This is a genomic window from Paenibacillus sp. CF384, from assembly GCF_900106745.1.
In the GTDB taxonomy this organism is placed as follows: domain Bacteria; phylum Bacillota; class Bacilli; order Paenibacillales; family Paenibacillaceae; genus Paenibacillus_Z.
This window is the reverse complement of the sequence record NZ_FNNV01000023.1, coordinates 1-57,671: the sequence shown is the minus strand read 5'-3', so window position 1 is coordinate 57,671 and position 57,671 is coordinate 1. Positions and strand designations below refer to the sequence as shown.

The following is a 57,671-nucleotide window of genomic DNA, read 5'->3' as shown; positions in this document are numbered from 1 at the left end:
ATGCATCGACATGCCGACTTTGGCATGATCCAGATTGTGACAATGATCCATCCATATACCTGGGTTATCCGCGAGAAAAGCAACCTCGTATCGCTCGCCAGGACCGACGTACAGCGTATCGGACCACCATGGACTGCCGCTAACCGACTTGCCGTTGCGACTCAATACCAGCATATGATGACCATGCAAATGCATGGGATGCTCCACCATACCGCGGTTAACAATCGTGGTTTTGACCAAATCCCCCTCTTTAACCATGTACATCGGTGTATTCGGGAACAACTCGCCATTGATGGTATACAATGCGCCGAAACCGCCGTTATAGAACGTGAACTGATTATCCAATACCATCAGAAACTCTCTGTCATAATGACTGTCTAAACTAAAAGGCAGTACTTCCTGCGTTCCGTAAGTGGATGGATCGAATATCGTACTGCTCTTAGGCAAATCAAGAGGTTCACCATTGCCCTCCATACTAAAGAGAATGCCTTCCTCATGATTGCCGATGTTAATAAATACCGGCGTCTTCGGCATTATGAATGTCACGTCATACCGGCCGCCGGTCGTTACTTCAAGACGCGTATTACTGCTCAAATCCGTTGGTCCGTTTAGCTCCGTGCCATCGATCGCCGCTACTTGAAAAGGAACGCCTACAATGGTGAATGCGCGCTGCACCCAGTTCTCGGTATTAATCAAACGCAGCCGCACCGGCGTACCCGGTTCAGCTTGAACTTGCTCGAGCATCTTCGCATCGGCTCCTGCACCGAAGGAGAATCCGCTATTCTTTAACGAGTAGGTCATGATCGTCCGGTCGATCCCATAATTCGTTGCAGGATCAGCAGGATCCTCCACCACTAAAGCACCGAACAACCCTTTCTTCACCGCCTCGGCGGAGTCTTGGTGCGAATGGTACCAGAAGGTTCCGGTTTGTTCAGCGATGAATCGATACGTATGCGTCTGCCCGGGCATGACCGCATTCTGAGTCGCGCCTGCTACGCCATCCTCTGCATTGGGAACATCCAGACCATGCCAGTGTAACGTAACGCCTGCATCAATGTTGTTATTAATCAAGGTAACTTCGATCAGTTCCCCCTGCCGCATCCGCAGCTCCGGTCCCGGAATTTGACCGTTATACGTCCATGCCTCCACCATTTGACCCGAACGGCTGCGAACCAGCTTCTTCTCTGCCGTCAGCGTGAATCGGCGATCCGGTTCTCCCTCTCTTGGGCCGGTTAACGTCTCCACGCTGACACTGCCTTCGCCCGTAGTTACAGCATGGGCAGCGTGCTGATGAGCGCTCGCACTGACAATACCTCCGCCGAAATCGGCTGTTCCGGTCATCATGCTCATCGTTTCCGGTAGACGGCTCGCTTTCGCCTCATACATCCAGACACCGAAGGCGAGCAGCACAACAATTAGAATCTCGACAACTCCTTTGGCCGCGCGCAGCTTACGTCCCAGTGGCATCCAATTCTCATGTTGATGAATGCTCTTGCTGCGGCTAAGCACACGGTAAGCCATAATCGTAATGAACACCAGCAGAATGAGAAGTACTGCTGCCGCATCCAGCCATCTGATCGGGACAACCGGAACGAAATAGAACAACAAGCTTGCTATTGCGGTGTACTTCATTCCTTTGAACGGAATGATCAGAGCAGAGTCGCCTGCCAGGCGGTAGGCCGCCGCATCCAGCGGCATATCTTGATTCTCAGCCTGCAATCGCATGACGCGGATGAGGCGAGGAATGCCGTAGACACCGCTTGCCATCCCAGCAAGTAGAAGCGGTGGAAGTTGAAGGAGAATGCGATCCTGCGAGAACAGCCAGCCGAATTGCGTATACAGCTGCTGCGCAATGATCATTTTACCTGCCAACGCCAGCAAGGACAGGCTGAACAAGATCATAACGGTTCTTGATTTATGTTTCAGCTTCTTGTAAGACGCGCTGTAAACAAGTCGCCCTGCCTTGCCTCCGGCCATCCAGCCGAAGACAACGAGTACGATCGTAGTGAGAGCATCCAGCCCGTAAAGTAACGCATACATCGAACAAATCCCCTTTGGCAAATGAGTTATGCCAACATATTACGGGAAATCAAGATTGACTTTAATGGACTGAAGTTTAGTTTTCCCCTAGTCTAAGGTCGGAACCGACTCTTGCACTAGTTGTAAACAGCTGGTAAAAGTGATATCATAATAATATCGCAAAGATATTAGATTCTCTTAATTGATCAAGACCGATGCCCACACAGACAAGGAGGATAACCATGCAAGAACACAAAGCGTGGCACGTAAATGGATTTGCCGTAATATTTGTTTCCATCATGTTATTCGTGTTGATGATTCTGACATTCGTCAAAGGAGTAGACGAAACGCCGAATTTCTCACTTATCGCGCTGGGAGCCGTTCAATTAATCTTGCTCGTGATTTGCTTATCATCGTTAATCATCGTGAATCCGAATGAGAGCGCAGTCATCACATTCTTCGGCAAATATAAGGGTTCCGTGCTCGAAAGCGGACTATGGATGGTGCTGCCGCTCACAGAGAAGAGAAAGGTGACACTTCGCGTACGCAACTTCACGAGCCAGAAGCTCAAAGTAAATGACGCGCAAGGCAATCCGGTGGAAATTGCGGCCGTAGTCGTATTTAAGGTCATGGATACGGCGAAAGCGTCCTTCAACGTGGATAATTACGAGAAATTCGTGGAAATTCAGAGCGAAACCGCTGTTCGGCATATCGCAGCGCAATATCCGTATGATACATTTTCGGATGAGCAGCAGTTTTCATTGCGAGGTAACGCGGATGATGTGGCACGCGAATTATTGACGGAACTGCAGAGCAAATTGTTGTTTTCCGGCGTGCAAATCATAGAAACACGTCTCATTCATCTCGCATACGCGCAAGAAATCGCCAGCGCAATGCTGCAGCGACAACAAGCTACCGCAATCGTAGCGGCGAGATCCAAGATCGTCGAAGGAGCGGTGGGCATGGTCGACATGGCTCTTCGTCAACTGGAAGACAAGGGGATTGTCCTCGACGAGGAGCGCCGCGCGGTAATGGTCAACAATCTGATGGTTGCCATCGTATCCGATAAAGGCGCAACGCCTGTCATCAATACGGGCACCTTGTACACCTAAGGGGCGGATATCGATCGCAACTGAGAAGAGGGCGTTTCCCCTTCGCCTGGATCCTGAAATTTATCGCGCGTTAGAACAGTGGGCGAACGAAGAATTCCGAAGCGTTAATGGACACCTCGAATTTCTGATTCGCGAAGCGTTGAAGAAGGCTGACCGATTGCCGAAGAAGCCGCCCAATGCTTAAATTGGAACATAAATAAGGAATGGCGGCCTCGGGTACAAACCTAGTGCCGCCATTTTCTATAGAGCCAGCAGTTGTACATGACGGCTGGTTTTAGTTGACTTTTATATTCAGCAGTCTGGTCTTCGTAACCATTCCCGCGCTTTCCAATGTTAATTTCGAAGCTTCGTTATAGTACCAACAGCCGCATATAGGCGTTAGATTATGCTCATAACACCATTTTTTCAAGTGCAAAATGATGTTCCTCCCCACCCCCTGCTTACGCATCTGCTCATTCGTAAACATCCCTATGCTGGCCACTCCTGCAATCATCTTGGATGACTCCATAACGCCGACGCCGAGTAGCAGTGTATCTCTATAGTAGGTGAATAGCTCTCCATTACGAATTCGGCGCTCATAGTCATCTAGAAAATCGCCGCAAACCTGCTCAATTTGAGGTAAATCACCGAAGTCGGCAAGGCGAAATGACTCATCTCCTGTCCCCTTGCTTTCCGATTGCTCCACCTGGCCGTCTTGAAAGAAGTAAGCTTGTTTATCGATCTTGAAGTCTTTATCTAAAGCCAGACTTAGAAACAGTTCATCGCAGGTCGGAACAAGCAGCGAGGTCAACGTATTCCGTTCAAGTACTTCGCTGAATAGCCGCTGTGAATGCTTCTGGTATGCGCGGATGATATAGAACTGAGTTAGTGTTTCGCTATTATGGATCGCATAGTAGCCGACGGATGCAGCTCCTTCTTCAAACACGTAGAACGACGATGCTGCGATGTGATCCTCCAGAAATGAATCGAATGGCGAAGATAGACTCTGCGAATATTCTTCGATAAGATGATGAATCTCACGGATCTGACAAGGCCTCGTTATCATCTTAAGCAGCTCCCTCCATTGCTAATAGTTGAACCGAATGTCATGAGCTTCGTCCTCACCAGCTACGAATTTCAGTAGTTGAGCTCCTTCTTCGGTTAATTCGTCACATTCCTGCGAAGTAAGTTTCTTGAATGGTTCAATGGTTAGCACAGCCCTCTTCCCGCTTCCCCGATTCAGATGCCACATTCCGCTGACGAAGCCGTCAACAAGGATAACCGATCGGATGATGCCGTTCTTCGTAAATACGCGATTACGATAAGCATCATCAATAATTCGCGTACGATCAGCATGCGACAAGAGTATATTGTCAAACTCGCCCAGCAATCGAGCTGGGGACGGACTATCAGCATCCGGCCGCGGCGCATCCGGCAGATCGAACAGCTCGTTCCCCAGCTCGTCTTGGAAGCTAACGAGTCTAGGTCGGAGCTTCTCGAATTCGCTGCGCAGCCCCGTTAAACCCGACCATGTCTGCATATCTTTCACGGAAGCCGGGCCAAAGGCAGACAGATAGCGGAGGATCATCTCCTCAGCCTCCGGTTCGGAAGAAAGCGTCTGTCCTAACCATGCTTCTGCAGAAGTATGAGTGGCTTGTCCGCTTTCACCCCAAAGGCCGCGAGGCGGCAATTGGACAAGCGGAACTGAATTTCGGGTGGCGGCTGCAAGAGCTTCGGGATCTCGGTCCGGCCATTTCTCGCTAAGCCGCTTGCCAAGCTCGTTCGAAGTCATCGGCTGTTCCTCGACCAGCGCGCGGCCTGCATCAGCAAGTTCCTGCTCATCTAAACCAGTAAGAAGTTTGCCGAATGAACCTTTTAATCCACGGTTAAGAACGGCTTGTACCCATGGTCTTAAAGCCAAACAATCGCGAGCGGACACCAAATGGATGGTCGAGCGCATCAGCGCGATGCGAACGGCCTTTCGTTCTTGCAGAAGCTGGCTCAATTCTTCCTGCCTGAAATCTTCGAGCCGCGCCCACAAACCGTAATAAGGGGAATTCGGAGCTTGGGCCTGCAATCCGACTAATCGCTCTATCGCATCCAATGCCGGCAGATTGACGCGCTTCAGCAGCATTTGCCTCGCGAGCAGTGCGCGGTTCAAATCGCGCTTTCCAAGTACTGGAACCGTAATCGTCATGTCTTAAGACCTCCTGTTTAGATGGAAATTTCTATCAGACTATGAGAAACTAGAGATGAAACTAGATTTGAGGAGGATGATTGTAGAAATGGCAGAAGAACGCAACTATTCCTTAGAAACATTAGCTGTACACGCAGGGCAAGAAATTGATTCCGCGACAATGTCACGTGCAGTACCGCTCTACCAAACGACTTCTTATGGGTTCCGCGATTCCGAGCATGCATCAAATTTATTCTCTCTTCAAGAGTTTGGCAACATCTACACGCGCATCATGAATCCCACAACAGATGTATTCGAGAAAAGAATCGCCGCGCTCGAAGGCGCGCCTGCAGCTTTAGCTACTTCTTCGGGTATGGCTGCCATTACATACTCCATTCTTAATATTGCGGAAGCAGGAGATGAAATCGTCTCCGCGGCAAGTCTGTACGGCGGCACTTATAATTTATTTTCCACTACTTTGCCGAAGCTTGGCATCAAGGTTCATTTCGTCGATCCAAGCAATCCGGACAATTTCCGCAGTGCCATCAACGAAAGAACGAAGGCCATCTTCGCAGAAACCATCGGCAACCCTAAGGGGGATGTGCTTGATATCGAAGCCGTAGCCTCCATTGCCCATGAGAACGGTCTTCCTCTAATTGTAGATAACACGTTCCCGAGCCCTTACTTGCTTCGTCCGATTGAGCATGGTGCTGATATTGTCGTTCATTCGGCGACCAAGTTTATTGGCGGACACGGCACTTCGATCGGCGGCATCATCGTAGATGGCGGTAAATTCGATTGGAAAGGAAGCGGTCGTTTCCCTGGCCTGACAGAACCGGACCCTAGCTATAATGGCGTCGTGTATACGGATGCTGTCGGACCGATCGCTTATATTATTAAAGCACGTGTGCAATTGCTGCGTGATATGGGAGCTGCAATCTCTCCGTTCAACTCCTTCATGCTGCTGCAAGGCTTGGAAACGCTGCATCTGCGTATGGAGCGTCATTCTTCTAACGCACTGGCAGCGGCTCAGTTTCTTGAAGCGCATGAGGCTGTCGAGTGGGTAAGTTACCCTGGCCTGCAGAGCCATCCGTCCTATGACAAAGCGCAGAAGTACCTGCCTAATGGTCAAGGCGCTATCCTGACGTTCGGTATTAAAGGCGGCTTGAATGCGGGGAAAAAGGTAATCGAGAACGTGAAACTCTTCTCCCACTTGGCGAATGTCGGCGATTCGAAGTCGCTTATCATTCATCCGGCCAGCACGACACATGCACAGCTTAAAGAAGACGAACAGGTTGCAACCGGCGTCTCCCCGGGGATGATTCGCTTATCCATTGGAACGGAAGGCATCGCCGACATTCTTCATGATTTGGAACAGGCGATTCAAGCGAGCCAGCAATAATCGCTCCTCTTTCAAACTCTCTTATAGGGCATCGATCCTCATCGGATCGGTGCCCTATTTCAGCTTCGCTTCGAAGTTCATGCATGGTTTGCCGGATGAAAATAGAACAGCAGCACTTGGCATCGTGGACGTTTTGAACTTAAATGCTTTGCAGCCTCGGGGGAACTTCGGGTCCCATGTCACATAGTAATGGAGGCATTGCATGCAATTGATTCGCACCGGTGAGGTAGTCATGTGGATTCCTTTCAGCTTTTTCCTTATTAGAGAAGAGTTCGACTTATAAAAGCAAAACCCTTTGGAAATTACTCCAAAGGGTTTCATCTCAATTAAATCGTTTAATAATCACTTCGATTGCTTCATCCGCAGACTCGTACGGCACTTGGCAAGTTCCGGCAGCTTCATGTCCGCCGCCACCGAATTCCCGCATCAGATAGCCAACCGGGACACTGCATGAGCGATTCACGATGCTATGTCCGCATGCGATCGCGCAATTCTGTTTCTGGAATCCATCCACGATCCACAGCGACACATTCTGCTCCGGATGAAGGGCATACACCAAGAAACGATTGCCGGGATAGATGGTTTCCACGCCTCTGAGATCCGTAATGATCGCATTCCCTTCCACACGCGTATGGGCAGCGAGCATCTCACGGAACAACAGATCCAGTTCAAAATACCGGTCCACCCGTTGTTTCACGTCTTCATCCTGCATGATCTCTTCAAGCGATTGTTCCAGACATAGACCAACCAACTTCTCCATCAGCTGGTAATTGCTTATACGGAAATCACGATAGCGGCCAAGCCCCGTGCGAGAGTCCATAATAAAGGAGAGCAGATCCCAGCCTTGCGGATTCAATATATCCTCTTTGCTAAACTTTGCGGCATCCGCCTTGTCTACGCCTTCCATGATACTATCGAAGAACGAACCGAACTTATCGCGTCCCCCATAGAAATCATAGACGACTCTTGCGGCGCTATCGACAATTCTGATCTCGCCTTTGTATGTAAATCCCTCTTCCTGTGATCGTTTCAACTCGCTCGCATGATGATCGAACCATAGACCGCAGCCTGCTATAAAAGGAACATTCGTCAAAATATCGTTACTCGTAATTTCAACTAAACCATCCTGCATGTCTTTGGGATGTACAAACTTCATATCATCGATCATGCCTAGCTTTCTGAACAAAACCGCCGTAACCAACCCATCGAAATCTGATCTTGTGACTAGCCTCATCCTGACCCCTCCGTGTAGTAGATCTATCAGTCCGTTAATAGGACTATTATACCATACCATTATTAGGATGGAGTAAAAGGATTGTAGGCTAGAGATTAAATTCGAGGGGATCAGGCGGTCTTAAGCGTCCGATATACCTCTTTATCCATAACAACAGCTGCACGCTTGACCAAATCGTTAACATAAGCGATATACTTCTTATCTTTCAATAATTGAGCGATCGATTCACTAACTTCCCCCAGTTTATGGAATCCTTCATCCGATTTCTCGAGACACTTCATGACATAATAAGCTTTATTGTACTCGAAAACCTCACTTACCTGCCCTACAGATAAGCCGACAGCATTTTCGGTAAATTCATGAGTGGCGGGCATATAATCTTCATGATTTGTTGTAGAATCAAATATCTGTTCACCGGATTCTACTTGAATTAGAGAATGCTTTCCAACCCAATCCGATAGTTCCTTTAATGAATCTCCGTTAGCGAATTTCTTCTGTACTTCTTCTGCCAGTTCCTTTGCATCGGTCTTACTCTTATCATCTCCGGCTATAAATGGGAAAGCTATTTTCTCTACCTTTACTGTATCTGTTTTCTTATACTTATTAGCAGCTATGGCTTGCTCATAATAGAGCTTGATCTCTTTCTCTGAAACGACATGTTGCTCATTTACTTGGTCCATTAATTTATGAGTCATATCCGTAAACAATTTTGCAAAATAAACATCTTCCGTATACTGCTGCGGACCATAGACGACTTTCTTGTTTGCGATAGCCGTTGCCCGTCTTGTATTCTCGTTCTTCAGATCTTCTAGAAATTGAGAATAGCTGATATCCTTAACCAGTCCCTTCTCTAGTCCTGCGATCTGCTGAACTTTAATAGCGATACACTCATCCAGGGCAATCTTCTTAAGCATTTCTGCCGGTATCTCTCCATCGAAGCTGCTTGTCCAGAAATCTTCTCCCGGTTCAACGTTATGTTCCTTCTTAAAATACGCCAATACTTCAGCGCGATGCTTGACGAGTTTAGGCATGAATTCTTGCACGGTGATCGGTTCATCGTTTACCGTTGCTACCACACTAGACTCCCAATTGTTATGTTTTGTATAGCCGACAATGATAAAAGTCGTTAATGAAACTGCAATTGCCGCAATAACGAACAACATAGGTTTGAATTGTAGATGAAACTGCTTCTTCGTACCTCTCTTACCCATGTTTACTTCCTCCTTTCATGAGATGGCTCTTTGAGTCAAAGAGCCACCTCTTGAATGAATGTATTTACACTACCGTGATGTTACTTCGCATTCATGAACATGTTCCAAATAACAACTGCTGCCTGTGCTCTAGTTGCCACATCCCGAGGTGCGAATTTCCCATTACCTACACCGTTAATGATACTGGCTTGTTGAATAGCGGCTACCGCGTTTACAGCGTATGCCGCGATTTCGGATTGATCCCGGAAGGAAGCTGCTTCTCCGTTTCCGGCAAAGTCAGCCTTTACCAGTAACCCTGCATTGTAAATCATAACAGCCATGTCCTGTCTAGAAATCAGATCATGAACGCCAAACATGCTGTTCGATTTCCCTTTTACAATACCGAGTTGCTGTGCCGATGCGATTGCGCCGTAATACCATGTGTCCTTCTTCACGTCGGTTAGTGAAGTCGTGGCCTTACTGTCAATCAAATCAAAGGCATTCATCAGCATCGTAATAAAGGCTGCTCTTGTCAGCTGATCATTTGGTTTAAAGCTGTGTAAACCAACGCCTTGGATAATGCCTCTTGCTGCCAATGCTTCTATGCTGTCTTGCGCCCATGATACGTTGGCAATATCGTTAAAGCTTACAACGTTTAAGGCAATGGCATATTTACTGAAATGCGTAGTGTTGAATGTCACTTGACCGGTTACGGAATCGAATTTGCCGTTCTTCACGATTTCAAGCTTGCCGTTATCATTCACGTAATAAATGATGATTTGATTCGGGTCTTCTCCGGGCTTCAACGTATAGTTCAGCTTCACTGTCACGGCTTGATCCCCGAATTGGCTAATCGTCTTCCCGTCGACGCTGAGATTGAAGTCATAAACCGGATGGCTGCCAACAGTTGCTTTCACTTCATCGGATAGCGACTGGGAATCGACATTCGTTACCGAAAGTTGAACATTTCCGGAAGCTCCGTCTTGCTTCTTCAACAGTTCCGTCGAAATCGAGATCACGGCAAGTCCGGTATTGATATTAAACTGCTTAATCTTATTGTCGAGCGCGGATTGAATGGATTCGCCGGACAGATTAACGATTACTGCTTTGGCCGACTCTGCTCCTTCAACGATAATGTCCACAATGGAGTCTTTCGCACTGAGCAGAGCTGCCTGAAGTTCATTTGCCTTCACGTCGACGACAGCTTTTCCGTTACCGTCAGGATTCGCTGCAATCTTCACGGTTCCGGGCTGCGGGTTCGATGGTGTCGTAGACGGTATCGTAGACGGTATCGTTGACGGTGCCGTTGGCGGCGTTGGTCCGTCAACCACGTTGATTTGTACATCTTCAGAAACGGTGCTTGTTCCATCCGTCACGTAAAACGTAACCGCGTATACGCCTGCTTGAGAATACGTTGGCGTCCAGCTGAATACACGGGAGGAAGCATTGAATGAAGCGCCTGCAGGCAGATTCGACGCGCTGTAAGTCAATGGAGTTCCATTCTTATCCGTTGCATGAATCGTAAACAACAGCGGGTTGTTTTCGCGTATCGATTTGTCCCTCAATGGATAAAATTCTGGTTTGCTATTAGCATCAATGACTTCAACGAGGGAAAATGGCCCTTCCACGCCCCACCAAGGGACCGACGACCCGTCTTCAAAGTCGGCGTTCTCGATTAGGTTCGCCCCGCCGGATATGCCAAAGAAAACATCGTCGATAAACATCGTAGTGGGTTTATCCGTCGCTTTGATCATGACATGCATGAGAGTATTAGATCCGGTATTAATCACAACTTCACGTTTACCTTCACCTTCACCCTCACTGATGCTCACGTCGGTCCATTCGTCAGTTGCGGTTAAGTCCATCTCGCCAAGTGTAGACCAATCCGCTTTGGCTATGACGACTTTAACGCCTCCGCTTCCTTTCACCCATGCCTTAAATACCATATCGGTATTCGGCGTAACCGCGATATTGCTGTACCCTATATTCTTCCAGGCACTTCCAGCTAAGTTATTGTCGACTTTAATTGCGTATTCTCCGCTGTGTACCTCGTTATCTACCGTTGGCGGCGTTGTCGGCGGCGCTGTCGGTTCGTCGGCATCGGTATTCAAGCTTGTCATATGCAAATAATCGAAATCGGCAATGACATTCGTTCCATTGCAGTTATACAGACCGATCCGTTTATTACCGGGGAAGTAAACGGTAAAGCTGGCGATCTTGGTATAAGCTGTACCATCCTGCGAATAGTACCCCGTATAGGTTGCGCCTATTTTCTCCAGCTTCAAGTAATAATCGGCATTATCATCTTCAGTATCGTTGATATTCGTGTAAGTCCCGCTGTTCCACACACCGGCTTGCTTATATCCGAACTGGAATTTCAGTTCGCCGTCATGGACCCGGTTAAGCTTAATGTGATTAGCGCCGTCCATATAAACCAACAAACCGGTCTGCTCCCAATCCGCCGTCGGAATGGCCGATACTTTGGTCTCGATCGTAAAATCGCCTTTAGGCGCCCATTGGAGCAATACGTTCTTCGTAGAATCGACATCTCCGCCGCTGCTCGCGATATTCATATGACCCGGATTCGTGGACAGACTCCATTTCAACGGATCTTCTGAAACCCACTTCCACCTAGCATTCAATGTACTGCTATCGAAATCGTCGTTCACTTGTACTGCCGTTGTCGGAAGTTCCGGCTCCGGCTCTGGGTCCGGCGTATCCGGATTCGTAGGATCAACGGTATGGAAGAGTGTAAATACGTCGCCTCTTGCCCACGGCCTGTTCCCGTATTCGAAACTGCTGTTTTCGAGCAAATTCGAACCATTCGCGACTCCCAAATATGCATCGTCGAAGTACGCGGTTCCAGCTGTCCCTCCTGTTTCAGTCAACGCATACACCAGCATCGAAGAGTTTCCGCTGTTCACAGGCAACTGAATTTCAGTCCATTCATTCGAAGCTTCAAAGGATACGTCATCGATAACGGTATTTCCATCGCTCACCGATAACGTGTATCCGCCCGTGCCTTTCACCCACACCTTTGCTTCATAATCCTTATTAGATTCCACACCTGTAAGGGTCTGCTTCAGTTCACTGTTTGAAGCCGTGTCTGTAGAAACGGCCTTCACGGACCATCTTCCGGCGTGAATGGCCGGATCTATCGCATCAGGGATAAGTAACGGCTTAGGCGTTACGGTCACCGCCGCTGCTTTGGGACTTCCGAATTCATGTGCTCCAATATCGGGAGCGTCTTTATAGAGCGTATTGCCCCAGAAATCTCTGCCGCCATTATCCGCAATGATGGTTCCCGCGTTAATATACGGAGAATCCGCGCTCAATTTGAATACGTCGGCACCTTCCATGCCATCCGTAGGAACCGCCGGAATCGGCTCGGCAAATTTCGGATCCGCAGTAATGGCGTGCGTGTCTTCGGCCGGCGCAATATTCCCGGTTCCAAAGTAGCCGTTATAGTCAAACACGTTATTGGAATCCGCAGCGGAAGGATAGGTCGAAGCTGCGTTCGAATAGAAAATGTTGTTCTGATAATAAATGTTAGCCGCTTCCGTAGCGAGCGACTTGATATGAATGCCTTCATCTTCAATGTTGTTGTAGAACACGTTATTATAAATGTACGAACCCTCTGAACCCGCGTGATTGATCGATAAGGTCGTATTTTCGTTGACGTTGGTTTTATGGTCGTTGAAACTCACGTTGTATCGGACGGTCGCGCCTTTATAGTTCTCCTGGGAATTGCCCATGACCAGCAGGAAACCGCCCGCGTTGTCATGGCTGTAGTTGTACTGGAACGTAACGCGGTCAACCGTCGCGATGTCGGCGTCGAAAGCCTGCGAATCCCCGTCGTCGTTATCTTGCAGCGGATCATGATTCGTGTAGGCGACTTCGTTATTTTGGAAGACCGCATTCTTGCTGAGCCACTCCCACATGGAAACGGTATAGCCGTAACCTTCGAAACCGCCGCCCTGATCATAGGAAGTGTTGTACTCGATCAGAGGAGCGTCGCAGAGACCGACAACGATATCTCCGTTTCCGTTTCTTTCGAAAAAGTTATTTCTTATCACTACGTTCGTAAAAAAAGTATGATCTTTAACAGCTTCATCTCCATCGCTTTGAATGCCGTGGCTCTCGTTATCGTAGATATGGCTGTCCGCGATCAGAAAGTCATCATAAGACGAATTGCTTTTATACGCATTAAAGCCGATCGCAGCGGACCAGAAACGCAAGCTGCCTGCATAGTTACCTTTCACATTATGAATATCTAGGCTCTCAAAGTGTAAGCTTCTTAATGTCCGGCCCGTATCATTGGATACGAAAATTCCATAACGGTGATCATTTTCAGGCGCATCGTTCGTGATTTCAAGATTTTTGATCGTTACATATTCCGCATTTTTCACGAAAATCGTTTTCGGCACGCCTCCACCTGCAATAATCGGTTTCGGACCTTCACCATACTTATCAAACGTAATGCGGTTTGCACCATAACCGGAGTCATCTATCGTTAAATGCCCATTCCAGACGTCTCCTGCTTTGAACAAAATCTGATCGCCCGGCACAAACTCCGTGCTGTTTACTTTGTTTAACGTTTTCCAAGCCTGACCTGGGCTCAAGCCACTATTATTATCATTTCCGTACACAGCATCCACATAGTAGGAATTTAGAGACGTTGCACTGGCTGCTGCTGGGCTTATGCTCATTAAAGATGCAACCAATGTAAGCATACAGAAAAAAGCGATGACCTTTTTAAACCTTACCATTCAAATAATCTCCCCTTTTAATAGAATGTGAACGATTAGCCTATTTATCATATAGTTGATTCCCGTATTTCAACTACGAATCAGCATGACACCAATAACGTTAATATGACGAGAATCGTTTATAGAATGAAAATAAGAAAAGGCAAGGCTCCACAAATGAATGTGAAAGCCTTGCCTTGTATGATTATAGAACCCTCTACTCTACTAGGAAAACCGTCCCGGCAAGAACGCATCATAATCAGGCGATGCCGACCTCTTCCCATCGATCCAATCCGCCGCCAGCTTGGCGGTCGCAGGACTAAGCAGAATGCCATTGCGATAATGCCCGACCGCAAACACCACGCGATTAGCAGCGTCGATTGCACCAATCAGCGGAAGCCCATCCTGCGTGGAGGGGCGCAAACCGGCCCAGCGATGAAACGGTTCTCTCTCTCCGAGAAACGGGAACACCTTCTTGTTCCATCTCGTAAGACGCTCGATTCCCTTGGCCGTAACGGAAGTATCGAAGCCGGCGACATCCTCGGAAGCACCGCATACCAGTGTGCCATTATCTTTTCCCACCAGGTAGCCCTGATTGCCGAAAACCATATGCTGAACCGGCTTCGCTTCTACCTCATAAGCACAAATTTGTCCACGAATCGGGTACACGGGAATTTGAATGCCAAACGTATCGTAAAGCTCTTGCGCCCATACCCCCGAGCACACCAGCAATCGCTCTCCGCTGAACAGACGTCCATCGGCAGATTGAATACGTATCTCGTTCTCCCACTCATCTACGCTAAGCTGCTCGAGATTCTCGTGGATATGAACGCCCAGCAACCGGCAAGCTTGCTCCAATGCCTTGACATAATGCGGGGCATAGAGATGAGTCTCCTCCGGCGTATGCAGCGCGGCTCTTACATTCGTTGACAGATGAGGCTCAAGGCGCAGCAGCGCATCCCCTTCCACGATGCTGCCGGAAGAGCCGTACTGACGCTGCCATAACAGTCTGCCTTCCAGTGCCAGCAAATCCGCATCATGGTACGCAATATAGAGACTGCCGGAGTTCGTATATTCGAAGGTCTGCCCGGAAATCTCCTTCACGCCGGCCTGCCAATCGGGATAAAGCTGTAGACTTTCTAGGCACAAACGGAAAAAAGCATCGGAACCCTCTACATTCTCGGAATACGGCGCCAGCATGCCCGCGGCCGCTCCGGACGCTTGGCCTCCGCAGCGATGAATCTCCAGCACCGTAACCTGATAACCCCGCTCCTGTAACTCGAATGCGCAGGATAATCCGATGACTCCGCCTCCCATGACCACAATGCTCTCTTTCATTTCCAGACCAACTCTCCCAAGTACTCACTCACTAGTTCGCCTTATTTCAATTTAAACGCATCCAGACCGCTGCTTGCCGACGCATAGCGTTTCTTCTCGATCCGGCCGGATAGATAAGCAAGGCGTCCTGCTTCGATGCCCATTCGCATCGCCTGCGCCATGCCGACAGGATTTCTGGCTTTGGCAACAGGGGTGTTCATAAGGACCGCCGATACGCCAAGCTCCATCGCTTGCGCGACATCGCTCACCGAACCAAGGCCGGCATCCACGATGATCGGTACTTGGGCATCTTCCACGATCAGACTTAAATGATAGGGATTCAGAATGCCAAGTCCCGTACCGATCGGGGCTGCGCCAGGCATGACTGCCGCCGCTCCCGCTTCTTCAAGTCTTTTGCACATGATCGGATCATCGGTAATATACGGAAGCACCGTAAACCCTTCTTTAACAAGGATTTCAGTCGCTTTCAACGTTTCAATCGGGTCCGGCAGCAGAGTCCGCTCATTCGCGCTAATCTCGACTTTAATCCAGTCGCTTAGGCCGGAAGCGCGCGCCAATCGGGCGATACGAACCGCTTCGTCCGCTGTCCTAGCACCGGACGTATTCGGTAAATAGATATATTCACCATCCTGCACATGCTGCAGAATAGAATCATCTTCCGTGGACTCTAAGTTAATGCGCCGAATAGCAAAGGTAAGCACCTGAGCACCCGAGGCTTTGATGGCTTCCATTTGCACATAGGGATTAGGGAAAAGTCCTGTACCGATAAAGAAACGAGAGGATAACTCCCGGCCGCCAATCTTGAACACATCCTGCTTCATCCGTTCTCGTCAACCTCCTCCGACAAAATGTACGAGCTCGATTTGCATATCCTGGCGAACAGTCGTGGTCTCCCACTCTCCGGCCGTAAGAACAGCGCCGTCCGCCTCAACCACGATCGGTTTGCCGGCTAACCCATAGTGGACAATGACATCCTGTATCGTCCGGGCTTTCAGCTCCTGCTTCTGACCATTGATTACAAGCACCATAAGCACATCAACCCCTATTTATTCAGCTTCTCGAGTAACGCTTCACAAGTCCCGCGCACATCGCTGCTTCCGACAATCCCGCTAACCACACAGATGCGCGTCGCGCCTGCGGCGAGAACTTCATCTACGTTGCCGAGTTTGATGCCGCCAATGGCTACGAAAGGAATGCGCACGCTCGCCGCAACCTCGCGTACATACGAGACGCCAACCGGATCAACGACATCGACTTTCGTCTTCGTAGCGAAAACAGGACCAACGCCGATATAATCCGCACCGTCACGTTCAGCCTGAAGCGCTTCTTCGAGCTTATGCGTCGAGATGCCGATGATTTTGCTGCCGACGATTCGTCTTGCTTCATGAAGAGGTACATCATCCTGGCCCAGATGGATGCCATCCGCATCGACTTCCATCGCCACATCGATGTGGTCGTTCACGATAAACGTCACGCCATGCTTCCGAGTAAGCTCCCGAAGCGCCCGCGCTTTCTGCAGCAGCTCCGGTTTACCGCTCGTTTTATCCCGCAGCTGAATGATATCCACGCCGCCGAGAATCGCTTCCTCCATGACTTCGATCATGTCGCGTCCTGGGTGGAATTGCTCTCCTGTAATCGCATATAAACGAAACTCTTTCATTCTACTAGTCCCTCCCTATTAAGATCCGATATAGCGGGCATACAAAATCTTCGCGCGAACCAAATCATCCGTTCCCTGCACGAACACTCGACCATCCGGGAATAAGACCAGTCTCTCTCCTTCCGGCAGCTCCGCACGAAGCAGGTAAGCATTCACGCTCACTTGTACTACCGCTGGCTCCAGTCGCGTTCGCCATAATTCCAAATCAATAGGACCGTTCCCGGCCATTTGTACCGTTTCTCGTCCGCATAAGGAGATGGCCGAGTCTTGTTCAGCCTTATCCAGTGCGGGATATTGCTTTAACTGGCAGCATGGACAATTGCTTCTTGGTTCGCCAAGCTTCATATCATAGGCATGATTGGCCCACAGATCAAAGGTCACTAGACTGTTTCGACGTTTGTCATGCGCTCCGACAAGATACTTCATCGCCTCTACGGCTTGATAGGAAGCGACAATATCAACGACTGGCGCAATAACGCCGATCGTATCGCAGGTTTGACCGCTGGCATCGGCAGATTGTATGAAGCAGCGCAAGCAAGGCGTGCTGCCCGGAACCAGAATCGCGCTCATCCCTCGCGAGCTGACCGCACCTCCATACGTGAAGGGAATGCCCATCTTGAAGCATGCATCATTGAGCAGAAATCTCGTTTGGAAATTATCCGTTCCATCGAGCACCAAATCGATTCCCTCCAGGAGGGATTCCATATTATGAACGGTGACATCGGCCACAATCGCTTCGAGCTTGACATCGGAGTTAATCTTGCGCAGTTTCTTCTCCGCAGCGATGACCTTGGGATAACCTTGCCGAACATCGTCCTCATCGAATAACATCTGCCGCTGCAAATTGCTCTGCTCCACATAATCCCGGTCCACGAACCGTACCAAGCCTACACCGGCTCTTACCATATGATTAGCCAGCACCGTGCCCAGCGCGCCCATGCCAACGATCAAGACCGCGCTGTCCTTCAGCTTCTGCTGACCGGTTTCTCCGATTGGCGCAAACAGCATCTGCCTTGAATATCGTTCATTCACCTGTCCGACTCTCCTCGCCTTACAAATTGCGGAATGCTTCTGCTGCCTTCACGCTCTTCGAGATCTGGCCTTGTTCTGTCAGCCACGTAATCACGTCGTTCCACGATTGCTCCGACTGACTGGCAAAAGGCTCTTTCCCTGCATCCATCAAGGGCAGCAAGATCGCTAAGCTTTGTTTCTCGACAGCAGCATCCAGCGGGAAGTCTGCACTCTGTTCATCCAGCAGCAGCTGCAGCGCCTCATCCGGATGGCTTGCCGTATAGGCTTGCCCTTTGCCCGCTGCCTCTATGAATTTCTTGATGGCGTCACTCTTACTGTTCAGCCCTTCTTCACTTGCGGTAAGGACCAGCTCATAGTAATCCGGCACGCCGTATTTGGAAGGATCGAAGGCCGTCAGCTTCTCGCCTTCTTTCTCCAATAACAGCTTCTCGTGATTCACATAGCCGCCGATGATCCCATCGACCTTCTTCGTCGTCATCGCCGGAATCAGGTCCCAGCCTACGTCTGTATAAGATAGTTTCGAAGGGTCGCCGCCGTCTGACTTCACCATCGTATTGACGATCGCTTCATCGAGCGGAATCGAAGGGTATCCGATTTTCTTGCCGACCAGATCCTTGGGACTGTTAATTCCCGCTGAATCCAGAACAAGCAGTTGATTGAGCGGATGACGAACAATAGCGCCGACGGACACGATCGGAATGCCTTCGGATCGTGAGATCGCCACCTGCATTTGATAGCTCAGCGCCAGATCCGCTTTCCCGGTAGCCACCAGCTTCAGCGCGTCGTTCGTGTCCGCCGGCGTTTGCAAATTCACTTTCAACCCGGCATCCTGGAAATATCCCTGCTCTTGTGCCGCATACAAGAACGTATGCACGGCGTTCGGATACCAATCGAGCAGTACCGTAATTTCCGTCTCCCCATTAGCTGTCTGCTTATTGGACCCGCAGCCTGCAACGACCAGTAAAACCAATGCAAGAGCTGCCGTCTTCCAGGTATTTCTCGACCATACACGTAACTTCACTGTCATTTCTCCTTTTTCACTTAACTTCTGCGATGACCCAGGCAAGCCCGCTCTAACCATTGAACTGCGAGGAACAAGATGATCCCCATAGCCGACAACAGAATCACGCCTGAGAACACCGCTTCGCCGCGCAGCATATTGGATGCCCGCTTCGTGTACATCCCGAGACCACTTTCGCCTCCGAGCCATTCTCCAAGCGTTGCGCCGCCAACGCTGATCGCCGCTGCCATCTTCAGCCCCGTGAAGAATCCCGGAAGCGCAGATGGAATCTTCCACTTCGTAAGGAGATCGCGTTTGCGAGCCCCCATCGTTCGCATGAGCTCCCCAATATCGGGATCAGCCGAGCGAAGCCCATCCGCTGTATTCACGGCAAGCGGGAAGAACGTGAACAAGACGACCACGGCAATCTTGCTCCATATCTCATAACCGAACCACATCACCATGATTGGCGATAGAGCTATAATCGGAATCGTCTGAGAGCCTACAATAAGCGGGTAGATCGTCTTCTTCGCTAAACCGGAGCTTTCTATCCAAGCGGCAGCCAGCGTTCCGAACAAGACGGAAATGCCCAGCCCGAGCAGAGACTCTCCCAGCGTGACGCCAAAATGTTTCCCCAGCAGCTGTTTATTCTCCCACATGGAGACAAACACATCAGATAACCTTGGAATGATGTAATGCGGGATGTTCATGACCCTCGTTCCGACTTCCCAAAGCACAGCCAGCAGCAGCACGAACACTAGAACAGGGACATTCGCGATTAAACTTCGTTTCATCGCTTGACACCTCCATTCGAGCGGCCGACACCGAAACCGATCCAATCCAGCAGCTGCCGCTTCAAGCCGATGAACGTCTCATCCAGCGCCGCTTCATAGCCGCGAGGGCGAGGTAAATTGACGTTCAGCTCACGAAGCATCGTGATGGGGGATTGCGCCGCGACGAGTACCCGATCTGATAGGAGCAGCGCTTCATCAACGTCATGCGTGATGAATAGAATCGTCTTGCGGTGCTGCTCCCAAACTTGCAGCAGCCACTCCTGCATGCTGATTCGCGTCATGGCATCCAAAGCGCTGAAGGGTTCATCCAGCAGGAACAGCTCCCCTCCGCCCAGTAAGGAGCGCAGAAACGATACGCGCTGACGCATACCGCCGGATAATTCATGCGGATATTTGTTTTCCGTTCCTTCCAGCCCTAAGCCCGGCAGCAGCTCTACGACCTGGCGACGGGCTTCCCGCTTCGATGTTCCGTGCAGTTCCAAGCCAATTGCAGCATTATCGAGCACGGATCTCCATGGGAGAAGGCAGTCCTTCTGGGGCATATAGCCGATCTTCCCAAGCTTCGTTGCTGCTGTCGCGGAGTCGCCTGCTGCGCCGATTGCAATCGTGCCGGCTGTAGGAGCAAGCAGTCCGGACAACAGCCGGAAGAGGGTTGTTTTGCCGATCCCGCTTGCCGCCAGGATGCTGACAAACTCGCCTTGTTTAATCGTGAAGCTGAGCGATTCGAATAGTGGTGATTCTTGCGGAAAAGAAAAGCTGAGCCCGCGTACTGATAACGCTGCCTGCTGCCCGCCCGCCTCTATGTTTGTGCTCAAACCGGCCACTCCTCTTGTCGATAGGCCATATCCCAGAACATATATTCAAGCTTGGATGCAACGAGGAAACGCTCCTCGAGCTGTGCAAGCTCCGCTTCAGGCTGGCCTTCTGCCAAACGATCCATTAAATCGATGCACCAATGGGTTAAGGCCTCGAACTCCTCGGAACCGTACATAAGAATCCACTCCCGATATAGCGGATGATCCAAAGCCCCCGGAATTTTCATAAATGTGGCCCCAATTTCCTGATAACTCCACATACATGGCAGCAGCGCGGCTACCACCTCCGCGAGCGAGCCCTGCGCGGCGACATCCAGCAAATATTTGGTATAAGCAACCGTAGTCGGCGCAGGACGCGTCTGCTCCAGCTCCTCTCGCGTGACGCCGAAACGCGCCGCGTAACCCCGGTGGAGCTCCATCTCGACATGCAGCGTGGAATGAAGCAATTCTGCGAACTTTACCATCGTCTCCATATCTCTGGCCTTCATGCTGCCCATAGCGAATAGCTTGGCATAATCGATCAGATACACATAATCCTGCTTCAAATAATAGATAAAGCGCTGCGGATCAAGCGTCCCCTCCCGCAATTCCGTCAGAAACGGATGCTGGTGGCTCTTGACCCAAATCTCATGCGCTGAATGGTATAGTCTTTCACTAAATCGACTCACTGGTTCTCCTCCATCCTCTTGCCTGTTCCGTTACTCGTCTCCTTGCTTGCTCCGATTACACCAATCCGCAATGAAGCCAATCATGACTTTGACGTAATCCACGAGTTCCTTCATATCCGTGCTTTCATTAACGGCATGCGCATGCGCAAGTTCACCCGGACCGTAGATAACGGTCTTGATTCCTGCCCGCCCGATCCAGCCTGCATCCGTTACGGTTGGACTCATGCCCATCTGTGGTTCGGTGCCCATCACTCGTTGGTGGCCCGCAATCAATGCCTTCAGCCCCTCGCTCTCCGTGTCCAGCTCCAGCGAGGGGAATATTTCGCCGCGTTCCTCAATCATCGACCGACCGCCCCAGCGGAAAGTAGGCGGATTGTTCCTAAGCCAAGGATCGGCTTGCGCGATTGCGAGCAAATGCTCCTCGATTTCAGCAGCAACCGATTCATAATCCTCATTCGGATAAAAATGCACTGTGATCCATAACGCACACTTATCTGCAATAAAAGCCGCATGGCGGCCACCTTCAATAACGGCGGGATTAATCGTATTCGAGCCCGCCGGAAAACCGGGATAAGACTTGGTCACAGCCCAGTGTCGCTCCAGCTCTTGCAGCCCTGTAATCAGTTTGGCCATCTTCTCGATGGCGCTAGCCCCTTGAATGCCGCCGCCGGCATGAATCATGCGTGCTCGCATGCCATCATGGTAGGTAACTGGACTTTGGATCGTCACCCAGCCGGTGATGACGCCGCCTTGTCCTTGAATCGCCATTGCGCTTGTATCTGCAACAACGGCAAAATCCGCCGTATATCCGCGTTCCATGCAAGCACGCGTCCCGGCTTCGCCGGCCTCTTCCCCAATTACGGAATGAAACAGCAGATCGCCTCGAAGCTCAACTCCCGCTTCTGTTAGCAGCTTCACGGCGAATAGCAGCGCCGCAAGCCCGCCTTTCATATCCGAAGTTCCTCTCCCATACGCTCTACCATCCTTCAAGGTCAACTGGAAGGGGGCTTCGTGCCACTCGCTGCTATCTCCGACCTCGGCTACATCCATGTGCCCGTTCAGCAGCAGGCTTTGATGCGTCTCCCGCTGCGTACCGCGTTTGATCGCCGTAACGTTCGGATCGCCGGGATAAACCTCCCACAATTCCGTCTCAAATCCATTCGCCCGGAGATATTCCTCCAAGAACCGCTGCGCCTCTAACGTGTTTCGAGCAGGCGGACTAACGGTTGGGAATGCGATCAACTCGGCGAGCAAAGCAAACAGTTCACCTTGTCGCTCCTCTACCTGCTGCTGCAAGTGCGAAATGATGGAATCTCTCATTACCTATGATCTCCTTTCCGTAGGAAAGCAGGCATGAACAACAGAAAAAAACCATTCGAGAATATACGAATGGTTTGAATTCGATACGTTCTCTACGCCAGCATTACCTGGTTCAGATTAACGGTCAGGGAAATAACGTTCCCTATCTCAGCCAGACTCCATCCAGCACCCGTACTTCAATATGAAATTATCCTCACTATAGCTCATTATGTTGTAATTGACAACAAAAGTTAATTGAGTTCCCTGCAGCGCACACGGCAGCGCACACGAAAAAATGTATATTGTTACCATCCGAGGGTATACTCACACTAATATCTGGGAGAGGAGGCTCTGTCGTGAACACGATCCTTCAGAATCTAAGGGATGCTTTTTCCGGGGATGATGATTTTTTCTTGCAAGAAGAAACACTCATCGAGAATCCCGTCGTATTGGCGGGCTGCCATTCACTAATGGATTTGGTCCTCACGAAACTCAGCCTGCAAACCTATGTGAATACAGCCAAGCAATCCAATCTTACAATAGATGAACTCAAGAACGTATTAGGTGAAGTGAAAGTCCCTGCCGACACGAAGGATTTAGTCACCTCTATCATTACAGGCAAGCTTCTCATTTATTTCGAAAATGACGGTTCGTTTGTCATCATGACGCCCTCTCCAAACCCGATAAATCGGGCAATTGAGCCTCCTATTAACGAAAATGTATTTCTAGGCTCTCAAAATTCGTTTACCGAGGATATCAATTACAATATCGGAATGCTGCGGAAACAAATTTCCTCTGATCGAATAAGGGTACAATCTCACTTAATCGGAGAAGAACCAACGAAGCTCTCGCTCATCTATTATGAAGGGCATACGAACATGGAATTGGTTCAAACAATCGTGGAGCAAATCGAGAAAAACAAAAACAAATCTATCGAAAATTTACAGCAGTTATCCAGACTGATCATAGGGCTGCCTTCATGGACGATCATCTCCAAATTCAATCAAACGGAGCTTCCCCAAGAAGCCGCGAAATTTCTGAGAAAAGGCAGAGCCATTCTGTTTGTGGACAGGCTTCCTTTGGCATTAGTCGTACCCGGCCTGTTTATGGATATCTTCTGTATGGACAGTGATCGAAACTTGCCTCTCCCGTTAATGTGGTTTTTGCGCGTTACACGGGTCATAGGCGCGTGGTTAGCGTTGATCCTGCCGGGCTTATATGTCGCTCTAGTCTCCGTCAACCCCGAGGTACTGCGTATCGAATTGGCTTTATCGATTGCGCAGACCAGATCAGGCATTCCTTATCCTTCCATTGTCGAAATATTACTCATGCTCATCATTATTGAACTCGTAATCGAAGCCAGCATCCGATTACCCAAAAATATCGGTCCCACCATAACGATGGTTGGGGGGATCATTCTTGGACAAGCTGTGGTGCAAGCTAAATTAGTCAGTAATCTGCTTATCATCGTCATTGCGGCGACTACAATAGCGAATTCTACCATCGTTGGGTTGCAGCAATCCCTGGCCCTTAGAATCTCGAAATACGTTATCGTCGTGATGGCTGCCCTATTCGGTGTACTCGGAATCTTGGAAGGACTGGTACTTGTGTGTGCCTATTTAGCGAGTTTAAATACGTATGGAATTCCGTACCTCAGTTTCTCAAAGAGAATGGATGAGATCAATCGTGGATAAAACTTGGCAAGTAACCGTTACGTATATCATTATGAATCTTGGTCTTATCTTCTTCCTCTACCCCGGAGATATCATCGCAAGTACGGTTGACGGTCACTGGATTCCGATTCTTCTGGGCTTTGCTGTGCATTTTCTGGTGATAACCATCTATATGACGGGCCTCGAAAACTTGGGGAACAAAGATATCATTAGTTTATACTTAGGAATAGGCAAAGGATTACCCCTTATACTTTTACTTCCTATCGCTGTTTATGTGCTTATGACGATCATTATTATGATTCGAAGCTTAGCTGAGTTCATGATGATCGTTTTCCTTGGCAGCACGCCTTTATGGGCGGTCTTGCTTCTATTCTTGTTTATAGCAAACTATCTTGCCCTCAAGGGAATCAATTCCATCTTGCGAACGAGCATTCTTCTCGGCTTGGTGAATATTCCGGTTATTTTGTTTTTTTTCTCGAGCTCCTTTCAAAATGCCGATTGGCGGTATGTGTTTCCGTTGTTTGGAGACTTATCCTTCATTTCATCCCCCAGCTACATGAAAAGCTTTTTCGTTTTCTCCGGCGGATTCCTTTTTCTCGGTTTTATGCAACCGGCGGTTACTTTTCGGAAACGCAATATATGGATTGCCGCTTTGGTTCTTCTGCCCTTCATTGTTTTCTCCGTCTACATCCCTTTAATGACCTTCGGGCAGGCAACAGCGTCCACGTTCCACTTTCCGTTTGTCATTGCGCTCGATACCATATCCCTTACTTGGCTTATGTTTGACAGAATTACGATATTTTTGTTCTTGAGTTTGATTTCTTTTCTCATGATCTTTCTTTCGATCGGTTTATGGTCGATGACGCGAATCGTCAATCAAAGCTTTCCTGTCACAAAGCCCATTTATGTGCTGCCGGTGCTTTCGCTGTTCGTTTTTGTTGTTTGTTTGGTGATTCCCAATTGGAAAGACATTGAGAAACTTTTTTGGTGGAATACATACTTGAGGTTTTATATTCTGCTAACCGTTCCACTTTCGACTTATATGATCGGATTGCGAACTAAAGGAAGGTCAAATTATGAACCGATCGGTTAAACGAGCGCTAGGTTTGGCGATAAGTGCCGGAATGGTCCTCTTATTATGCGGATGCTGGGACAACAGGGACATCAATCACAGGTCGTTACCTATTGGAATGGGACTTGCCTTACATAAAGGCATCTATGAAGTTGTCCTGCAAATTCCGGAGCCAGCCCGCAGTGGCGTCAATATTAGAATATTGAAGCAAAAAGGGGAAACCATCAGCCAAGCCGTGGACAAGATCAGCGAACGAATGGAATCCAGCGTCGATCTTCTGCATTTGAAATTCATCCTGATCGAGAAAGGTTACGCGGAGCAAGGGCTTAAGGATAGCATTTCCAGTTTCATGAGGTCCAAAGACATTTCGCCCAAAGTGATTATTTCCATCTGTGACGATAAAATAGGTCCATTCTTTGATTATGTGCAGCGTTCAATGAACCCCACGAGTACGACCCTCTACGATTGTTTCGAGAAAAATGCGGGATGGAATCCACAAATGGCGTTGACACGGATTTGGGAAGTTTATCGAAGCATCTACTCCTATACCCGGGATGTCGCCGTCCCGATCATTAAAACCGGAAGAAGCGGAACGATCGATTATGTAGGTTCGGCAATCATGAGGAATGGCAAAATGGTTGACCAGATTACACCGGATGAATCGTTGCTTTTCAATGCCTTTAACGGGGAAAGCGCGCAAGGAAAAATTGAAGTCACGGACAAGGCAAGTGTCCTCATATTAGGGAGCTCGATGAACCATCGCAGCAGCTTTAGCAACAATACACCGTATTTAGACATTCAAATGACGATCAAAGTTTCGGTCGTCGAGACTAGAGGGACTGTCACTTCACAGATCATTAAGCAAGAATTAAATGCTGCGCTTACAAAGCGCTTTAATCATTTATTTCATAAAATGCAAACCCGAGAAGCCGATATCCTCGGAATCGGACAATACTTTAGAACCAAAATTCCTCGATCTCATTTAAGCCATTGGAGAAGTGAGTATCTCCCAAGGCTGCAATTGCATTTCAGAGTAAATACGATCATTCAGAATGAAGGGAAGACCAAACTCGCATAGAAAAAACCACGTCCATGGAATGAACGTGGTTGAATGGTTTATTAGGTTGTCTTCCCTTTACGCTATATGCCTAACTTGAGCTGCTGTACGCGAGCTTCTTCTTACGAGTAAGTAATAAGCCAGCAACGCGGCGAGACTTGTCAACAAAATAATGACGCCAAGCGGAACGGCAGTGTCTTCTCCTGCGATACCGACAAGCGGGGAGACAACCGCTCCAAGCAAGAAGGGAACTACGCCAAGCAGCGCAGCCGCACTGCCTGCCATATGCCCCTGGCTCTCCATCGCAAGCGGGAATGCTGCCGTTGATGTGATACCAATAGACGCTACGAAGATAAACAGCGGAATTACGAGCGCGACGAGCGGCCCATGGACGATGCCGACAATTAAGACGGTGACACTTGCCAGTAAGGCAAGCCCAAGGCCGAGTAACAGGAAGGCCTGTTCGGATACGCGATGCGACATCCGTCCAACCAGCTGGGATCCGATGATTAAGCTAATGCCGTTCGATGCGAATAATAGCGCGAATACGGTCGGCGAAGCCCCATAGATATTTTGATAAATAAATGGCGTACCCGAAACATAAGCGAAAACCCCTGCAATCATGATGCCCTGTGCGAGCATATAGCCGAGAAACTGGCGATCTTGCAAGAGCGACCCGTAGTTCCGCAGCTGCTCCATGAAATTACTGGGCCTGCGAAGATCGGCCGGCAGCGTCTCCTGCAGTCCCCATTTGGTCATGATTAATAGATAGATTCCCAGCAGTGCCAGTGCAATAAATACGCCGATCCACGTCGAGAACGAAAGAACGCCGCTGCCGGAAACCGGCGCCACGAGCGGACCTAAATTACCGACCAGCAAGAGCATCGAGAAAAATTTCGTTAGTTCATGACCGCTGTACAGGTCGCGTGCGATCGCTCGGGAAATGACAATGCCCGCCGCTGCGGCAAACCCTTGCACGAACCGGAATGCGATCAGGAGCCCGATAGTAGGCGAGATTGCGCAAGCTAACGAAGCGGCAACATAAGCAGCCATGGCGATCAGCAGAGGATTACGTCTCCCATATACGTCGCTGAGCGAACCCATGACCAGCTGGCCGATGCCGAGTCCGAGTAAACAAGCGGTTAAGCTGAGTTGGACCAGTGAAGCTGACGTATCAAATTGCTTCACAATTTCCGGGAAAGCAGGTAAATACATATCAATCGTAAAAGGCCCGAGTGTCGAGAATATACCGAGCAGCATCGCTAATTTAAACACGTTCTGACTGTTCTTGTTCTTCATAATCAAGCAAATCTCCTATTCTACTAACTATATCCCAATCCAAAACTCTTAATAGCTCAATTCCGTGCTATAGAGTCTGTTTCTCATCCTATCACAACTGTACGGATGACCACAACAAATGGGGGCACACAAAATAAGCCAACCCATGATGACGGGTTGGTTTATTCCAGGCCTGGCACCTTGCATTTTGCATGCACGGTTCGTTAGCTCATCCAACCTTGCCTCCAGCAAAAGATACGCCTACAATGAATGTATCCTATTCGAGAGCGAGTGTGATTGCAATGAAAACCATACAAATATTGGAAGCCGCAGCCATAACGCACAACACTTTCAGGAGGTACTATGACAAACATAGATCGATTACAACCAACTTCAACGACGACTGTCAAGATGCACAATAACGAGGTCGAAATTGATGCCTCGCTAGTGAAACGGTTACTCGCCGGACAATTCCAGCAATGGGCGGAGCTTCCGCTTACTCGGATACAGTCCAGCGGAACGGACAACGCGATTTATCTGCTTGGTGAGGATTTAGCCGTTCGAATGCCTCGCATTGATTGGGCAACAGGTCAAGCTGAATTGGAGCAGTATTGGCTGCCAAAACTTGCTCCACATCTGCCGCTTCCCATTCCTGCCCCGCTCGCTATTGGGGTCCCTGCCGAAGGTTATCCATGGCAGTGGGCTGTCTATCGATGGTTTAAGGGAGCGGATGCCATTGTCGGAAGAATTGACGATTTGGGTCAAGCCGCAGCTGATATCGCGCAGTTCGTCGGCGCCATGCAGCGTATCGATCTTGGCAGCGAGGTCATACCTCCGTCATCCTCGCGAGGGATGTCGCTGACACCGAGAGATAGCGGTGTTCGCAAGGCGATCGCTGAGCTGGAAGGCATGATTGATCAACAAGCGGCGCTCTCAGCTTGGGAAGAAGCTCTTGGAGTACCCGATTGGCAAGGAGCTGGTGTCTGGATCCACGGTGACATTCACGCAGGGAACGTACTCATAGAGAATGGCCGCATTAGCGCCGTTATCGACTTTGGCTGTATGGGCTTAGGCGATCCCGCATGCGACATGTTGTTTGCTTGGAGTATTCTCACCGATGCAACGCGGCCTTTATTCCGTGCGGTGCTGCAGCCGGATGACGCAACCTGGGCTCGGGGCCGCGGCTATGCGCTGTCCATGGGCTTGTTTGCACTGCCTTATTACAAGGACACCAACCCAGTGTTCGCCTCCGTCGCAAAACGAATTATTGATGAAGTGCTTACTGATTTCAAGAATAGAAACGAATCTTAACTCGTACCGCGGAACGCCACAGCAGCACACACCAAAAACCGCATTGCAACCCTCTTCTCAGGGTGCAATGCGGTTTTTTCTCATTCACGTCTAATGCTTCGGCTCGGCAACAGGAAAGCCGATCTTCTCATTACGCAGCAAACGCTGTGCTTTCACAGACAGCTGATCGTACATCTCTTGCGGTATTTGAATGGTGGCCTCACGCTGCTTGTTCTCCGAGTAAATAAGCGCGATATTCGGTCGATGCTTGTCGGACTTGTTTGGCGTGCCGCGGTGCCAGACTCGATCATCGCGAATCAAGATGGAGCCTGCCGGCATGAGCATCTTGATCCCATGCATATGCTCGGCGAGCTTAGATTTGCTGAATGCATTCGGCGCATACCAGTTATCCGGATGCAAATGCGTCCCGCCCGGCCAAATCTCCATCGGACCGTTATTCTCATGAACATCCACAAGCGGATAATTGACAATTAAGTTGGCAATCGGCAAATTCGCTGCGTATTTATCTCCGTATCGCGAAGATGTATCCGAATGGACAGGCTGTGATTTCTTACCGCCGGGCATGGACGTGTTCGTTGCAAAATAGGTCATTACGCAATCCTCGCCCAAAATCCGATCCACGATTTCAGTCACGAATGGGTTGGCAATGACCACTTCATCGCAGAACGGCTCCTCAAACGGCAAGTAGAGTCGTACGTGGTTGGTGCCATCGTTAAATCCATTCTTCGGATTAAGAATCTCTTCGCGATGCTCCTCGAAGTAGGGATCCAGAATGGCTGTATAGCTGTTGAACAGCTCTTCCACTTGAGCTCTTGGCAACACTTCTTCAAATAACACATACCCGTTGACTTTAATCAATTGAATAGCAAGCTCCAATGTTTCGGGAGATAACTTGCCGCTTTTCAGTTCCTCAGCGCTAAGTCTCATTGCATACCAACCTCCACTAGTTAGAATGTAATCGTCATCATCATGCAGACAAAGGCTTTAGAGCAGCCGCTTTGTACTCTCACGTACGATCAATTCATTCTTCAGCACCACGTTGTGGTCAACATCTGTTCCTTCGAGCATCTCGATCAGCAGCTTTGCCGATGCCCAGCCCATCTCGTATTTGTTCTGATGAACGGTAGTCAGCTTCGGGGTACAGTACGAGGAGAGAATGATGTCGTCATAGCCGACCACGGATACCGAATCAGGGACCTTTCGCCCCCTCTTCTCGAGCGCCCTCATCGCGCCGAGCGCCATAAGATCACTGGAGCAAAATACGGCGGTAACCCCCGGATGTTCGTCCAAAATACGCATCATCGCCTGTTCTCCGCCCTCTTCGGAAAACTTTCCATCGAAAATTTTCGAAGAATCGAAAGCATATTCGCGTTCGAAGAGCGCCTTCTTAAAGCCCCTTAGACGCTGCTCACTGACATGTGCTTCATCATAGCCGTTGATCATCGCGATATTCGTATGACCCCACTCCATCAAATGATGTATGGCCAATCGAACCCCTTCAATATTGTCGGTCGTGACATTGCCCAGAATCTCATTCGAGAACGGGATATCAATCAGGACGCACGGAAAATTGGACTTCTTGATGACTTCCTCCAAGTATGGATCGTCGACCCTTAAGCCGAAGATAATCGCGCCATCCACATTTCGCTCTTTGCATAAGTTGTAGTAGGATTTGATCCGCTGCTTGGACGGACTTGTGCTGAACAACAAGATGTCATATTCCAGCTCGTTTGCCCGATCATTGATGCCGCATAAGATTTCGAAGGCGAGATTGTCTTTCCCCCCCGAATACTTCAGTCCCGAGAAAATAACGCCAATGGTACGCGTTTTGCTCGATACCAGGCTTCTCGCTACCGCATTGGGCGAATAATCCAACTCTTCGGCTATCTCATGGATTCGCCGCTTCGTCTCTTGGCTAACGTCATCATAGCCGTTAAGCGCTCTGGAAACGGTAGTTGTCGATACACCGGCCATTCTAGCAATATCCTTTATCGTCGCCAATCGCTCATCAACCTTTCACGCCGCCACTGACAACGCTCTGCTGCACCTGTTCCTGAGCCACCATATATAGAATAATACTAGGCAGCGTCACGAGCGTCAGTGCTGCGAACAGCTGGGTGTAGTTATAGGAGAATTGTTCGGTAAAAAACTGCAAGGCGACAGGCAGCGTCCGATTCTCTGCGGAAGCCGTCAGCATGAACCCATAGAAAAATTCATTCCAATTGCCGAGGAACATGAGAATGCCTGCCGTTGCCAAGCCTGATCGCGCAAGCGGTAAATTGATATAGAAGAACACCTGCCAGAAGTTAGCCGATTCCATATAGGCCGCTTCATCGAGCTCTCTTGGAATGGAGAGGAACGTAGCCCTCATGATGAACAGCGATACAGCAAGTCCCGCCGATATGTATACGACAATGAGTGCCAATCTCGTATCGTAAAGTCCGGTAATATTGATGAAAGAGAAAATAGGCTGTGCCGTAGCATGGCCGGGAATGAGCAGCGTAATGGAGAACAGAACGAACAGAATATGTTTTCCCTTAAAATCGAACTTCGCAAACGAATAAGCCGCGAGCGCATAGAACAGAAGCGCTATAAGTGTCGAAGTGACCGATATCAATACGGAGTTGGTCGTGTTGCTCAAGAAGTTATTCATCTTCAGCACCGAGTAATAGGCATGAAAGTTAATGTCTACCGGAAGCGCAAACGGCGTGTTCAATATCGCTTTGTTCGATTTAAACGAAGAAACGACAATCCAGAGCAGCGGGACTAGCGATATGCAGACTGTGAATAAGAGCACCAAATAACTGAAAGCCCCTACCAGGCCGCGTTTCAAAGGTTCAGCCTTCATACAGCAGAATCACCACCTATCAGTTGTAGACACTTTTGTTCATCTTGAACACCTTGGTCGTAATGGCCAGAACGCCGATTCCCAGAATGATCATGATCGTTGCGACCGCATTGGCATACCCGAATTGATAATTAATGATGCCGTCGTAGAGCATGACCGAGATATTATACGTGGAGTTGCCGGGACCGCCTTTGGTCGTCAAGAAGATCGCTTCGAACATCGTAATTCGCGCTATGATCGATAAGATGACCGAAGTCCCCAGCGCTCCGCGAATCAACGGCAAATTGATCCGCCAATGAATTTGAGCTTCTGTTGCTCCGTCTATTTTGGCCGCTTCATGGAGCTCCTTAGGAATCGCCATGAGGTCGGATAAGACAAGCAATGTCACGATTACCGCGTAGAAGACCCATGTTAAGCTGATTGCCGAGAACGCGTATTGTTGATCGAAGAACCAATTCGTATGAAAGTTCGAGAATCCGAGTTTTCGAATGAAATTGTTAAGCAGGCCCATCTGGTCATTGAAAATAAACCGATAGATGATCGCCCATGCGGATACCGCGATAACGTTCGGAATCATGAATACTCCGCGCACGAATCGCCAGCCGACCGGGCGCTTGAAGATAATAAAGGCGACCAACGCTCCGAACGGGACATGGATGAAGGTGGCGATAAGCGACCATTTTAACAAATTCATTAAGGAGACAAGAATCGAATTGTCGTCCGTGAAAATCATTTTATAATTATCGAATCCAATAAATTTCGCCGAATCAAAGCCGTTCCACTCCATGAATCCGGTTGTAAACACGGTCAGAATGGGTACGAAATAGAAAATCAGAAAGACGATAAGCGTAGGCACGATAAAGAGATACACCCAGAATTTGTTGTACTTGTACATGACCGAACTCCTTCCCGAAGAGCGGTTTGTCTGTGCAAGAAGCGCACCGGCTATTGCTGCGCGCTTCTTGCACAACTTATCCTATCTGCTGCGTTATTTCTTAAACTTCTCGGCCGTGTCTGTCATCGCTTTGCAGAACTGTTCGGGCGTCATATCGTTCGTAGCCAGGAGCGGCAAGTTTTTGGCGAACAGATCGGATACGGATTGAGGCACGATATCGTAGATCAATCGGTTGAGTGTTTTCATCTTGGAGCCGACTTCGTCGTTCAACTGTCTTAGAATCGGATCCAGCTTCGCTTTCGCATCATCAGGCATCGGAAGCTTCGGAGCAAAGCCGCCTTCCGCTACCAGAAATGCATTTAACTCATCCGGCGAATAGATGAATTTGAAGTACTCGATCAATCCATCCACCGTTTCCTGCGGCGTATCCTTCGGAATGGAATACCAGTAGCCGTCAGCGGAGCCAAGCGCGACGCCGTTCGGATAGATCGTTGCGCCTACTTTGCCCGCAAAACCCTCGGAGGCTTTGTCCGGATTGCTGAAATCCCCGACCATCCATGGGCCGTTAGCAATCATGGCCGTATTGTCGCTGAAGAATTCATTGGCTGCAATGGAGTAAGTCGCACCGAGTGCGGACTTCGTCGTGTAATCCGTCAGCAGCTTCTGTACCTTGGCAAAGGTATCAATCCACAGCGGAGAGTTAAAGTTTGTCACGATATCGCCTTTCGTTAACAGCTCCTGACCTTCCGGCTCAGAGGCGATCATGGCGGAAGCAAGCAGCATCGTCGTCCAACCGTTCTCGCCGGTCATGAGGGACAACGGCGTAACGCCGGCCGTTTTCAATTTATCCAGATCGCTGAAGAAACCGTCCCACGTCGTCGCCGGCTCCGTAATACCGGCTTTCTGAAGCAGCTCTTTGTTGTAATACAGGCCGATCGGACGCTCGAAAGCAAGCGGCAGCGATACGATCTTGCCGTTCTTATCTGTGTTATATTTCACTGAATCATCAATTAGGATCGAATTGATTTCCGGATTGTTGTCGATGTAAGGTTTCAAATCGAGAAGATCGCCGTTGTTAATCATAATGTCGGCAAGCTCTTTATCGACTTCGATAAGCGGGGGGAGTTTCTTCTGCTGATAGAGGAGTTTAATTTTCTTCGCGTATTCGTCTTGCACGATTTCCTCGATTTCAATCTTATATTTACCGGCATATTTCTGGTTAAAACGCTCAATCTGCGGAAGGTAAAAGATCGCTCCGACGTTATTTCCCGTTTTGTAACTCGGGAACTTGATGACTACTTCTTTGCCGCTGTCTGCCTTGTTAGTACCGCTATTCGAATTTGCCGACTCACCGCCATTATTGTTGTTGCTGCCACAGGCTGCCATCGTTAGAACAAGAAGGGTTGCAACTAGTAAGAAACCGATTTTCTTCACAGATAAACCTCCCCTAATTTTAGCTCGTTACTTCCGTTTAAGTGAAGTATGACTGAAAATGTGGTGGTATCAGTTCGAAATCTGTACACTCCTTTCTTCATAAGAAATGAATGACGGAACCTTCCGAAACGTTTAGGGAAATCATCCGAAACGTTTAAGGAAGACTGCGCCTTCATTATAATTACGATTGGAAGCGATTACAAGGTAGTTTTTGCCATTCGATTGAAGTTGTTAAGATTCGACAAAATAGCTCCTAATCATATAAAAAGCCACTTCTTGTCGAAGTGGCTTTTGTGTCATTTAATCATCTATGCTTTAGGAAATTGACCTGCATCTTGAAGGCGACGTTTCGCTTCCTCGTAAACATCTGCCGGAAGCACGCCCTTCTGGGCAATCTTAATGTTTTCATTCAAATGCTCCGGACTCTTCGTCCCGACAATCGTAGTCGTTAGGTCAGGGTGACTTAAGGTATACCGCAGCAAGAACGCTGTACGGCTTTCGCCTTCATCCAACAGCTCGTCTAGCTTGGCAGTCTCCCATGCAGCCCATTTATCCCCATTGCCCAAGCCTACGCCTGGTTCTCCGCGCCCGACTCCTCCGCGAATGATGGTTCCTGCACCGGATAGTGCCGCCTCGGAAATCACATTCTCGTGATCGCGCTCCAGTGCAGAGTACGGAATTTGGAAGCTGTCGAATACGCCGGTTTCGATGTATTTCGTGATGTGGGGAAGCGTCGAGGATATTCCGATCCAACGCACTTTTCCTGTTGCCTGAATTTCCTTCAGCACATCAATTAACTGGCCTTCATCGGTTTGTTCGATGGTAGGATTATGAAGCTGCATAAGATCAATGTAGTCCGTGTTCATTCTTCGCAAACTTACATCTACATTTCGCAATAGATTATCTCTTGTCCATACATGAGGCGTCTCGTCATGATCGCCTGCATTGACGACCGTGCAGCCGCATTTGGTTGCTAAGAAATACTCGCTGCGCCGCTTGCTGATAAATCGTCCGATATACTCTTCGCTTAATCCGTAATCGTATGCCGTGTCGATAAAATTGATACCGGCATCCAGAACCGCATTTAGGATCCGCTCTGCATCGGAATCCGTAACGGGGCGTCCTCCCCAAATCCGGGGTCCCCGAATTTCCATTGCACCAAAACCCAGTGTGGTAACTTCCAGTCCGGTACGTCCCAATTGTCGCTTTTGCATCCATTTTCACTCCATTTCTGAATGGTATACAGATTTGATGATGTGCCTGGATTACGCCTTCTTTGGATCTACTAAATAGTCTATCAATTAGAATATAAACAACAATACTGGAAATGAATAGTACGCACATTAAATTCACTAGGTTACCTTGGGGTTAGTAGCTTCTAAGTATAGAAAAAGCCCACGAACGATATTCGTGGACTTAAAGTACGGCCTAGCCAAATAGATTGGACATGTCGTCCGCATATAGAATGACTACTCCGGCAGCAATCAATAGATTCAATAGAGCCGGGAATACTTTTGCGAAAGGATGGATGTTTAGCCTTGAAATGAAAGAGCAGCGCCACAATCATCATAACGCCTACCAATACGCCGGCCCATGCGGCATACCCCGGAGTCCAGTATCCGATGATAAGTCCAATGCATGCAACAATTTGGACGATCCCTGTAATGACGCGAAACCATTGAGGCAATTTAATCGAATCGAATAGTTCAACCTGATGCTTAGCTCCTGCAAGCTTGCTTCCTCCGAAGAATGCCATGGAGAAGAGCAGCCAGCTTTGAAGAATAATGGCGAGTATATGCACGTAAACTCCACTTCCTTTATGTTTTGTAATCGGACACCAATCAGTGTCCCAATTCATAATATAACACCTTTAGGTGTCCTGTAAAGCAAAAAAAAACCACGTCCATTGGACGTGGCTGTGTGTTTATTGTGCCGAACCTTTGTCAGGATCCTGCCAGACATTGAATTTATTGCCGTCCGGGTCTTTAAACTTAAATTGCAGACCGCACCCCCCAAGATCAACGATAGGTTCTACATGCGTTCCGCTCTTGCGAAGCGACGCATGAAGCGTAATGATATCATCTGTCTCGAAGGTCAGCGAAAACATTTCGTAATTGTCGCCTTCCCAGTCGTCGGTAATAAAGTTGGCATTTTTATGGCTCTTGGACTCCAGCAGAAACAACCATTGACCATTGCCAAGGATAAGAATCCCGCCATCGTTCCTATCGGTGCGATTATCGCTGATATGCTTTAAGCCAAGGTATTCCATATACCATGCCAATGCCTTCTGTAAATCGGAGACCGGCAAATAGTTATGGGATACGCGTTTCAGAAGCGGTTTAATCTCTTTCTCTTCCTTTTCTTTCATTGTCAATTGTTCCTCATTCATGCTCATCATCCTCCAATTCATTATTCAATAAATAGACGAATGGCAAATCGAAATTCCGTCACTTCAATTAAAAAATTATTGGGATTGATAAATGCCGAAGCGGTTATTGTCCAAGTCCTGGAAGAAAAAGTGTTTGCCTGTCATTCCATTTTCTAATTGGCCGACAGAAATGCCATTCTTCTTAAGCCTTTCATACACATCCGTAATCGCATCCACCTCGAAGGACAATACGGGCACGATCACGTCGTCGGCAGCGAAGATGATGTCTGAAGGTTTGAACGGCAATAAATACAGGATTTGTCCCGATGGAAGAATCAGATCCCCATTCCGATCCGAGAACAAGCCGAATTGATCCACAAACCATGTTGAGGATTGGGTCTTGTCGGATACAGGTATGTAAAAATGGCCGGCCTTTTTAATTATGTTAGCTGTTACTTTAGACTTCATCAGTAGAGCCGGATATTGATCTCTCAATCCATCGAAGTAGACATCCATCAGCTCTTGCTTTAACAGCTTTCGAGTCCTTCGGTGGCAGCTTTCAACCGCACTGACGGACATATTCAGAAACTTCCCTATACTCGCCATGGAAAATCCGCTGATATGAAATAATACCATGATGATCCGATTGCGCTCATCCAGTCCGTTTAAAGCTTTCCAAACCTCTGCTCGGATTTCCCGCTTCTCCACGATCTCATCGAATGTAAGGGAATGTTCTATTCCTGCTGCCCCTTCAAGCGCTTGTTGCGCATTGTGCAGTTTTCTCTTCGCATCCAGGCTTTGCCGATAAGTAATGGCATATAACCAGCTTCCTACCTTTACGGCATCCTTCAACGTATGCAGATTAAAGTAAGCCTTGACCAACGATTCTTGAACAATATCTTGTGCCAAATGGAAATCGCCAATGACTCCGTAAGCAACCGAACAGAGCGCATTGGCATATCTCTCAACCAATAAAGAAAAAGCATTCACATCCCCATTAACGGTTGCTGCAACAAGCTCTTCGTCTTTTTGAATAGGGATCCCTCCTAGTTCTGCCAACAATAAAGGAGTTCCATGGACACGAATCATAATCCTTCTTCTCTCAGCTTCAGCGAAGTTGTACTGCACATTGAATTAATTCCCATATCATGGTATATTTCACACTGTATACGGTGTGAAGCACATACCGCTTTGGTACGTCTTGTCTTTTCGACAATGACGTTCCGAGGCGGTATTTTTTATACATAGAGAGGGATGTGAAGGAATGAGCCGATTTGACGAAGTCTATCATAACTGGATCGAGCAGCATATTGCTGAGGAGAAAAGTCCTAGAAGGCGGGAAATACTTAAGAAAGGATTGAGCCACGGATCAATCGAATTTTTGCGCTTAGTCTGGTTTCCTGCCATTGGAAATCTAGAGCATCTATACCCTGAATACGAAGTCAGAGACTTTAATAATGGGTTTCGTTATCTTGATTTTGCGTACATGCCAGGTAGTCTAAAAGGTTGTATTGAAATTCAAGATTTTCGGAGTCATGCCAGAGATATCGAGGTCAGCCGGTTTAAAGATTTATGTATGAAACAATCACTGCTCGTTCTTGATGACTGGATATTCCTCCCCATTGCATACTTGTCCATTCGAGATGATCCTGGCGTTTGCAAGCAGCTCGTCCTTTCGTTCGTTGGAAAGTTTCTAGCCCGTGCAGCTCCCACCGGACTGAACTGGGCTGAAGCCGAAATTATGCGCTATGTTCACAGACTACTCCGTCCGGTTGCTCCGACCGAGCTAGCAAGCCACATGCTGCTCACCGAAAATCGCGTCCGAGTGCTCCTTCGCAGCCTAATGGAGAAAAAATTGCTGGAGGTTGCAAGTGGAAGCCAACGCTATCGTACTTATCGCCTAGTAACATAAGAGTCAGTCATTCGCAGAGGTGCCATTCTAGCGGTTGCCAGAGTAGCTATTTCGCGGAATTTGCTGCTTTTCCAGCTCTTACGGTTGTGTGAGGCCTTATTTGCCTCACAACGCTCGATTCCAATGGGTAAATTCCCAAATAAGTTCTCTGGCAACCGTTAGAAAATAAAACAGACCTAATTATCCCAAATAGCCACTCTCACAACCGTTAGCGCTATCACCTCCATATTGCCTAGTACAGCACAACTAATATAGTTTCGAGGAGTAGTTTCTAACGGTTGCCAGAGTGGCTATTTCGCGGAATTTGCTGCTTTTCAAGCTCTAACGGTTGTGTGAGGCCTTATTTGCCTCACAACGCTCGATTCCAATGGGTAATTTCCCAAATAAGTTCTCTGGCAACCGTTAGAAAATAAATCAGACCTAATTATCCCAAATAGCCACTCTCACAACCGTTAACCGAGCAGCGGCGTGCGACATCGGCATGGCAAGGGGGAGCGGCAGAAGTCTGCGGGGGAAGTTGATTTGCTTTACCGGATCTAGCCATAGACCTAGACGCCGTGCTCGTCCGACCCTACCCCGTTCGAACTAACTCCAGCCCCCTGGCCCCCTCCCCTTCAACACTCTCCCACCTTTAGGTTCTCGACTCCCATAGATTTGAACCATATTACTCTAGTAACCAGGACGAAGAAAGGGTTAGCTTTACGAAGCCAGCAGCAAAGGGCCCATTAATTCAAGACTATAGTTGTATAATTTTATCCTTCTATAATGGAAATATCCCCCTATCCTAAATTTACTAACAATCTTATTCTGAAATAGATACATAAACCATATTGGGAGGTTCATTTACAATGAAAAAGAGTCTTCTGGTCCCAGCACTCGCCGTAGTACTTGCGTCAACAACTGTCTTAAGTTCGGCTGGTGCGGCTACAAAAACCGACACCATCGTGATCAGACATACGCAACTGGGCGAGGCCAAACAACAACGTCTCAATATTTTAAAAGATGTCTTGAGCAAGGTTTCAAAAGAAGTGCCAGGCGTCAAATACAAACTGGACGGCGTAGATTCGGACGTCAACCGCAAAGAGAAATTACGCTCTGAAATGGTAGTCAACAAAGCACCTGCGATCTTTGATCTGTTCGGTGGAGCAGATACGCAATTGTATGTTGAAGCCAATCGATTGCTTGATCTTACACCGATTCTGAAAGAGCTTGGCTTGTCGAATAGATTTATTTCCTTGGACGAATTTAAGGTGAACGGCAAAGTGTACGGTTTGCCTATCGGCGGCTACCAAGAAGGTTATTTCTACAATAAAGAGTACTTCAAAGCCAAAGGCCTGAAGACGCCAAAAACATTGGCTGAACTTGAGACATTGGCTGCTACCATTAAGAAAGACGGGAAAACGCCTTTTGCTCAAGCTTCCAAAGCCGCATGGGTGCCGTTAATGACAGCTAATACCCTATGGTCCCGTTATGCAGGTCCGGATATTACGAACGGGTTTGCAACCGGCAAAACCAAATGGAATAGCGCTCCAATGGTGGCCGCTTTCACGAAGTACCAGGATTGGGTGAAGAAAGGCTACTTTAAACAAGGTGAACTCGGTTTGGATTATGCGGAACAACGCAACCAGCTCATCCGTGGCGAAGCAATCATGATGTATGATGGCTCATGGGCTTCCAGCGTATTTGCGGATCCTAAACAAGCCGGCGATTTGACGAATAAAGTTGGCTATTTCGCATTGCCTTCGGTAGCTGGCGGCAAAGGCAGCCAAACGGCTGTAAACGGCGGTTTCTCCAACGGTTATGGCTTCTCGGCAAAAGTGAAAAACGACAAGAAGCAAATGGCCTTCGTAAAATCGTTTATCAAGAACATGTACAATGACGAAATGCAAATTCGCGGTCTTGAAGCAGACGGCGTCCTGCCTTCCATGAAAGTAAACAGCACGAAATTGGCGAATGCCAAAGCTTCTAACCTGGTAAAAGAAATCATTGCAGTAGGCAACAAAGCAAGCGGTGCTTTCCCTGCATTCGATTCCTTGGTTCAACCTGACGTAAATACGGCGATCAGCGAAGGCATTCAAAAACTAATCGGCGGAAAAGTGACACCTAAAGCCATGCTGGACACTGTTCAAAAAGCGCAAGATGCAGCAAACAACGACGATTTCTAAAAGCATATAAGCAAGGAAAGTACCACCCGCCTCAGAGTGGGTGGTACTTTTTTTATAAGCTCGACTCATGCAGCCAATGTCTGATTATCGCGGAGGAACCGATGAATAAAACATTACGAAACCCATGGACCTATATCCTGTTTTTGCTGCCTCTCCTACTGCTCTATCTCTTGTTCTTCATTTATCCGATGATTTCTGCCTTCACTACAGGCTTTATGAAATGGAACGGTTTAACCGAAGCGAAGTTTAATGGTTTGACGAACTTTAAGCATGCGTTTGGCGATGTTTTATTCTGGGACTCCGTTCTCAATAACGGGAAATTCATTCTATTCTCGGTTTTCGTGCAAGTTCCGGTCATTATCTTCTTCTCTCTCTTAATCAGTAACGTCAAGAAACTCAAAGGTTTATATAAAACAGCCGTATTTGTTCCTTCCGTGATGTCGACTGCGGTAATCGGAATTTTGTGGAGTTTCATCTATGAACCGGATATCGGCTTGTTCAATCAAATTTTGACGAAACTCGGCTTTCAGCCTGTCATGTGGTTATCCGACACCAGTTGGGCGATGTTTTCGATCTTGATCACCAATGCGTGGCAATGGACGGGATTCTATGTCGTCATGGTCCTTGCTGCAATCTTGTCCATTCCGAGAGAAATCGATGAAGCTGCCATTGTCGACGGGGCCAGCGCTTGGACCCGTGCAACCCGAATTACGGTGCCGCTTATCATGCCGATCATTTCCGTAGTCATTATGCTCTCCATCTCTGGTGCGATGAAAGCGGCCGATATTATCATCGTCATGACGGATGGCGGTCCAGGCGGGGTAACCGATGTAATGGCAACCTATTTAATTAAATACGGGATCACGAATGCGAAATATGGATATGGAAACTCCATTGGGGTGTTGATTTTCATGTTCTCTCTCATTCTTACAGCCTTGTACCAATTCTTAATTGCCAGAAGAGTCGAAAGGGTCGAATACTAATGACGATGACACTAAGATCAGTGAAGAAGAGTCTCCCCCATATTATTCTATTAGGTTATTTAGTCGTGACTCTTTACCCGTTCCTATTCGTCCTTTTCTCCTCCATCAAGTCGGATAACCAGGCGATTGCAAGCAATCCGTTCGGATTCCCTTCTTCGTTTCATTTCGAGAATTACTACGAGGCTTGGGTGAATGCGAAGATCAGTGTTTACTTCCTTAATAGTTTGTATATCGCCACGCTATGTTCCATTGCGACGATTATCTTCTCTTCCATGGGAGCATTTGCGATTACGCGGATGCGCTATAAGAAAATGAGCAAAGGATTGTATCAATTCATCCTGATCGGCTTGCTCATTCCGAGCGGCGCCTTGCTTTTGCCTATTTTTATCCTATTAAATAAGCTAGTGATATTTGGTCAGCCCATATTGGGAACCCACATGGCACTCATCCTGCCGTACACTGCCGGTGCAATTCCGTTTACGGTTATTATACTGTCGGCGTTTATGAAATCGATACCGAGTGAAATCGAAGAAGCCTCCGTCATGGATGGTTTGAGTGCAAAGGGCATATTCGCAAGAATCATTATGCCGATTACAGTTCCGGCGTTAGTAACCGTGTTTATCATCAACTTCATCGGAAACTGGAACGAGTTTCTAATGGCGAATTTCTTCATCTCCACCGATGAATTGCGAACGCTGCCGGTCGGAATGGTCGGGTTCCGCGATATCTATAACACGAATTACGCTCAAATGTCGGCGGGAATCGTCTACAGCATCGTGCCGGTCATGGTGATTTACGCCGTTCTGCAAAAACAAATCATTGAAGGATTAACCGCCGGCGGGGTTAAAGGTTGACCTGCTGAATGACGAAAGAGACGTTGGGGCACTCCCCAACGTCTCTTTTTTAGTTAAGCTGACTTCACAGTCGTACTCCTATTACTTGAAATTGGCGCTAACGAGCATTCGTCCGATGAGCGCGGCGGCTTCGGCACGGCTCGCATAGGATTTAGGCGCCAATAAGGTGTCGTTCCTTCCCTTCAGAAGACCGGTTGAGATGGCCAGCTGCCCGTCGGCAAGGGCCCATGGAGCAATCTGCTCCTGATCTCCGAAACCTTCGAGATTCAAAGGCTTAGCTGGATGTTGAACGCCAAGCCAAGACAGTGCGCGCGACGCCATGACCGCCATTTGCTCGCGGGTTACAAGAGCGTCCGGCCGTAACTTCCCGGCGGCGTCGCCTTGTACAAGACCGGCGTTCGCCGCTGTGCCTAAGGCGCCTGCGAACCAAGCGTCCGACTGAACGTCGGAGAACGTCGCGATTGCGGATCCGGTCAAACCAAGCGAGCGAACCAACATCGCCGTGAATTCCGCTCTCGTCACTTGGCCGTCCGGTACGAAGCGATTACCGCCTACCCCGTTTAAGACCAGCTTCGCTGCTAGGCGTTCAATATCATTACGAGCCCAATGCCCGGTTAAATCCTCGAATGCATGGTTGGACGTCACGACCACATACACGCTATTGCCGTTGCGGGAGAGTTTCGCTTCCGTTACGCCTTCTTCCCGCGAAGTAAACGCAGTCGGAACGAAGGTGAATTGGTTCGTATCCGGATCATACAAGACGCCGGTTGAACGGCTTGCGTCGATCTTCTCATCCAAGACAATTCCTCTAGCTACGTACGTCGATCCGAAGTTATTCAAGGCGACGGTCTTGCCACTGGCTTCCGCGACCAATGTAAATTCGATCGCACCGCTTAACGGAACGATGCCTTGCGCGGCTGCTGCCGCCTTCAGACGTCCGTCGATATCGGCTGTCACAGGGGTGACCGATAGTTTAATCGAGACTTCAACGGCTGGAACTCCCAGCTTGGTGCCGAGCGATTCCGCATCGATTAACGCCAATGGGAGCTCGTAACTGCCGCCATCATAGATCAGTATGAGCGTAGCACCTGGCGTCGATTTGCTAATTTGTGACAATGCAGCAGCAGGCAATAGCGTCCGCAGCTCGCCATCGACCGCTTCTATCTGAATCTTTACTTTTGGAGATAAGGCATTGTCTGTTTTAGCTTGCGCAAAAGCTTGTTCAAGCGGCATTCCGCCAATTGTCGCCGTTGTCAGCGAGCTGCCGTTCGTCGAACTATGGTTGACAGCTCCGCTAGGAAGAATTAGCTGCACCATGCCGCCGTTAGCTGCGTTAGCTGGGACGATGACCGCGCTAGCAGCGCTCGTCGATCCGGAAACCGGCGGTTGTGCCGGTGGATCCTGTTGAAGTTCTACGCGAATATCATCTACGTAGACGTAGCCGCCAGCAGTCGATGATTTATAGAGGTAGACTTGGATTTTCGTCGTGCCTGGCACCGTCGTGAAATTTATTGATTTTTTCTCATAGGCCGTTCCGTCGAACCGAAGAGTGAATTTCCCGCCGGGTATTTTATTGCCCCCGCCTGCGCCGGGTTTATCGTTTAAGCAATCGATCCCGATCATCGCTTCGTCCCCGACGATATCGACTTTACCCCAACCGGACAATGTCAGCTTCTTGCCTTCGCCGATACCGGTCACGATTTGCCCCATGCCTCCTTCTTCCAAGCCGATGCGGGCCGCTTTGTTCCCGGCGTTCGGAGCCGGATCTTTGACGAATTCAACAAAGCCCCAATCTTCCCAAGGGGATGTCCCGGATTCGAAACTGCCATTGCTTACGATAGCGCTGCCATCTTCTGGCGCTTCCGGCTGCTCGGGTTCCTGAGGAACGTCAGTCGAGACGCCGTTCGTCAGCCACTCGTCTTTCCACCAGCCTCTGGCGTGGGAATAATCTTGATTATCGCGCGGATCCGGATGATCAAGAATAAATGTCCCCCACCAGAAGATACCTGATCCGTACACATTCGCCCCGTCCGCTATCGCTTGCTTCAAGCCGCGTGCGGCATGATAGACGTTCTCGATAACAGGATCGTGATAGACAACGAACTGTCCGTACTCCGGCACCGTAGGGTCCGTCTCCGTGTAGCCTTTCGTATCGTAGGCTGGCATTATTGGTGCTAATTGACAATCCGGATTATTGCTCGCCGCGATTGCCGTGCTATATCGGAGTGAAGTCGCTTTCCATAAAGCCTCGTATTCTTCGCCGCTCTGTACAACATTCGGCTTCCAGCTGTCTGGGCCTATCGTGTCGTAGATCATCGGGTTCAGCATATCCATCACATTCGCGATTTCCGTAATATAGGCATTCGACCACACGCTGTCCCATGCCGGTGTAGCAATGGACAGATGCACGTCGTTACCTACCGCATTCCGAATATCCTTCAGCAGCGATAACAGCTCGGGGTCATCTTTCCACCGCGCGCGCAGCGGTTCGATATCGAACTGGATGCCGTCTACTTTGTAATAGACGCCTTCGTACAGAAACCCCGTATCGATCATCGTTTTCAAGGAGTTGACGATGGTTGCGTGCATGGCCACCTTCTCCTCTTCGGTGCCTACATGCAGGTGGCGCTCTGTATTTCCGTTGATCCACGCGATGACTTTCTGATTCGGATCTGTCTCTCTAGAAACCTTGATCCAATGGCCGAGCTCGTCACTTTGTGTAGGATCGATCGTGCCGTCCGCCTGCAAGGAGCCAATGTTCGCGAATTGGTACTCGATCTCGTGCTGTTCGAGCTGTTCTACCCGCTCTGCGATCGTTTCGTCCGGTTTAGGCAGATAAAACCATTCTTCCGGCAAGTATGCATGATTATGAGGGTGGACGATATCGATCTCCGGCGTCTCTGCGACAACGCTGATATCGTCAATGAAGGCGTATCCTGCCCCTTCGTTTTTGTAGATGTAAATCAGCAGCTCGGTCGCCCCCGCAGCAGCGGTATACGTAATCGACTTCTGCTCGTAAGCTTGCCCGGAGAACGTCAAAGATGCTTCGCTTCCGGGAATGGCCGGCCCATTGAGGCTTTTGACGCCAACGATCGCCGTTTCCCCTTCGCTTGCTTTACCCCATGCGGAAATGGTGAACTTCTGCCCACCGGTGACGTCGGCGACGTACCAGCCCGCGCCTCCTTCAATCGCTTCGCCGGTACCGATGACGGCCGCTTGTTCGCCTGAATGTACATCCGCTTCGTTCGATGTCACGCCTGTCGCGCCCCAATCCTCCCAGGCCGCGATGCCCGATTCGAATCCTCCGCCATCCGTCATCCAGTTGCCGCTCTGTGCCGCCTCGGCCGTCCGCAGAATCGTATTCATCGATACAAACGCCAAGACGAATACTAGCGCCAAAGCCAACATTTTTCTGTGCATTCATTTAACCTCCCCAGATTATTCCTGCAAATTTATGATAATCGTCATTCGTAGGACGAAATACTGCTTACAGCAACTAAAAGTAGCTTCTAATCAACTGACTTCGGAAATGTAATGAAGAAACAAAGAAGCACTGCAACCTGATGGGCTGCAGTGCTTCTTTATCTTGTTCGAATCTAGTTTAATCACCTGCGTAAATCACCGTTACTTCATCAACCCATACTTCTCTTTCACGCGATCCAGCTTCTCAAGCATGGGTCTGGCGAGCATAAGCAGAAACACAACCGTCGCAAACCCGTGAATGAGATCGAACGGGATACCTCTTATACAGGCAAGGACGAACATCTCTACTGTAACTTTGGTCTGCGTCATGAATACAGAAGAGACATTCATGATTGTGCCGTAGATGACAAATGCAGCAATTCCCCCGAATAGGCTTAAGCTTATTCGGTTTCGGCGAAGCAAGCCTTTTCTGAACAACACGCCGGCCATGAATCCGATTATGCCGAAACCAAACATTTGCCAAGGCGTCCATGGGCCTTGACCGAAATAATAATTGGATACAAAACCTGTGACCGCGCCAACAAGAAAGCCTGCTTCAGGACCTAAGGCTACGCCGGAAATAATGACGATCGCCAGTACCGGCTTGAACTGCGGCACCATGAATAACGCCATACGGCCGGCTACACCTATGCCGCATAATACGGCTAACGTCACCAGCTCTTTGGGCTGCGGTTTCCTGCCCTCATACATGAAGGCAAACGGCAGTATCGTCTCCCCCATCACAAGCATGGAGATAAAGTAATACTTGCGGTCATCGAGATAGTAGATTCCGAACCATATCGTCAGCGGAATGAGCAATACAATCATCATCATGGCTGTAAGGGTTCGCTTAGAGAGCTTTCGTTGATCAGCAGGCACTTGTTGATCTTGACTTGTCCCAAGGGAGGATGCGCCTTTCTTGGGCCTTGGTGCAACTGCCAATGCTGCGAATGCCTGCCGCTGACCGGCGAAGCTAATCGCGTCCTCTTTAAGACCGCCAAAAGCATGGATAATCTCATTAGGCGTAACAGCCCAAGGAAGCAGCTCTCTAGCCATCCGATTCGCTGCCGTCGTGTATAAACGATTGCCCGAGAAGAACTCCCGAGGCTGACCGTCCGATACGACTCCACCATCGAAGAACATCGAACATCGGTCGGAGAAGCTAGCGCAAAAGTCGATATCGTGGCTGACCATAAGAATAGTCGTACCCTGCTGCTTAAGCTGATGCAATATGCCGGCGAGCTTCAGCTTGTACCCCGCATCCAAGCCCTTGGTCGGCTCATCGAGCAGCAGAATAGAGGGCTCCAGAAGCAGTATTTTGGCCAAAGCTGCACGTTGCTGCTCCCCTCCGGATAAATCGTACGGATGCCTGCCAAGTAATTCATCCAGCTCGCATAAGTCCGAAACATACCGAATGCGATCTTGAGCTGTTGCTTGATCTACCCCCGACAACAGTTCAAGAAGATCCGCCTCCACCGTCTTTCCTACGAAGAGTGCTTGTGGATTTTGAGGCAGTACACCTAGTAATCCATTGTATTTCTCGCCATCCGTATATTCCCCAATTGCCCTGCCATAGAGCAGGACTTTCCCGCGGTAGGACTTGCGTAAGCCGGAAATCAGAGAAAGCGCCGTTGTTTTCCCAGCCCCGTTACCACCGACAATCGCATGAAGCTCACCTGGAAACACCTTCAATGACAACCCTTTCAGCACATCCGGCGCATGTTGATCATATTTGAACCAGACTTCGTCAAGTTCAATTGCAGCAATTTCCTCCTGCTGCCATGTCATCTCCACCGGCATTTCTTTGGAATAGGATGTCGTTTCCGCCAGCCGGTGTAAGAACTCGCGTCCTTCCCGAACGGTAACCGGGCATTCCAGCGCATTATCAATCCTCGAATATACACGCATAGGCGTAGGCATGGCGTAGAACATGTCGTGCCGCAGTTCACGGAGCTTCTCCCCTACTTCCCTCGGCGTGCCGGATACGGCAATTTCACCTAAATCCATCACATGCACGATGTCAGACAGCGGCAGTACTTCTTCCAGCCGATGCTCGGTCAGCACGATGGTTATCCCGAGTTCTCGATTGATCTTGCCCAGTGTACCAAGAAACTCGGAAGCTGCAATCGGATCCAACTGGCTGGTCGGCTCGTCGAGCAAGAGCACTTGAGGCTGCATAACCATCACGGAGGCCAGATTAAGCAGCTGCTTCTGCCCGCCGGAGAGCTCTGTTACTTTCTTATGAAACCACTCTTGAATGCCGAAGAAACTAGCCGTCTCGGCCACGCGCCTACGAATTTCCGGAGCGCTGCAGCCAAGACTCTCCAGTCCAAAAGCCAACTCATGCCACACTTTATCCGTGACGATCTGATTATCAGGAGACTGCAGAACATAGCCGATGTTTGCAATTTGCGTACGACGGTCCAAGTTCTCCATTGCTGTCCCTCGAAACTTTACAGATCCGCTCCGTTCACCATGCGGCGCAAGTTCCGATTTTAGATGCCGGAGCAGCGTTGACTTCCCACACCCCGATTTGCCGCACAGTGCGACGAACGCTCCATCTCGAATGGTAAATGAAACATCCTGTAACGCTTTCCGATCAGAACCGGGATAGGAGAAGCTTAGATGCTCGACTGTGAATGCTTCCATCGCAGATCCTCCCGAACGTTAATAACCAGCGGTATGGCGCAAAACGCGGCAAATGCGGCAAACACGCTTACACTAAAGACCGATAGTTCCACACCGCGCATGGATGGAAAGTAACGATAATACATGGCTTTCGCATACATGCCTACAAGAATATAGCTGCCAATTATAGAAATAACGAGCAGCGCAGCCCGGTCGCGACGATCGAATTGGTATAGCGAGAACGCGGTTCTCCCTTTCAATCCATAACCGCGGCTGCGCATGGATGCGGCAGTTTCAATGCTATTCTCAAGCATCCATGTTGTCATAATGGACAGTATGCGAATGCCATGCCGAATTCTCGCAAGCACACTGCCATTCCTAACATCTCTTCCGATACATCGCTGCGCTTCTGACACTACGGTAAACTGAGCTTTGAACTTCGGAACAAACCGAAGGACCATCGAGAGCACAAGTGAAAGTGCAGGAATAACCCGGCCGAATAAATAGATGAACTTATCTGAGGTCATCACGGCGTTGTAACAGGAGAACCAGCAGATGACTGCTATGAACATCGTCGCTGCAGCAATACCGTAAGTAATGGATTCTAAGGTCAATGGATTACCGCTATGCAGATAAAGGAGTATGGTTACCCCTTCATGATTGAATGCCGGATTAATGAGCGCAGTTACGACCAACATGGGAAGCATGTAGAATAAGTTGAATTTCATGGCGCGCTTCCCGTTTAATTGGATCGAGTAGGCACAAGCGAACATGATCGAGATCCCCAGACATACCGGATGCATCAAGATCATCGAGAAGGATAGGACGAGCGCAAAATACGAGAAATTCACGACGGGATGGTAGCTAGAGAACGCATCTCTCATTTCTTATCACCGCCTGCAGCAGCATAACTATCGCCTACGTCCCTTCCCAAGTCGCAGGTATAGACCCACTCGATTACATCTCCCTGCTTAAGTTGGTATCGGCTGCTTCCGTAATTCGGGAACCAGTCGTTTACCTTGTACATCCATCCGGATAGCTCTCCGCAGTCGAATTCATAAAGATTGTTAATTCCCTCAATGTAAGCAGAGTTATACATAGGCGTATTTTCAAATTCCATATGAATTTTGCTTCTCTTCAATTCTCTCTGCAATACATTGAATACCGATTCCCCTTCATAGAAGGTAACTTCGCGTTTCGATACGATGATTCCGTCCTCCGGAACTAGCTCCAGCTTCTCGGGATCGAGCTTATCCAGATTATCCAGAATGGCAGCGCAGCTTACGGAGAGGTAGGCGGTCAGCGTCTTATCGGATACCGTTGAATCCTCCGGCTCTACAGGGACTGGTTTGCCATCCGGTACAGCTTCGGTCAAATACTTATCCTTGCCGGTCTTAGGATCAATCGTCATGGACGGCTTGGAGGGTTTGGAAGGCTTGGAAGGCTTGGAAGGCTTGCCTTCCGTCGGTGTCGATGACGCCGTCGTCTGTGAAGAATCGCCTTGCTTAACCGGAGGCTTCACTGTTGGTTTGCCGGATTTGACCTCTTGTTGGCCGTTCCCCTTTGTTGTGTTTGGTATAGATGTCGACACATCACTAGACTTAACTGTATTCGCTGAAGCAGTCGACTCTCCCGTCAAAGTATTGTCCGTGTCCGTCTTCGACGTCGTTTCAACTGGGTTCTCATTCGTTACAGGTTGCTCAACAGCTGGTTCTGTTCCCGTTGAATCTGCGCTCTGCTGATGAGCATCAGCCGTTTGCGCTGCATCAGTCGAAGTAGGTGGCGATTCAGGCGAGCGGCTCTCAAGTGGGCCGCTACTGAGATACGCAACGACAAGAACAGCAATAAAGATCGCTGCTGCGATGATTTTAGATCTGGTCACTTTCATAGGAACGCCTCTTTACAACAATTTGGTTGCGGCTAACATGCGGTAGAGCATCTCCGCGATCTCGGCACGCGTAATCGCCACTTTAGGCTCAATATTAAATGCATCCTGCGACAAAATATTCTCTCGGAAGTTGAAAGCAAGCGCTGCCCTCGCCCACTCGGCAGTCTTCGTATAATCACCGAATTGAGCCAGCATATCTCTTGTTTCTGCCACGCTTAGATTGGTATCCATGCCGCATAGCTTGGCTGCGCTCGCGATCATAACAGCAGCTTCTTGCTTCGTAATGGTAACGCCGGGAGAGAAGGTTGTCTTCGATGTGCCTCTCACGATCCCATAGCTGAAAGCAGTACCTACGTAACCTGCATACCAGCCGCCTTTAGGAACATCGGTAAATACCGAAGTTGCCTTTGGCAGCAGCCCCAGACCTTTGGTCACGATCGCTGCGAATTCTGCCCGGGTCATTGTCCGATTCGGAGCAAAGGTGTCTGCGGTCATACCGTTAATGATCCCGCGTGACGCAAGCTGTTCGATAGCCTTTCTATTCAGATGATTGGCAATATCAGAGAACGTCTTGCCCGCTTCGAGCACGGGCATTGCTTTAATATCCTTATGTTTATCCGGTAAGCCCGCCTCTTCATTTGAAGTGGAAGGCGTCTTCCTTATAACGTCGGACATCCTGTAAAGACTATTCTTGTTTGCCGATCTCCGCTCCGCGTTCACAAGTCCATACATCGCCTGCTCTGTAGACATTCCGTTTACGCCACTGTTATCGATTGCATGTTGAAATCCTTTTCCCTCCGCATAATAGCCAAGGAGATCATCGACAACGGTACTGCCGTTCTTGACGAATCGACTATCATTGATGGGGATGCCAAGCTCACATAACGCCATCAACACCTGAACCGTGCTTTCGGAATTTTTGACTCCCCAGCTGGAGTAGCCGCCTTTATTATCCTGTATCTTCGATAACCGCTCGAGCGCTTTATCTGTTGCAGCTTTCACGCTTTTCTTGTCCTGATATTTCGCAAGTGCCTGCAATGCCATGCCCGTAACATCCGGATCCGACACCGTACCGGAAAGCGCAAATCCACCATCCTTCAGCTGCCTGGATAAGATTTCGTCCACGTACATTTCTCTTGTTGCTTTCGTCTTGGCCGTGCTATTGAATGGCATCGCATAATTTTTGCTGTCCAAAGCGATTAGTGCGAAGATCGGTCCGTTTATCCCCTGCCAAATGGTCTTATCGAAATCACCAAGCGGTGTCAGCAGATTGTAGCCGCCTACATGGGTCGGATCCGCTCCGATGGCGGTTAGAGCCAAGATGATTCTGGAATATTCGGTATACTTCTTATCATGAAGATCGCCCTTCAGCGATATGACGTAGTTCTCAACCGTCTTGTAATAGTCGTCAAAATAACGTTGAGGGACTGGGTATCCGGAACGAGCCAAACCGATGACAGCCCACTCTCCACCAACGGAGCCAACTTGAGGTTCCTGTACCGCAGCCAACAAGTAAGCCGCTGTATCCTGAATGGCATGGTCCACATCTTTGGCCGGTGAACCGTATATAGGTGCAATACTCAATTGACCAATCATCAAACACAAGATAACAATGGCGCATACTAATTTACTGCTTCTGTTCATAATTTCCCCTTCCTAGTAAAGCGAGATGGGAGCAGCCCAATACAAATAGCCTTCGATTCATAGAGAATCAAAGGCTGGCACTGTCCGTAGTCAAATAAATGACAACATAAATAAGCACCGCCTCCATCATCCGTAGAGTCTGTGAACACAAGTACACGTCAAGGCAGGTCTCCTGGCTTTGAGTCAACGCTTCTCCATGCCTTCCCGGTATTTCTACCAGTGGCTTTCATGGAGTTGCTCGTCAATAACAGTGGCGGGACCGCGCCGGATTTGCACCGGACTTCCCTTTTAAGCGATGTTTAGTTGGCTAAACACGCACCTTGCTGTGGTTATTCAATTACCATGATCATATAGTGACCTACTTCGTTTGTCTATTATTCAATGTATTCTATCAATTTACAAAGATGCTAAAGTGCTTTCACATTCGAAATTCTTCTAGTATAAAAGCCTTAGCCCAAGCTAGGTTTTACTAACTAGTTTGAAAGCTGCGCTGAGAAAAACTGTCAATAAATATGCATATTGCGTATATACGTTTTTGTCGTATAATCAGGATATAAGTAATATTATGTAAGGCGGGTGATTGTTTGAAGTTCTCGATCACGAAATGCACCGAGTTGGCGCATGAAGCGAGAGGAGAAGTCGGGGAATGCATTCTATCCTTAATTGATGAAATACGGATTTTGAGGGAACAAGTAGCAGCTAGCCCAAGTTACCCTAAACTTGTCGGCAGTGCGGAGGTATCAGAGATACTGGGGATCGATCGGCGCAATATGCATCATAAGAGGAAGACGAAGGGATTTCCTGATCCGGTCCTTGTCATTAAGAGCGGACCGCTCTGGATTGAGGATGCAATTATAGAGTTTAGAGATGAATCTGATGATCGCCGCAGGAAAGACGAAGATAAATAAAGGGAGCGGTCGGGGCATGAATTATTTTCTTTTCATTGTTGGGTCTACATTCGAGTACATTGGCACGCTGCTATTCTTGTTTACATTGTTTAGGTTTGGATTGGACAGAAGATTGATCATTAACGTATTGCTAGTTTCCTTATTAATGAGTCAAGCTTCTTACTTCTCGCGCTTAGATCCTGCTGTTGGTGATTTGTCTTCTTATATCCAGTTTATCCTCTTTGTACTCGTTCTATGGATCTTGTTCCGGGTTCCGATTTTCCATTCCATAATCATGAATTTTGCGGGAATAGCCGCTCTATTTACAGTGCAGGGCTTAATTATTCTAGTAGCTAGCCAGGTTAGCGATACTTCATTCTCGACGATAACCAGCAATCATGCTACTGCAACAGCTGTACAAATTATCACTTGTTTAGCCAACATCGCGATTGCCAGAACCGTATACATAAAGAACTGGGGATTCGACTTCGTTCCAACTTCACGGCGAGTATATGTCGAAATTAGAGGTACGAATGCAATACTATTAGCAATCATAGCATTCGCAATCGTATTAGCTGCCATCCTGGCTGTCGTATTCCGTAATAATTATGATGAATATGTGATCGCCGCGAGTGTTGTCTTTTTACTGACTCTTCCTTTATTCCTATACTTTACACTGAGAAAGGATACTGAAGATGCTGCGTAAAATAGCCACTGACCTAAATGTACGAATGAAGGCAAATGGTGTAGCTAATGCGCCATCAGTCGACGTTATCGTCTACTCGTTGAGCATTATTTGGAATACGGTATCGATTACTGCATTTTCTCTACTAATAGGACTTTTTACTGGCGAAATTGGAAGAACTGGATTATTATTAATAGTATTCGCGACTATTCGCCTATTAACAGGCGGTTACCACTTAAAGTCCGGTTGGCTATGTATTTTTGTCTCAACGTTTGCTATGGCAGTAATGCCGCATATTTTCTTGTCAGATAATTGGACTTACATCCTCACAGCAGTTGCACTGCTAAGTGTGCTAATCTTCGCGCCGGCGAACTATGACAAGTACGCCCGGCTTTCCCCAAAATATTATCCTTTGTTAAAAATTGTATCCGCAGCGCTCGTCGCGACTAACTTCCTATTTGTTTCTGACCTCCTTGCAGTCGCTTTTATAGTGCAAGCTTTGTTATTACCTTTCAAAGAAAGGGGGTGAAACAACAGATGAAACAACTAGCATATCGTGGTGTGGCTGCTATTGTAATTGGAGTAGCATCGGTTTTCGTTCTCGTGGGTTCTTACGCTTTCATCAATAAACCTGAAATCCCTGCGGAACTTAGAAAGTAGTATATCGAAGGGATGTTGAAGCATGCATCGCCCATTTCATGTAGTTAATCGTCGCAAAGACGGGAGTTTCGATATTGTCGAAATAGACCTAAACGATGTCCGATTTGTGGGCAGTCTAAATGGCGAAAAGTATCTCCAGACGCACGAGGGAGCCTTTTACTACATAAAAAGTCCGGAGGAACAAGAACGGTTTTTTAGTTTACAGGGTTTTGTCAAGATCGACCGTTGTTTCATGGTCCAAAAAGACAAAATTGAGTTTTACGATGAAGACACGCATCAAGTCTTTTTCGAGAAAGAACCAGTTGGAAAAGACGCCCTCCGTGCCCCTGTCTCTAGAGCGCATTATAAAGAAGTTAGAGACATTAGGCGGAGAGGCAGTTCCACTGCGAAGAATGGTCTTCTTAGCAATCGCAATCCTTTAACAGAATAAACAAAGCTACCAGAATAAACTGCATCTCCTTTAATCGGGGATGCAGTTTTTTTAAATTCAATTAGGCACCAACACGTAAAAACATTCGAAACAAACAAAAAAACCCTTATGAAGGGTTCTGACGGTTATTTATTGGTGGAGCCTAGGGGGATCGAACCCCTGACCTCATCGCTGCCAGTAACGTTCTTACGAATTGCATCTGAATGCTTTGACTCAGCCCAAATCACAAACTCGTGCTGTACATTGCTTGCCTATTGGTCAGCCTGCCCCGGAGTCATCCCGAGCACTTCAGCGTAAATGTTAGGCTTCAATCTTAAGCCTGGTCCAATAACATTCGTTCTCGCCGTCTTCAGCGTTGCTACTCCAATTGGGCCATTTAAATAAAGCCACATGATCTTGCACGAATCGTCTCAAGTGAACGATCTATGTCTTACTTAGGACTTGCCGAGCTTGTGATCCAGCCCCGCATGGTCTTCTTTGTCTCCGAAGCCCCGCCCTGTTCGTACCCATTTAATAATTCGTTTACCTTGCGGGCGGCTGACCGTCTCATTACGGCTTCTTAATTGATGAAAGCAACAAACCTATCAAATATATTGATACTGCACACCTCCCGCTTAAGAATTGGATAAAAAGAAACAGCTATGCCCTTGGACAAGAAATAATGTCCTAGACTGCCGCTGTATAAATTTATACCGAAAGTATTCTCCGATTGACCTGAAATGGCGTTCAACATCAATATACTGTCAAAATAAATCTAAGCCTCTAGGATTAACCAAATTTTGCTGTAATTACTGTATCATCAATAAATAACTTTGATACTGGAACTAAGAGTTGATTACTATTCCCATCATTCGTTGGTTTAATTAAGGTTCCCCCGACAACTCCTGATCCATACACTCTATTAATAATTATGTTTATCGCTCCCACTGCCTGAAGTGCATTCGCAAATGTTCCATGACTCGTTATTCCATTAATATCGTGCTTAACTTTATTATAAGCTTTCCACCATTGTGGAACATGTTCTTCCGTAACACTTGAATTTCTATCCCATCCATCAAGAGATTTATAAGGCTGAAGGATATCATGTCCAGCAAACTCACCTTCTAAAGAAGGGCTATCTAGACACACATCTCTCAAATGAAGAAATGCATCTAATGACAAAAAATTAAAAATATTCAATTGGTAGTTACTATTTATATCAAACAATTGTTTATAGATAGATCTCGCAATAATCTCAAATAGGTTTGAACACTCACGAATAATTGTTGCAAATCGAACCGAGGTTGTCGGCAAATTAGTGATAGTAGGGTCAACATATTGAAAAGACTTAATCATCTCATCTTCAAGATATAAATATTGATTCTTGATACTTGAGGCTTCAGAAGAGACTTTTCTACGATAAGAAAGTAATTGCTCTTCAAATGTATCATATGACTGTCCGTGTACGTAAATTTTTTTTTCTGTATTTTGAGCATTTCTTGATGGGAATGGAAATGAATTATTGGACATATGTAGTTCTCCTTAATTAGAGATTATTTCTTTAATATTAACTTATTTTATAAGTAGTTTTGACTGTATCGTTCAATTCTTCAAAGAATTTATAGTATTCAAACAAACTCAAAAGCTCGATGTTTCTATTGGTGAAACAATATATTAATATCAACTCATACTCTGAAATCTGTGATCTAAAGAACTTAATATACTGCTGCTTGTCACTTTCAATTAGAACTTTATGTTTGTGAACATATTCTACTATAGTAGTTGCTGTATTAAAGTAATGGTTTAATAGATAATGGAAACCTTTAAACACAAATTCAAAATCATTATTGTTTTGATGCAAATTATTCATGACTTTAATGAAGACCTCTCTACCTCTCGCTGTACCAATACTAATCTCGCTAACCACATCACCATAAACCTTCACCAAATTGAAGAAAGTAGTTTCAAACCGTTGAAACTCCATCTGCTCTCTTTGACCTGCTAGTTCTTGCGTTGACTTTGCTACCTCATCGCGCTGTAATTTTAATTCCTCACGTTGTAGAGCCAATTCTTTTCGTTGCATCATAATTGTATAGATTATGCCAGCAAAAGCAAGACCTGAGAACAACGCATTTATTGCTCCAAACATATCACCAATTGTGCCTCTCCCGGTATCGCCCCAGATTACTTGAATCAGGATTCCCGATCCAAACCAGCTTACTGTTGTCATTCCAAGTAACAAATACAACGGTTTATACTTTTCCATCAAACCCCTCCTAATTTCCAAAGAAGGGGATTCGACAATTGTTTACAAATATCCTTCAAATAAAAAAACCACTCATTTTGAGTAGCTTTGCTTACTCTTTAATATCACTTACAACCTGACCACATTTAGCTACTGCGGTCAACCAAATTTCATGTAGTTCGGCGATATATTTATAACAGTTTTCTTCATCTAAATTATGTTCTTCATTTGCTACAAACTCCCAAAGTAGGGATCTTCCCCTTGCTTTCTCATTGATTACAACATATGCTTTTTAGTATCATTTAGGCACCAAAATGGCACCAAATCATTTCAGAAATGCATAGAGACAGACGAAAACAAACAAAAAAACCCTTCATTATGAAGGGTTCTGACGGTTAATTATGGTGGAGCCTAGGGGGATCGAACCCCTGACCTCATCGCTGCCAGCGATGCGCTCTCCCAGCTGAGCTAAGGCCCCGTGTTAAATCAGTGACAAGCGTTATCTTACCACGAGCCTGAATACGCTGTCAACGCATTTACGGAGGAATATCTGGGATGTCCTTCGGAAGGGCATCTTCCAACTATAAAATGGCGTCACTAGCTGCAAGCTGTGGCGCCATTTCTCGACTTCGATCATCTGCGTCCTTCATTTCCAACTCTAACGAATCCTAGTGGGCTTATACGGCAGAAATGTGCCCATTCGAAATTCTAACGAAGCGTACAAGGCTTATTTGCTTGCAGAATACCCATTATTGAGTTTAGGATAATAAGTGGACACAACATAACAGCGACCTGTTACTATAAATACAACAAAACAGGTCGAGGTGTATCATGAGAAAAACACGTC

48 protein-coding genes, 1 tRNA gene and 2 riboswitches (1 of these 51 running past the window's edge) are annotated in these 57,671 nt (G+C 48.1%); of the genes, 15 read left to right on the top strand and 34 right to left on the bottom strand.

Going from position 1 to position 57,671, the window contains the following annotated elements:
* Positions 1-2,040 carry the 5' portion of a multicopper oxidase family protein gene (locus tag BLW29_RS27565; RefSeq protein ID WP_090985751.1) on the bottom strand. 66 nt of this gene lie to the left of the window's left edge, so only the first 2,040 of its 2,106 coding nucleotides appear in the window; its start codon is at positions 2,038-2,040; the stop codon falls past the left edge of the window.
* A gap of 221 nt (positions 2,041-2,261) precedes the next feature.
* Between BLW29_RS27565 and BLW29_RS27560 the strand changes: the two genes are divergently transcribed.
* Entirely contained in the window at positions 2,262-3,131 is an 870-nt protein-coding gene (locus BLW29_RS27560; protein WP_090985748.1) for an SPFH domain-containing protein, read from the top strand.
* A gap of 274 nt (positions 3,132-3,405) precedes the next feature.
* Here BLW29_RS27560 and BLW29_RS27550 read toward each other — a convergent pair whose 3' ends face one another.
* Positions 3,406-4,176 (bottom strand): N-acetyltransferase, encoded by a 771-nt coding sequence (locus BLW29_RS27550; RefSeq protein WP_090985744.1) that lies wholly within the window; start codon positions 4,174-4,176, stop codon positions 3,406-3,408.
* Positions 4,177-4,197: 21 nt separating this feature from the next.
* Positions 4,198-5,307: a winged helix DNA-binding domain-containing protein gene (locus tag BLW29_RS27545; RefSeq protein ID WP_090985743.1), complete on the bottom strand. Its 1,110-nt coding sequence runs from the start codon at positions 5,305-5,307 to the stop codon at positions 4,198-4,200.
* A gap of 88 nt (positions 5,308-5,395) precedes the next feature.
* Between BLW29_RS27545 and BLW29_RS27540 the strand changes: the two genes are divergently transcribed.
* Positions 5,396-6,688: a homocysteine synthase gene (locus tag BLW29_RS27540; RefSeq protein ID WP_090985742.1), complete on the top strand. Its 1,293-nt coding sequence runs from the start codon at positions 5,396-5,398 to the stop codon at positions 6,686-6,688.
* Positions 6,689-7,010: 322 nt separating this feature from the next.
* On the opposite strand, the gene BLW29_RS27530 is transcribed toward BLW29_RS27540, so the two are convergent.
* The 13 genes from BLW29_RS27530 to BLW29_RS27470 all read right to left on the bottom strand — a co-directional run bounded on the left by BLW29_RS27530 (position 7,011) and on the right by BLW29_RS27470 (position 22,487).
* Positions 7,011-7,922: a DHH family phosphoesterase gene (locus BLW29_RS27530; RefSeq protein ID WP_090985740.1), complete on the bottom strand. Its 912-nt coding sequence runs from the start codon at positions 7,920-7,922 to the stop codon at positions 7,011-7,013.
* Positions 7,923-8,032: 110 nt separating this feature from the next.
* Positions 8,033-9,133: a peptidylprolyl isomerase gene (locus BLW29_RS27525; protein WP_090985739.1), complete on the bottom strand. Its 1,101-nt coding sequence runs from the start codon at positions 9,131-9,133 to the stop codon at positions 8,033-8,035.
* 80 nt (positions 9,134-9,213) lie between these two features.
* Entirely contained in the window at positions 9,214-13,881 is a 4,668-nt protein-coding gene (locus BLW29_RS27520) for an S-layer homology domain-containing protein (protein ID WP_090985737.1), read from the bottom strand.
* A gap of 204 nt (positions 13,882-14,085) precedes the next feature.
* A complete protein-coding gene (gene thiO, locus BLW29_RS27515; RefSeq protein ID WP_090985735.1) occupies positions 14,086-15,198 on the bottom strand; it encodes a glycine oxidase ThiO in 1,113 nt (370 codons plus the stop codon).
* Positions 15,199-15,239: 41 nt separating this feature from the next.
* Positions 15,240-16,019 (bottom strand): thiazole synthase, encoded by a 780-nt coding sequence (locus BLW29_RS27510; protein WP_090985733.1) that lies wholly within the window; start codon positions 16,017-16,019, stop codon positions 15,240-15,242.
* Between the two features lie 9 nt (positions 16,020-16,028).
* Complete coding sequence (thiS, locus tag BLW29_RS27505; protein ID WP_090985731.1) at positions 16,029-16,226, bottom strand: sulfur carrier protein ThiS; 198 nt, start codon at positions 16,224-16,226, stop codon at positions 16,029-16,031.
* A gap of 14 nt (positions 16,227-16,240) precedes the next feature.
* Positions 16,241-16,858 carry a thiamine phosphate synthase gene (gene thiE, locus BLW29_RS27500; protein WP_090985729.1) on the bottom strand — a complete coding sequence of 206 codons (618 nt, stop codon included), beginning with the start codon at positions 16,856-16,858 and terminating at the stop codon, positions 16,241-16,243.
* A gap of 18 nt (positions 16,859-16,876) precedes the next feature.
* Entirely contained in the window at positions 16,877-17,890 is a 1,014-nt protein-coding gene (locus BLW29_RS27495; RefSeq protein ID WP_256208979.1) for a ThiF family adenylyltransferase, read from the bottom strand.
* Positions 17,891-17,909: 19 nt separating this feature from the next.
* Positions 17,910-18,917, bottom strand: coding sequence for an ABC transporter substrate-binding protein (locus BLW29_RS27490; protein ID WP_090985727.1), 1,008 nt, complete (start codon positions 18,915-18,917; stop codon positions 17,910-17,912).
* A gap of 14 nt (positions 18,918-18,931) precedes the next feature.
* Positions 18,932-19,684: an ABC transporter permease gene (locus BLW29_RS27485; RefSeq protein ID WP_090985725.1), complete on the bottom strand. Its 753-nt coding sequence runs from the start codon at positions 19,682-19,684 to the stop codon at positions 18,932-18,934.
* The gene (locus BLW29_RS27480) at positions 19,681-20,508 is read right to left on the bottom strand and encodes an ABC transporter ATP-binding protein (protein WP_090985723.1); all 828 of its coding nucleotides are present in this window, start codon (positions 20,506-20,508) and stop codon (positions 19,681-19,683) included. Before BLW29_RS27480 ends, BLW29_RS27485 begins: the two co-directional genes overlap by 4 nt.
* Complete coding sequence (gene tenA, locus BLW29_RS27475; protein WP_090985721.1) at positions 20,496-21,167, bottom strand: thiaminase II; 672 nt, start codon at positions 21,165-21,167, stop codon at positions 20,496-20,498. The genes BLW29_RS27480 and tenA overlap by 13 nt, the downstream gene beginning before the upstream one ends.
* Before the next feature lie 30 nt (positions 21,168-21,197).
* Entirely contained in the window at positions 21,198-22,487 is a 1,290-nt protein-coding gene (locus tag BLW29_RS27470) for an acetylornithine deacetylase (RefSeq protein ID WP_090985719.1), read from the bottom strand.
* Between the two features lie 72 nt (positions 22,488-22,559).
* Positions 22,560-22,670: riboswitch (TPP riboswitch) on the bottom strand.
* Positions 22,671-22,822: 152 nt separating this feature from the next.
* Between BLW29_RS27470 and BLW29_RS27465 the strand changes: the two genes are divergently transcribed.
* From BLW29_RS27465 to BLW29_RS27455, 3 genes are read left to right on the top strand one after another with little or no spacing between them, the layout of a single operon-like run.
* Positions 22,823-24,160, top strand: coding sequence for a spore germination protein (locus BLW29_RS27465; RefSeq protein WP_090985716.1), 1,338 nt, complete (start codon positions 22,823-22,825; stop codon positions 24,158-24,160).
* Complete coding sequence (locus BLW29_RS27460; protein ID WP_256208977.1) at positions 24,153-25,232, top strand: GerAB/ArcD/ProY family transporter; 1,080 nt, start codon at positions 24,153-24,155, stop codon at positions 25,230-25,232. Before BLW29_RS27465 ends, BLW29_RS27460 begins: the two co-directional genes overlap by 8 nt.
* Complete coding sequence (locus BLW29_RS27455; protein WP_090985712.1) at positions 25,216-26,289, top strand: Ger(x)C family spore germination protein; 1,074 nt, start codon at positions 25,216-25,218, stop codon at positions 26,287-26,289. The genes BLW29_RS27460 and BLW29_RS27455 overlap by 17 nt, the downstream gene beginning before the upstream one ends.
* Before the next feature lie 57 nt (positions 26,290-26,346).
* Here the strand turns inward: BLW29_RS27455 and BLW29_RS27450 are convergent, their stop codons facing one another.
* Positions 26,347-27,567, bottom strand: a complete 1,221-nt coding sequence (locus BLW29_RS27450; protein WP_090985710.1) for a multidrug effflux MFS transporter — start codon at positions 27,565-27,567, stop codon at positions 26,347-26,349.
* 342 nt (positions 27,568-27,909) lie between these two features.
* On the opposite strand from BLW29_RS27450, the gene BLW29_RS27445 reads away from it, so the two are divergent.
* Complete coding sequence (locus tag BLW29_RS27445; protein ID WP_218147143.1) at positions 27,910-28,857, top strand: aminoglycoside phosphotransferase family protein; 948 nt, start codon at positions 27,910-27,912, stop codon at positions 28,855-28,857.
* A 90-nt stretch (positions 28,858-28,947) separates the two neighbouring features.
* On the opposite strand, the gene BLW29_RS27440 is transcribed toward BLW29_RS27445, so the two are convergent.
* The 9 genes from BLW29_RS27440 to BLW29_RS27400 form a co-directional block, all read right to left on the bottom strand.
* On the bottom strand, positions 28,948-29,784 hold the full coding sequence (locus tag BLW29_RS27440; protein ID WP_090985708.1) for a phytanoyl-CoA dioxygenase family protein: 837 nt from the start codon (positions 29,782-29,784) through the stop codon (positions 28,948-28,950).
* 57 nt (positions 29,785-29,841) lie between these two features.
* On the bottom strand, positions 29,842-30,858 hold the full coding sequence (locus BLW29_RS27435; RefSeq protein ID WP_090985706.1) for a LacI family DNA-binding transcriptional regulator: 1,017 nt from the start codon (positions 30,856-30,858) through the stop codon (positions 29,842-29,844).
* A 7-nt stretch (positions 30,859-30,865) separates the two neighbouring features.
* Entirely contained in the window at positions 30,866-31,705 is an 840-nt protein-coding gene (locus BLW29_RS27430) for a carbohydrate ABC transporter permease (RefSeq protein ID WP_090985704.1), read from the bottom strand.
* A 19-nt stretch (positions 31,706-31,724) separates the two neighbouring features.
* On the bottom strand, positions 31,725-32,600 hold the full coding sequence (locus BLW29_RS27425) for a carbohydrate ABC transporter permease (RefSeq protein WP_090985702.1): 876 nt from the start codon (positions 32,598-32,600) through the stop codon (positions 31,725-31,727).
* A gap of 93 nt (positions 32,601-32,693) precedes the next feature.
* The gene (locus tag BLW29_RS27420) at positions 32,694-34,034 is read right to left on the bottom strand and encodes an ABC transporter substrate-binding protein (RefSeq protein WP_090985700.1); all 1,341 of its coding nucleotides are present in this window, start codon (positions 34,032-34,034) and stop codon (positions 32,694-32,696) included.
* Between the two features lie 308 nt (positions 34,035-34,342).
* Positions 34,343-35,248, bottom strand: a complete 906-nt coding sequence (locus tag BLW29_RS27415; RefSeq protein ID WP_090985698.1) for an aldo/keto reductase — start codon at positions 35,246-35,248, stop codon at positions 34,343-34,345.
* Positions 35,249-35,412: 164 nt separating this feature from the next.
* On the bottom strand, positions 35,413-35,892 hold the full coding sequence (locus BLW29_RS27410) for a DoxX family protein (protein WP_256208976.1): 480 nt from the start codon (positions 35,890-35,892) through the stop codon (positions 35,413-35,415).
* A gap of 66 nt (positions 35,893-35,958) precedes the next feature.
* Positions 35,959-36,423: a VOC family protein gene (locus tag BLW29_RS27405; RefSeq protein ID WP_090985696.1), complete on the bottom strand. Its 465-nt coding sequence runs from the start codon at positions 36,421-36,423 to the stop codon at positions 35,959-35,961.
* 75 nt (positions 36,424-36,498) lie between these two features.
* The gene (locus BLW29_RS27400) at positions 36,499-37,461 is read right to left on the bottom strand and encodes a sigma-70 family RNA polymerase sigma factor (protein ID WP_177186843.1); all 963 of its coding nucleotides are present in this window, start codon (positions 37,459-37,461) and stop codon (positions 36,499-36,501) included.
* Positions 37,462-37,666: 205 nt separating this feature from the next.
* Here BLW29_RS27400 and BLW29_RS27395 point away from each other — a divergent pair, with 205 nt between their 5' ends.
* From BLW29_RS27395 to BLW29_RS27380, 4 genes are all read left to right on the top strand, one after another.
* Entirely contained in the window at positions 37,667-38,314 is a 648-nt protein-coding gene (locus tag BLW29_RS27395; protein ID WP_090985692.1) for a transcriptional regulator, read from the top strand.
* Positions 38,315-39,162: 848 nt separating this feature from the next.
* Positions 39,163-40,479 carry a type 2 periplasmic-binding domain-containing protein gene (locus BLW29_RS27390; RefSeq protein WP_090985690.1) on the top strand — a complete coding sequence of 439 codons (1,317 nt, stop codon included), beginning with the start codon at positions 39,163-39,165 and terminating at the stop codon, positions 40,477-40,479.
* A gap of 101 nt (positions 40,480-40,580) precedes the next feature.
* A complete protein-coding gene (locus tag BLW29_RS27385; RefSeq protein WP_090985688.1) occupies positions 40,581-41,462 on the top strand; it encodes a carbohydrate ABC transporter permease in 882 nt (293 codons plus the stop codon).
* Positions 41,462-42,316: a carbohydrate ABC transporter permease gene (locus BLW29_RS27380; protein ID WP_371264805.1), complete on the top strand. Its 855-nt coding sequence runs from the start codon at positions 41,462-41,464 to the stop codon at positions 42,314-42,316. The genes BLW29_RS27385 and BLW29_RS27380 overlap by 1 nt, the downstream gene beginning before the upstream one ends.
* An 81-nt stretch (positions 42,317-42,397) precedes the next feature.
* Here the strand turns inward: BLW29_RS27380 and BLW29_RS27375 are convergent, their stop codons facing one another.
* The 5 genes from BLW29_RS27375 to BLW29_RS27355 all read right to left on the bottom strand — a co-directional run bounded on the left by BLW29_RS27375 (position 42,398) and on the right by BLW29_RS27355 (position 51,938).
* Positions 42,398-45,736, bottom strand: a complete 3,339-nt coding sequence (locus BLW29_RS27375; RefSeq protein ID WP_090985686.1) for an S-layer homology domain-containing protein — start codon at positions 45,734-45,736, stop codon at positions 42,398-42,400.
* 204 nt (positions 45,737-45,940) lie between these two features.
* Complete coding sequence (locus BLW29_RS27370; RefSeq protein WP_256208975.1) at positions 45,941-48,427, bottom strand: ATP-binding cassette domain-containing protein; 2,487 nt, start codon at positions 48,425-48,427, stop codon at positions 45,941-45,943.
* On the bottom strand, positions 48,400-49,290 hold the full coding sequence (locus tag BLW29_RS27365) for an energy-coupling factor transporter transmembrane component T (RefSeq protein WP_090985684.1): 891 nt from the start codon (positions 49,288-49,290) through the stop codon (positions 48,400-48,402). The genes BLW29_RS27370 and BLW29_RS27365 overlap by 28 nt, the downstream gene beginning before the upstream one ends.
* Positions 49,287-50,294: a DUF4430 domain-containing protein gene (locus BLW29_RS27360; protein ID WP_090985682.1), complete on the bottom strand. Its 1,008-nt coding sequence runs from the start codon at positions 50,292-50,294 to the stop codon at positions 49,287-49,289. Before BLW29_RS27360 ends, BLW29_RS27365 begins: the two co-directional genes overlap by 4 nt.
* A 12-nt stretch (positions 50,295-50,306) precedes the next feature.
* Positions 50,307-51,938 carry an S-layer homology domain-containing protein gene (locus BLW29_RS27355; RefSeq protein WP_090985680.1) on the bottom strand — a complete coding sequence of 544 codons (1,632 nt, stop codon included), beginning with the start codon at positions 51,936-51,938 and terminating at the stop codon, positions 50,307-50,309.
* A 144-nt stretch (positions 51,939-52,082) separates the two neighbouring features.
* Positions 52,083-52,276: riboswitch (cobalamin riboswitch) on the bottom strand.
* A gap of 246 nt (positions 52,277-52,522) precedes the next feature.
* Here BLW29_RS27355 and BLW29_RS27350 point away from each other — a divergent pair.
* Genes BLW29_RS27350 through BLW29_RS32195 form a run of 5 tightly spaced genes read left to right on the top strand, consistent with a single transcriptional unit; the run spans position 52,523 to position 54,600 of the window.
* Entirely contained in the window at positions 52,523-52,846 is a 324-nt protein-coding gene (locus BLW29_RS27350; RefSeq protein ID WP_090985678.1) for a hypothetical protein, read from the top strand.
* A gap of 16 nt (positions 52,847-52,862) precedes the next feature.
* Positions 52,863-53,531 (top strand): hypothetical protein, encoded by a 669-nt coding sequence (locus tag BLW29_RS27345; protein ID WP_090985676.1) that lies wholly within the window; start codon positions 52,863-52,865, stop codon positions 53,529-53,531.
* Complete coding sequence (locus BLW29_RS27340; protein WP_090985674.1) at positions 53,521-54,039, top strand: accessory gene regulator B family protein; 519 nt, start codon at positions 53,521-53,523, stop codon at positions 54,037-54,039. Before BLW29_RS27345 ends, BLW29_RS27340 begins: the two co-directional genes overlap by 11 nt.
* 8 nt (positions 54,040-54,047) lie before the next feature.
* Positions 54,048-54,170, top strand: coding sequence for a hypothetical protein (locus tag BLW29_RS31930; protein WP_256208974.1), 123 nt, complete (start codon positions 54,048-54,050; stop codon positions 54,168-54,170).
* Positions 54,171-54,192: 22 nt separating this feature from the next.
* Entirely contained in the window at positions 54,193-54,600 is a 408-nt protein-coding gene (locus tag BLW29_RS32195; RefSeq protein WP_090985673.1) for a LytTR family transcriptional regulator DNA-binding domain-containing protein, read from the top strand.
* 768 nt (positions 54,601-55,368) lie between these two features.
* Here the strand turns inward: BLW29_RS32195 and BLW29_RS27330 are convergent.
* The 3 genes from BLW29_RS27330 to BLW29_RS27320 form a co-directional block, all read right to left on the bottom strand.
* The gene (locus tag BLW29_RS27330; protein WP_090985671.1) at positions 55,369-56,109 is read right to left on the bottom strand and encodes a hypothetical protein; all 741 of its coding nucleotides are present in this window, start codon (positions 56,107-56,109) and stop codon (positions 55,369-55,371) included.
* 37 nt (positions 56,110-56,146) lie between these two features.
* On the bottom strand, positions 56,147-56,845 hold the full coding sequence (locus tag BLW29_RS27325; protein WP_090985669.1) for a putative phage abortive infection protein: 699 nt from the start codon (positions 56,843-56,845) through the stop codon (positions 56,147-56,149).
* Between the two features lie 381 nt (positions 56,846-57,226).
* A tRNA-Ala gene (locus tag BLW29_RS27320) sits at positions 57,227-57,302 on the bottom strand.
* Positions 57,303-57,671 lie beyond the last annotated feature (369 nt).

Bases quoted from the DNA above. Each gene is read 5' to 3' on its own strand.
- BLW29_RS27530 (WP_090985740.1), bottom strand. From the start codon at position 7,922: ATGAGGCTAGTCACAAGATCAGATTTCGATGGGTTGGTTACGGCGGTT.
- BLW29_RS27380 (WP_371264805.1), top strand. From the start codon at position 41,462: ATGACGATGACACTAAGATCAGTGAAGAAGAGTCTCCCCCATATTATT.
- BLW29_RS27325 (WP_090985669.1), bottom strand. From the start codon at position 56,845: ATGGAAAAGTATAAACCGTTGTATTTGTTACTTGGAATGACAACAGTA.
- BLW29_RS27395 (WP_090985692.1), top strand. From the start codon at position 37,667: ATGAGCCGATTTGACGAAGTCTATCATAACTGGATCGAGCAGCATATT.
- thiO (WP_090985735.1), bottom strand. From the start codon at position 15,198: ATGAAAGAGAGCATTGTGGTCATGGGAGGCGGAGTCATCGGATTATCC.
- BLW29_RS27385 (WP_090985688.1), top strand. From the start codon at position 40,581: ATGAATAAAACATTACGAAACCCATGGACCTATATCCTGTTTTTGCTG.
- BLW29_RS27470 (WP_090985719.1), bottom strand. From the start codon at position 22,487: ATGAGAGATTCCATCATTTCGCACTTGCAGCAGCAGGTAGAGGAGCGA.
- BLW29_RS27490 (WP_090985727.1), bottom strand. From the start codon at position 18,917: ATGACAGTGAAGTTACGTGTATGGTCGAGAAATACCTGGAAGACGGCA.
- BLW29_RS27410 (WP_256208976.1), bottom strand. From the start codon at position 35,892: ATGAATTGGGACACTGATTGGTGTCCGATTACAAAACATAAAGGAAGT.
- BLW29_RS27345 (WP_090985676.1), top strand. From the start codon at position 52,863: ATGAATTATTTTCTTTTCATTGTTGGGTCTACATTCGAGTACATTGGC.
- BLW29_RS27440 (WP_090985708.1), bottom strand. From the start codon at position 29,784: ATGAGACTTAGCGCTGAGGAACTGAAAAGCGGCAAGTTATCTCCCGAA.
- BLW29_RS27485 (WP_090985725.1), bottom strand. From the start codon at position 19,684: ATGAAACGAAGTTTAATCGCGAATGTCCCTGTTCTAGTGTTCGTGCTG.
- BLW29_RS27330 (WP_090985671.1), bottom strand. From the start codon at position 56,109: ATGTCCAATAATTCATTTCCATTCCCATCAAGAAATGCTCAAAATACA.
- BLW29_RS27360 (WP_090985682.1), bottom strand. From the start codon at position 50,294: ATGAAAGTGACCAGATCTAAAATCATCGCAGCAGCGATCTTTATTGCT.
- BLW29_RS27455 (WP_090985712.1), top strand. From the start codon at position 25,216: ATGAACCGATCGGTTAAACGAGCGCTAGGTTTGGCGATAAGTGCCGGA.
- BLW29_RS27510 (WP_090985733.1), bottom strand. From the start codon at position 16,019: ATGAAGCAGGATGTGTTCAAGATTGGCGGCCGGGAGTTATCCTCTCGT.
- BLW29_RS27355 (WP_090985680.1), bottom strand. From the start codon at position 51,938: ATGAACAGAAGCAGTAAATTAGTATGCGCCATTGTTATCTTGTGTTTG.
- BLW29_RS27545 (WP_090985743.1), bottom strand. From the start codon at position 5,307: ATGACGATTACGGTTCCAGTACTTGGAAAGCGCGATTTGAACCGCGCA.
- BLW29_RS27365 (WP_090985684.1), bottom strand. From the start codon at position 49,290: ATGAGAGATGCGTTCTCTAGCTACCATCCCGTCGTGAATTTCTCGTAT.
- BLW29_RS27450 (WP_090985710.1), bottom strand. From the start codon at position 27,567: ATGAAGAACAAGAACAGTCAGAACGTGTTTAAATTAGCGATGCTGCTC.
- BLW29_RS27550 (WP_090985744.1), bottom strand. From the start codon at position 4,176: ATGATAACGAGGCCTTGTCAGATCCGTGAGATTCATCATCTTATCGAA.
- BLW29_RS27425 (WP_090985702.1), bottom strand. From the start codon at position 32,600: ATGTACAAGTACAACAAATTCTGGGTGTATCTCTTTATCGTGCCTACG.
- thiE (WP_090985729.1), bottom strand. From the start codon at position 16,858: ATGAAAGAGTTTCGTTTATATGCGATTACAGGAGAGCAATTCCACCCA.
- thiS (WP_090985731.1), bottom strand. From the start codon at position 16,226: ATGGTGCTTGTAATCAATGGTCAGAAGCAGGAGCTGAAAGCCCGGACG.
- BLW29_RS27405 (WP_090985696.1), bottom strand. From the start codon at position 36,423: ATGAATGAGGAACAATTGACAATGAAAGAAAAGGAAGAGAAAGAGATT.
- BLW29_RS27445 (WP_218147143.1), top strand. From the start codon at position 27,910: ATGACAAACATAGATCGATTACAACCAACTTCAACGACGACTGTCAAG.
- BLW29_RS27375 (WP_090985686.1), bottom strand. From the start codon at position 45,736: ATGCACAGAAAAATGTTGGCTTTGGCGCTAGTATTCGTCTTGGCGTTT.
- BLW29_RS27520 (WP_090985737.1), bottom strand. From the start codon at position 13,881: ATGGTAAGGTTTAAAAAGGTCATCGCTTTTTTCTGTATGCTTACATTG.
- BLW29_RS27340 (WP_090985674.1), top strand. From the start codon at position 53,521: ATGCTGCGTAAAATAGCCACTGACCTAAATGTACGAATGAAGGCAAAT.
- BLW29_RS27430 (WP_090985704.1), bottom strand. From the start codon at position 31,705: ATGAAGGCTGAACCTTTGAAACGCGGCCTGGTAGGGGCTTTCAGTTAT.
- BLW29_RS27560 (WP_090985748.1), top strand. From the start codon at position 2,262: ATGCAAGAACACAAAGCGTGGCACGTAAATGGATTTGCCGTAATATTT.
- BLW29_RS27390 (WP_090985690.1), top strand. From the start codon at position 39,163: ATGAAAAAGAGTCTTCTGGTCCCAGCACTCGCCGTAGTACTTGCGTCA.
- BLW29_RS27540 (WP_090985742.1), top strand. From the start codon at position 5,396: ATGGCAGAAGAACGCAACTATTCCTTAGAAACATTAGCTGTACACGCA.
- BLW29_RS31930 (WP_256208974.1), top strand. From the start codon at position 54,048: ATGAAACAACTAGCATATCGTGGTGTGGCTGCTATTGTAATTGGAGTA.
- BLW29_RS27370 (WP_256208975.1), bottom strand. From the start codon at position 48,427: ATGGAAGCATTCACAGTCGAGCATCTAAGCTTCTCCTATCCCGGTTCT.
- BLW29_RS32195 (WP_090985673.1), top strand. From the start codon at position 54,193: ATGCATCGCCCATTTCATGTAGTTAATCGTCGCAAAGACGGGAGTTTC.
- BLW29_RS27525 (WP_090985739.1), bottom strand. From the start codon at position 9,133: ATGGGTAAGAGAGGTACGAAGAAGCAGTTTCATCTACAATTCAAACCT.
- BLW29_RS27415 (WP_090985698.1), bottom strand. From the start codon at position 35,248: ATGCAAAAGCGACAATTGGGACGTACCGGACTGGAAGTTACCACACTG.